43 protein-coding genes and 1 riboswitch (1 of these 44 running past the window's edge) are annotated in these 57,671 nt (G+C 33.1%); of the genes, 2 read left to right on the top strand and 41 right to left on the bottom strand.

Annotated elements, in window-relative coordinates; all coding sequences use genetic code 11:
• The 19 genes from RR409_RS03905 to murI all read right to left on the bottom strand — a co-directional run.
• Positions 1-562, bottom strand: the 5' portion of a protein-coding gene (locus RR409_RS03905; RefSeq protein WP_332556415.1) for a hypothetical protein. The gene continues 140 nt to the left of window position 1, outside the view; 562 of the gene's 702 nt are visible here — the first part of the coding sequence; its start codon is at positions 560-562; its stop codon lies beyond the left edge, outside the window.
• Positions 563-773: 211 nt separating this feature from the next.
• The gene (locus tag RR409_RS03900; RefSeq protein WP_332556414.1) at positions 774-1,250 is read right to left on the bottom strand and encodes a hypothetical protein; all 477 of its coding nucleotides are present in this window, start codon (positions 1,248-1,250) and stop codon (positions 774-776) included.
• A 263-nt stretch (positions 1,251-1,513) separates the two neighbouring features.
• Positions 1,514-2,296 carry a hypothetical protein gene (locus RR409_RS03895; RefSeq protein ID WP_332556413.1) on the bottom strand — a complete coding sequence of 261 codons (783 nt, stop codon included), beginning with the start codon at positions 2,294-2,296 and terminating at the stop codon, positions 1,514-1,516.
• Positions 2,297-2,301: 5 nt separating this feature from the next.
• Positions 2,302-2,429: riboswitch (cyclic di-AMP (ydaO/yuaA leader) on the bottom strand.
• Positions 2,430-3,095: 666 nt separating this feature from the next.
• On the bottom strand, positions 3,096-4,562 hold the full coding sequence (locus tag RR409_RS03890; protein ID WP_332556412.1) for a peptidoglycan-binding domain-containing protein: 1,467 nt from the start codon (positions 4,560-4,562) through the stop codon (positions 3,096-3,098).
• A gap of 174 nt (positions 4,563-4,736) precedes the next feature.
• Entirely contained in the window at positions 4,737-6,686 is a 1,950-nt protein-coding gene (locus RR409_RS03885) for a S8 family peptidase (protein ID WP_332556411.1), read from the bottom strand.
• A 243-nt stretch (positions 6,687-6,929) separates the two neighbouring features.
• Complete coding sequence (locus RR409_RS03880; RefSeq protein ID WP_332556410.1) at positions 6,930-8,783, bottom strand: S8 family peptidase; 1,854 nt, start codon at positions 8,781-8,783, stop codon at positions 6,930-6,932.
• Between the two features lie 155 nt (positions 8,784-8,938).
• The gene (locus RR409_RS03875) at positions 8,939-10,897 is read right to left on the bottom strand and encodes a S8 family peptidase (protein ID WP_332556409.1); all 1,959 of its coding nucleotides are present in this window, start codon (positions 10,895-10,897) and stop codon (positions 8,939-8,941) included.
• A gap of 24 nt (positions 10,898-10,921) precedes the next feature.
• The gene (locus tag RR409_RS03870) at positions 10,922-12,922 is read right to left on the bottom strand and encodes a S8 family peptidase (protein WP_332556408.1); all 2,001 of its coding nucleotides are present in this window, start codon (positions 12,920-12,922) and stop codon (positions 10,922-10,924) included.
• A 65-nt stretch (positions 12,923-12,987) separates the two neighbouring features.
• Positions 12,988-14,979, bottom strand: coding sequence for a S8 family peptidase (locus RR409_RS03865; RefSeq protein ID WP_332556407.1), 1,992 nt, complete (start codon positions 14,977-14,979; stop codon positions 12,988-12,990).
• A 132-nt stretch (positions 14,980-15,111) separates the two neighbouring features.
• Positions 15,112-16,989, bottom strand: coding sequence for a S8 family peptidase (locus tag RR409_RS03860; protein WP_332556406.1), 1,878 nt, complete (start codon positions 16,987-16,989; stop codon positions 15,112-15,114).
• Between the two features lie 378 nt (positions 16,990-17,367).
• Positions 17,368-19,266: a S8 family peptidase gene (locus tag RR409_RS03855; protein WP_332556405.1), complete on the bottom strand. Its 1,899-nt coding sequence runs from the start codon at positions 19,264-19,266 to the stop codon at positions 17,368-17,370.
• On the bottom strand, positions 19,263-21,443 hold the full coding sequence (locus RR409_RS03850; RefSeq protein ID WP_332556404.1) for a S8 family peptidase: 2,181 nt from the start codon (positions 21,441-21,443) through the stop codon (positions 19,263-19,265). The genes RR409_RS03855 and RR409_RS03850 overlap by 4 nt, the downstream gene beginning before the upstream one ends.
• 123 nt (positions 21,444-21,566) lie before the next feature.
• Complete coding sequence (locus RR409_RS03845) at positions 21,567-23,426, bottom strand: S8 family peptidase (protein WP_332556403.1); 1,860 nt, start codon at positions 23,424-23,426, stop codon at positions 21,567-21,569.
• Complete coding sequence (locus RR409_RS03840) at positions 23,416-25,500, bottom strand: S8 family peptidase (RefSeq protein ID WP_332556402.1); 2,085 nt, start codon at positions 25,498-25,500, stop codon at positions 23,416-23,418. Before RR409_RS03840 ends, RR409_RS03845 begins: the two co-directional genes overlap by 11 nt.
• Before the next feature lie 216 nt (positions 25,501-25,716).
• Positions 25,717-26,391 (bottom strand): helix-turn-helix domain-containing protein, encoded by a 675-nt coding sequence (locus RR409_RS03835; RefSeq protein ID WP_332556401.1) that lies wholly within the window; start codon positions 26,389-26,391, stop codon positions 25,717-25,719.
• A gap of 434 nt (positions 26,392-26,825) precedes the next feature.
• Positions 26,826-27,266: a DUF3783 domain-containing protein gene (locus RR409_RS03830; protein WP_332556400.1), complete on the bottom strand. Its 441-nt coding sequence runs from the start codon at positions 27,264-27,266 to the stop codon at positions 26,826-26,828.
• Between the two features lie 26 nt (positions 27,267-27,292).
• Positions 27,293-27,808, bottom strand: a complete 516-nt coding sequence (locus tag RR409_RS03825; RefSeq protein ID WP_332556399.1) for a peptidylprolyl isomerase — start codon at positions 27,806-27,808, stop codon at positions 27,293-27,295.
• Positions 27,809-28,302: 494 nt separating this feature from the next.
• Positions 28,303-28,758, bottom strand: coding sequence for a hypothetical protein (locus RR409_RS03820; RefSeq protein WP_332556398.1), 456 nt, complete (start codon positions 28,756-28,758; stop codon positions 28,303-28,305).
• A 242-nt stretch (positions 28,759-29,000) separates the two neighbouring features.
• Positions 29,001-29,774 carry a glutamate racemase gene (gene murI / locus RR409_RS03815; protein ID WP_332556397.1) on the bottom strand — a complete coding sequence of 258 codons (774 nt, stop codon included), beginning with the start codon at positions 29,772-29,774 and terminating at the stop codon, positions 29,001-29,003.
• A 436-nt stretch (positions 29,775-30,210) separates the two neighbouring features.
• Between murI and RR409_RS03810 the strand changes: the two genes are divergently transcribed.
• Positions 30,211-30,489, top strand: a complete 279-nt coding sequence (locus RR409_RS03810; RefSeq protein ID WP_332556396.1) for a hypothetical protein — start codon at positions 30,211-30,213, stop codon at positions 30,487-30,489.
• A 259-nt stretch (positions 30,490-30,748) separates the two neighbouring features.
• Here RR409_RS03810 and RR409_RS03805 read toward each other — a convergent pair whose 3' ends face one another.
• From RR409_RS03805 to RR409_RS03795, 3 genes are all read right to left on the bottom strand, one after another.
• Positions 30,749-32,116: an MATE family efflux transporter gene (locus RR409_RS03805; protein WP_332556395.1), complete on the bottom strand. Its 1,368-nt coding sequence runs from the start codon at positions 32,114-32,116 to the stop codon at positions 30,749-30,751.
• The gene (locus RR409_RS03800) at positions 32,117-32,557 is read right to left on the bottom strand and encodes a MarR family transcriptional regulator (RefSeq protein WP_332556394.1); all 441 of its coding nucleotides are present in this window, start codon (positions 32,555-32,557) and stop codon (positions 32,117-32,119) included.
• 198 nt (positions 32,558-32,755) lie between these two features.
• On the bottom strand, positions 32,756-33,292 hold the full coding sequence (locus tag RR409_RS03795) for a hypothetical protein (RefSeq protein WP_332556393.1): 537 nt from the start codon (positions 33,290-33,292) through the stop codon (positions 32,756-32,758).
• Between the two features lie 501 nt (positions 33,293-33,793).
• Here RR409_RS03795 and RR409_RS03790 point away from each other — a divergent pair.
• On the top strand, positions 33,794-34,081 hold the full coding sequence (locus RR409_RS03790) for a hypothetical protein (protein ID WP_332556392.1): 288 nt from the start codon (positions 33,794-33,796) through the stop codon (positions 34,079-34,081).
• Positions 34,082-34,280: 199 nt separating this feature from the next.
• On the opposite strand, the gene RR409_RS03785 is transcribed toward RR409_RS03790, so the two are convergent.
• The 19 genes from RR409_RS03785 to RR409_RS03695 all read right to left on the bottom strand — a co-directional run.
• A complete protein-coding gene (locus tag RR409_RS03785) occupies positions 34,281-35,927 on the bottom strand; it encodes a S24 family peptidase (RefSeq protein ID WP_332556391.1) in 1,647 nt (548 codons plus the stop codon).
• 175 nt (positions 35,928-36,102) lie between these two features.
• Positions 36,103-37,224, bottom strand: a complete 1,122-nt coding sequence (locus RR409_RS03780) for an ion channel (protein ID WP_332556390.1) — start codon at positions 37,222-37,224, stop codon at positions 36,103-36,105.
• A 418-nt stretch (positions 37,225-37,642) separates the two neighbouring features.
• Entirely contained in the window at positions 37,643-38,899 is a 1,257-nt protein-coding gene (locus tag RR409_RS03775) for an ABC transporter permease (RefSeq protein WP_332556389.1), read from the bottom strand.
• The gene (locus RR409_RS03770) at positions 38,892-39,938 is read right to left on the bottom strand and encodes an ABC transporter permease (RefSeq protein WP_332556388.1); all 1,047 of its coding nucleotides are present in this window, start codon (positions 39,936-39,938) and stop codon (positions 38,892-38,894) included. Before RR409_RS03770 ends, RR409_RS03775 begins: the two co-directional genes overlap by 8 nt.
• Complete coding sequence (locus RR409_RS03765) at positions 39,925-41,559, bottom strand: sugar ABC transporter ATP-binding protein (protein WP_332556387.1); 1,635 nt, start codon at positions 41,557-41,559, stop codon at positions 39,925-39,927. The genes RR409_RS03770 and RR409_RS03765 overlap by 14 nt, the downstream gene beginning before the upstream one ends.
• A 233-nt stretch (positions 41,560-41,792) precedes the next feature.
• Positions 41,793-42,944: a DUF3798 domain-containing protein gene (locus RR409_RS03760; RefSeq protein ID WP_332556386.1), complete on the bottom strand. Its 1,152-nt coding sequence runs from the start codon at positions 42,942-42,944 to the stop codon at positions 41,793-41,795.
• Positions 42,945-43,347: 403 nt separating this feature from the next.
• Entirely contained in the window at positions 43,348-43,536 is a 189-nt protein-coding gene (locus RR409_RS03755) for a ferredoxin (protein WP_332556385.1), read from the bottom strand.
• A gap of 290 nt (positions 43,537-43,826) precedes the next feature.
• Complete coding sequence (locus RR409_RS03750; protein WP_332556384.1) at positions 43,827-43,991, bottom strand: hypothetical protein; 165 nt, start codon at positions 43,989-43,991, stop codon at positions 43,827-43,829.
• A 147-nt stretch (positions 43,992-44,138) separates the two neighbouring features.
• Complete coding sequence (locus RR409_RS03745) at positions 44,139-45,803, bottom strand: glutamine--tRNA ligase/YqeY domain fusion protein (RefSeq protein WP_332556383.1); 1,665 nt, start codon at positions 45,801-45,803, stop codon at positions 44,139-44,141.
• Between the two features lie 283 nt (positions 45,804-46,086).
• Positions 46,087-46,293: a cold shock domain-containing protein gene (locus tag RR409_RS03740; RefSeq protein WP_332556382.1), complete on the bottom strand. Its 207-nt coding sequence runs from the start codon at positions 46,291-46,293 to the stop codon at positions 46,087-46,089.
• 266 nt (positions 46,294-46,559) lie between these two features.
• Complete coding sequence (locus tag RR409_RS03735) at positions 46,560-48,071, bottom strand: FAD-dependent oxidoreductase (RefSeq protein WP_332556381.1); 1,512 nt, start codon at positions 48,069-48,071, stop codon at positions 46,560-46,562.
• A gap of 216 nt (positions 48,072-48,287) precedes the next feature.
• A complete protein-coding gene (locus RR409_RS03730) occupies positions 48,288-49,154 on the bottom strand; it encodes an ATP-binding protein (RefSeq protein ID WP_332556380.1) in 867 nt (288 codons plus the stop codon).
• A gap of 193 nt (positions 49,155-49,347) precedes the next feature.
• Positions 49,348-49,788 (bottom strand): AEC family transporter, encoded by a 441-nt coding sequence (locus tag RR409_RS03725; protein ID WP_332556379.1) that lies wholly within the window; start codon positions 49,786-49,788, stop codon positions 49,348-49,350.
• Between the two features lie 5 nt (positions 49,789-49,793).
• Positions 49,794-50,207, bottom strand: coding sequence for an AEC family transporter (locus RR409_RS03720; protein ID WP_332556378.1), 414 nt, complete (start codon positions 50,205-50,207; stop codon positions 49,794-49,796).
• Positions 50,208-50,274: 67 nt separating this feature from the next.
• Positions 50,275-52,464: a DNA topoisomerase III gene (locus RR409_RS03715; RefSeq protein ID WP_332556377.1), complete on the bottom strand. Its 2,190-nt coding sequence runs from the start codon at positions 52,462-52,464 to the stop codon at positions 50,275-50,277.
• Between the two features lie 506 nt (positions 52,465-52,970).
• Positions 52,971-53,528 (bottom strand): rubrerythrin family protein, encoded by a 558-nt coding sequence (locus tag RR409_RS03710; RefSeq protein ID WP_332556376.1) that lies wholly within the window; start codon positions 53,526-53,528, stop codon positions 52,971-52,973.
• 110 nt (positions 53,529-53,638) lie between these two features.
• Complete coding sequence (locus tag RR409_RS03705; RefSeq protein WP_332556375.1) at positions 53,639-54,559, bottom strand: patatin-like phospholipase family protein; 921 nt, start codon at positions 54,557-54,559, stop codon at positions 53,639-53,641.
• Between the two features lie 287 nt (positions 54,560-54,846).
• A complete protein-coding gene (locus RR409_RS03700; RefSeq protein ID WP_332556374.1) occupies positions 54,847-55,821 on the bottom strand; it encodes a polyprenyl synthetase family protein in 975 nt (324 codons plus the stop codon).
• 273 nt (positions 55,822-56,094) lie between these two features.
• A partial coding sequence (locus RR409_RS03695; protein ID WP_332556373.1) for an FAD-dependent oxidoreductase occupies positions 56,095-57,671 on the bottom strand: 1,577 nt, incomplete at its 5' end.

Raw genomic sequence — 57,671 nt, 5'->3', positions numbered from 1 at the left:
AATTAACATCATTTTTTTCTACAAGTCCCCATTGCATTATTAATGCTACCGCCCCACATAAAATTGCTCCTGCTACCGCTGATCCACTTACAATTATATTTTGCCCATTTATTCCAGTAGTTAACACATCTGTTCCCAGAACTCCCACCTCAGGCTTTATTCTACCATCTCTAGTGAACCCTTTTCCTCCCTTTATTGCAGGAGTTGCAGTTTTACTATCGAAATAAGATGCAGAAAGTATATTCATTGATGTATTAGGAATCATTAGAGTAATCAATGGATCTTGAACCATAAATTTTGTTTCTTCATATAATAAATCTCTTTGGAATAACCAAGCATCATATCTTCCATTAACAATATATTCTCCAAATAAACTTATTTTCCAAAGGCCACTTTTTACATCCCTAATCAATATATTTACAAATTGATCTCCGTTAACATAGGATACAAAGTATTGGATAGTGGCTATACTACCTTCCATATCAATTCTTATCTCCTCACCATTGGAGAAAATCCCTGGAATCTTCCCTGTTGGATTACCTATTGGAGGCGTAATCCCCAAACTGAATTTATCTGGTCTTCTCAGCCAAATACCAAGAAAAAGATTTTTTTGCTTTTCATCTACACTTATCTCAATAACCTTTTCATCTAATGATTGAATACGGATCTTCTCCCTGTTGTTCTCGTAGTATTGCTCTATCTATATTTCCTCTTAAAAACTCAGTGCCGTAATTAATAATTTCAGGACTTGGTCCATCTTGGATTGTTTGATCTCAGATAGACACAATTCTAGTTTTTCCATCATTACTTATAAAATGCTTATTCAAATAGTCGATACCAGTACTAATAATTCCAACAATAATACCTTCTCCTTTTAAATTTGAATTCGTATTCCCCATAAAATTTGTGTATGTTGAAGCTTCAACTCTTTCCAATTGTGATAAGGTGAATGGATAGCTATTCTCTACATAGATAATTTCAGGAACCTCATCAAGCAATCTCATTAACATACCTGGTTTCACAGATATCAATGCAAATGTTGGCCCCGTGACTTCAATTGCTCCATAATCAATTTTTTGGAAACTTGAAGCAACATCTCCTATGTATTCAGCAACATAGGTTTCATAGTCATCCCTAAGGTAAAACTCTTTAAATTTGTCATTTATTTTATCGCTTTCTCTCCATGTCAATTTATTAATTTTGTTAATATGCGAATTATTTGCTATTTCACAGTGTTGGTTGGTGGTCATAATACACCCCCATATTATTCTATACAATCATTTTATGCTATGAATAAAGTTTTGGTTAAAGGATAAAAGAAGTTGAAAAATAACAACCTCAGTGGAATAATCGAGTTTTTTTCAATGAAAAAATTATAGAAGTTAATTTCATTATCAAGAAAACTTATCTTTAAAGTTAATAGTTATCCTTAAACTTATATAACAGAAAAAAACAGTAAACTATTCTTTTTAAAAATCTTAGAGAATAGTTTACTGTTTATTATTTTTTTATGTTATTTTGCTTCAGATGCGATTTCCACAGCTTGTTGATGCTGAGGATCTACCACCGCCTGTACTTTTCCATCTTTATGTCTTTTACTGCCCAAGAAATGCACATCAAAAACTCCATCCATTCCATTGTCCTTTACTACATCTAAATTTTGCCCTGTACCATAACCTGCTGAGAGATTCTTTGCAACAGCTAAGGCAGGTGCAGAGTCTCTTCCTGCATGAGGCATAGCAGCCATAGATGCCGCAATTCTTCTTCCTGCTATGTTAACGATAATAGGCCTTCTTTCCCATGAAAATCCGCCCCAAATCTCTTTTATTACTTCAGTATCCTCTTTATTTAATGCTTCACAATCAGCATGATTTGTACCAAAGGTTCTCTTTATATTAAATACTCTTCCAGTGTAAACATCTTCTACTTGAGCCACCATTCCTCTTGGAAAAACGTATTGAGCTTCTGACCACCAATCTAAGGCTTCTACCTCACGCTGCTCTTCTTGTTTCGGGGCTGGTTCACTTTCTACTTCAATAGATTCCTCTTCAGATTTTATTGTTGTAGTTTCAGAACTTTCTTCACCTTGTATCAATTTAATATTCTCGTTATTTGTTGAATTAGATAACATGTTGTCGTCAAAGGTTCCCCCTCTAGACATTCTAGTGCCTTGAGTAACTTGAGCATGTTTTTCAATGCTTCCATTATCCTTTACACCGTTTTTTTCTCCTGCTAATACCATTGCACCTATAGACACTGACGTAGCCAATAGAATGCATAAAATATTTTTTTTCATTTTATTTCTCCTCTCTTAATGCCGACGAAGTTAGTTGACGGGTTCGGTAAAGAGATAACCTACCATAGTCTATGGATTCACCCCGAAATTAAAATCCTCCGCTGCTAAAAATAGCATTAGGCTTTTTTATAAAATCATTCCAAAATTTATTAATAGTATATTTCTAATATTACTATACTAGTACCAAAAATATATTTAAATGCTAAATTAATGGAAAGATTTCATATAATTAGTCCCTTGGGTATTTTTTCTCACAAACGTATAAATATCTGTGAAGATTTACAAACTCACTGGAAAATAACTACTTAACTACCATGAAAAATACCCAAAACTTAGTATAAGTAATTTTCAAAAAAATATACACCTATAAAATCTTTCCGTGCCGAAGCACGGAAAAATCAATTCTTTCTCACCTCTATTTATTTCCGTGTCGTAGCACGGAAGATATCAATTCTTTTTCACTAGTATTTACTTCCGTGTCGGAGCAAGGAAAGTATCAATTCATTTTTGTAATATATTCTAAATTCCATTCATTCCTTAATTCAACCATATATCTATAAAAATTCCTTCTGTTTTTGCGCATGAAAGTCCAATTTTTTCTCATCTGTAAAAATCTTATCTTCATGGGGGTGAAAGAGTTAAATTCATTTTCACATTTAACACTTCTACCTCAGAGTACAGAAAAAAATCAATCCAGTGCTCTGACTAAAAAATATTTCTATGGGCTCTAAATGACACGAATTTAATCTATTCTTCTCACAAAAAAATCCCCCAAGATAAACTCCTTGGAGGAATGCTTTTAAATCGGATATTTAATATTGGGTATATTCACCATGCCTTCATAAGGAACTGGTGGGTAAAACCGTGAAGATTGTGCTGATGGTGAAATAGTACTTCTAAGCTCTGCAATTTTTGATACTCCCACATAAATATTGGAGATACTATACCAAGTTGCATAATCTACTTCTCCTGTTTGAGGGAGATTAAATATACTTTGAAAAGTCTTTACTGCATTAGCAGTGGCCTGATCATAATTTCCATTCACAGCTACCTTTGGAATAGCAGGATAATTATCTCCAATCCTATTTAAAAATGTTTGTGTAGTTCTTACTGGAGTTCCAGAACTTCCAATCTTAAGTGTGTATCCTGGATAAGATTGGGGTATTCCTGATACTCTTTGTGCTTGTAATATATCTATGTCACTTCCATAAAAGTTAGTTAAAATTTGGTATGGACTTCTTCCTTGTTCTGCTAAACCTTGGCTTCCCCATTGAGTTAACCATCCTGGACATTGCACTTGCCGTCCGTCACAATACTGAGTTAATAATGGCTGCTTTCCTCCAGTTCTTCGCTTAATATAACTAGTAAATAATTCATCAACTACTCTGCTAATATTATCGTATATATTTCTCCCATAAGTAAAAGCATGATCATAGGCTGTAGAATTTGTAATATCAAAACTATAGCCTTTCCCTCTATACCACTCTGTGAAAACTCTATTTAATGTAAAGGATAAAATACAATATATATTGGCTCTAATTGCTTTTTCATCCCAAGTAGCATATATTTCACAACTTGCCACATTCTTAATATAATCTTGGAATTTTACCTTGTAATTTGGTGCTGCTGTATTAGTTGGTACCCCAGCATGAACTACAACAAACTCTGGAACCACAACTTGTTGTAATACTACACCTCCAGTTGGTGGTGGTAGCGGTTTAACTGGATCTTCTGGAATTTTAGGTGGAAAGTTACCAAATAGAGTATTCGCAGGTACTTCTATTATTTCAGAAGGTTGAATTATTTCCCTATTCCACCACCTTCTAGCTCCATTTGAAATAGTACCTGTAGAGCCTGTTACCCCATTCCCTTTAACTTGATTTCCAATTGCTCCCGCAGAGTTAGCTAAGCCAGCTCCGCTTGGAGCTCCATTTGTCCCATTAGGAATTAAATTACAAACCTGCAGAGCAGTAATTTCTGGAAGTATTTGACATCCATTAACCTGTAAAGGTTCAAATCCCTCTGCCTCAACTAGTACATCACAAGTGCTATAAGGCTGTACTGTAGTATTATTAGGGTCCAGTGAATATTCTATCGGTGGTGCAACTAAGTCAACAACTTGAGTTAGCCCTGAATTATTACTTTGTAATTCAATAGGTTGTCTTGCATTATTTTCCCTTGGAATAACTGTTACCCTAGCACCACTCACTGGAATATAAGAATTTCCTTGAAAAACTTGAACATGTAGTCTACCTACATCAGCCATGATATTCTCCCTCTAACATAATGCTTCACAATATTATATGAAATATATATTTAAAATGTTCGGGAATTTAGTTCCATTATTCTACTTAAATTTTGACATTATTTAACCCCTATACTAAAAAATACAGGGGTTTCATTGCATGTAGCACATTCATTTTAACTTGATTCTTTACCATTATTCTTTTAACCTTCTATATATTTCAGGCGGAATGGAAAAGTGTAGATTTTCTATGGATATACTTTCAAAAGGATTAAAACATCCTTTTGGGTGTTTTTTTCCATGGTGCCTTCCTAGTCCCCTAAAAATATCCTCATACTTTAAAACTCCATATCCCCACTCTGGATTTGGAAATACAATTCCTTCTACTTTGCTACTACCCCTAATTAGATAAGTTCTAACTTTAGATACGTACATATTTACATCATTCTTTTCTACAACTCCCCATTGCAACAACAATGCCACTAATCCTGTCAAAATTGCTCCTGACACTGCTGCACCACTAGCATTAATATAATTTTCATCCAATGATACAGTTAAAACATTATTACTTCTAACTACACCTATAGGGCTAATTCTTCCATCTCTTGTGTAACCTATTCCAGATTCTGGCGCCACCTTATTTTCTTTTTCATTATAACATCCTCCAGTAATTACATTTTTTGCAGTAGATGGTACAGTTAGTGTTGTATATTGTGTTGAATTTAAGAATCTAGTTCCTGATTCTAGGAGTTCTCTTTGATGCATCCAGGCATCATACCTTCCGGAAAACACTATTTCCCCATAGACTTCTATTTGCCATACTCCACCTTTGATATTTCTAAATAAAATCATAATAATTTGTTCCCCGCCACTTTGCATTTGAACAAAATACTGAATCCTAATATCTCCATCTTTTAACTTGATATGAACTTCCCCCTCTTTATCTGTTGGTAGTGATATTTTTTCTACCCGTTCTCCTGTAGGAGAAATTATACCTATAGCTGCTTTATCAGGTCTAGTTATCCAAAGAGAAAAGCAAAATTCTTTTTGTACTTCATCTACCATAACATTAATAGTTTTTACTTCTCCAGTTTTAGTTAAATTTCCACCTTCATGAGTTGCGCTATTCCCTTGTTCTCCAGTGGTTGTAGTAATGATAAACCCTCTTCTCATACTATAAACGTCTATATACTTTTCTAGAGTAGTTTCCCCATCATGTCCTCCACAGTTACTTCCTAATGGTATGTATACTACCATAGGTTTGTTCATTTCTAGTTGTAAATTTGCTAAATATTCAATAGCCCCTGCTATGTCTGTACTTTCATAAATCCTTCCTGATCTTTCCCCTATCCCATTAATTTCTAGGGTACTATTTTTAGCCTCCTTCAATTTTACAATAACAAATTTACACTTTGGAGCTAAGCTGGTAAAATAAACATCGTCCTTATCTATCCTTCCACCAACAATTGCTGCAATAGCTGTACCATGACCCACTTCATCCTTGTGTTTAACAATCTTATATGGCTCTCTTCCCATAAGTTTTTCTCTTACAGCTTGATTAATCTGTGCCTCATTAAAAACTGTTCCATACCCAATATTTGCAGGAGGTGGTCCTTCTGCTAGAGTTTGATCCCAAATTGCTATAATCCGACTTCTTCCATCCTCTGAAATAAACTTCGCATTGGTGTAATCTATGCCAGTGCCAATAACTCCTACTATAACCCCTTCTCCATTTAAGGTTCCTAGGTTTTCATTCAAAATTTTTTCACCAGTAATTTCATTAGAAACTTTCAATGTTGATAGGGTAAAAGGATAACTTTTTTCTACGTTCACAATTTCTGGAACCCTCTCTAATACCTCAGCATATCTCCCTCTTAATACCGATATCACTGCAAAATAGTTTTGTGACAGCTTTACTGCAGCAAAATCAATATTTTCAAAGGATTTTAAAATATCGCCTGAATATTCTACCACGTAGTTTTCAGTATCCTCCCTAAGATAATACTCTTCAAATTTTCTCCCATTTCCTAATTGATTTCCTGAAGCTAATTCAATGTTTTCCCTGAAACCATTATGAAAATTTCTCATATCTTCATTATGAAGTTTGTATAGACTTTTATTATAGGCTACACTGTCCTCATTCAATTTATGATCAACCCCTTATTACTTTATTGTCCTAGACATGTAAATAGATAGTTAAAGCACCTTTCATAGCCTATTAGTTAACCCATTGCCATATCTTCCATTTTACAATAAGCAAATTTAATTCTCTCAACTATTAAATATAGATGTTCAAGCCTGAATAAATGTTGTTTTATATAGACATACTTACAATCCTAAGAATCCCTAAACATTTACTAGTTTAAGGGTTAATTTTTAAAAATGTCCCTAAATAAAACTTTCATCTATCACTCTGTTATACAATTCCTTTGGAATATTTATATAAATCTCCTTTGGAAATACAACTAGATCTCGTGATAACGGATTGTTTGAAAGCTCACTTAGAATTCTAAATAATTCATTAATGGATAACACCCCATAACCTACCTCTCTATTGGGATACTGCATCCCTTCCTGCCTTTCACTTGCTGCAATTAGATAGGTTCTTAACCTTGAAGGGAACATTTGAATATCGTTTCTCTGCACTATTCCCCATTGTAGTAAAAGGGCAATAACTCCAGCTAAAACTCCCCCTGCCATAGCCGCTCCGCTAGCAACTAAATATCTACCATTTAATCCCACAGTCAATATATTTGTTCCCGAAACACCTGTTCCCGGTTTTACTCTCATATCTCTTGTATATCCTCTTCCTGACTCAGCCGGAACCTTATTGATTACTTCATTAAAGTGGGTGCCAGTGAGGATATTCCTTGCTGTGGATGGAATCATTAGAGTTATAGTCTCATCAGATTTTAAAAATTTTGTGTCTGTGCTTAATAATTCTCTTTGAAGCATCCAAGCATCATATCTTCTGCGTAATATAGCATCTCCTAAAAGTTGAATTTGCCAAATGCCACCTTTAACTCCCCTCATTGAAAGAATTATAGCCTGACTTCCTTCAGTTTGTTCTTGAATAAGAAATCGAATTTCTACTACAGTGTCTTGAATAGTAACTTCAACTATATCCTCTTTGGCTAATGGAGCTTGTATTCTCTCTATGGTTTCTCCACTAGGTGATATTATTCCAATGGATATTCTATCTCCTAGGATTAGATAAATAGCCATGCAAAAGTTCTTTTCACTTTCATCTATCATTATATCTATGGTTCTTACATCTCCAGTTCCTGTTAAAAACCCACTAGTGTGAGTGTCTGTATTCCCTTGATTACCGCTAGTATTTACCACCACAAAACCTCTTTGGTTAACTAAAAAGTCGATATACCTCTCTAGGGCATCAGACCCATCATGCCCTCCACAGTTACTTCCTAGGGGCACATACACTACCATAGGCCTATTTTCCCTAACCTGTATATTTGATAAATACTTTAGTGCCAATCCAATATCTGTAGTCTCGTAGATATTTCCTTTTCTTTCTTCTACTCCATTTAGTTCTAAGGTATTATTTTTTGATTCCTTTAACTTAACTATAGCAAACTCGCACCTTGGTACTAAACTTATTAAATCGTCATTGCCACCTAAATTCCTTGCCCCTACAATTCCTGCAATAGCAGTTCCATATCCACTATCATCCCTATGGCTAACTACTGCATAAGGATCTCCACCCTCTTTACTTATTCTTATAGCTTCATTGATTTTTTCTCTAGGATACTCTGTTCCAAAGGTGTTATTAGGTATTGGTCCTATATCTAAAGTTTGATCCCATATAGTTAAAATTCTACTTCTACCATCTTGAGTCATGAATCTTTCATTTAAATAATCCATGCCTGTTCCTATAATTCCAACTATTACTTCCTGTCCTTCTAAGTTCAATCCCTCCTTATCGAATACTAGTGGAACATAAGGCTCGTTAGATATTTGCAGATTAGAGAGATTGAATAAATAACTCTTTTGAATGTTAATTATTTCAGGAACATCTTGCAAAAGTCTTTCTAGCATTCCTCTTTCCACAGATACAATGGCAGAAAAATTATCTGAAAAATAAACTACACCGTAATCAATCTTTTCAAAAGCTTCAAATATATTTCCTATAAAATCCACAATGTAATTTTCATAATCTTCATTAAGATAGTAGTCCTGAAATACATTCTTTTCATTGATTTCTCTTATTCTCTCACCTCTCATTAATTTTCACCCCCTAACATCATTTCTCTGTGCCCGTATATTGAAAGTATACCTAAATCCAGATTATAAAAGAATATTCCTTCCCCTCTGAGCATTTGGGTGTTTCCTACTATAAATTAAGCTTTATAAAAAAGAAATCTCTATGGAAAATCTTTTCACGTCTTTAGTCTTCTATATACCTCAAAAGGAATGTTTAAGTAAAGATTTCTTTCTTCTAATGCCTTACAAGGATTTAATCTTAAATTCTCACTTTTTATTCTATTTAAATTATCTACAAGCTTTCTAAAACTAAATCTTCCATATCCCCATTGTTCATTGGGATATATTCCACCCTCTTCCCTTAAAGTTGCTGAAATCACATAACTTAATAGTTTTGGTGGATAAAGACTCATATCATTTCCTTCAACAAGTCCCCACTGATAAATCATTGCCACTGCGCCAGTAAGCAATGCACCTGCCAGCGCTGCTCCACTGGCAACCCTAAGTCGATCATTTAAACCAGCTGTTAAAAGATCCATAGCTCCCATGGTTATTGATGGTTTAATGCTTCCAGCTCTTGTAAATCCTCTTCCTGATTCCAAAATCATACTATTATCTACTTGATTATAATATGAAGTTACCAATGCATTTTGTGCTGTAGACGGGGTCATCAAGGTTGTACTTTCATCAGGTTGTAAAAATCTTGTTCCAGGTTTTAATAGTTCCTTTTGTAGAAGCCATATGTCATATCTGCCCTTGATTACATACTGTGCATTAAGATTTATCTGCCAAATACCTCCTTGGATATTTCTTATTAGTACGTCTATCCTTTGATCTCCACCACTTTCCTTTTCCTCAAAATACTGTATAGTAATATTGCTATTGCCTAAAGTCTCATTAACAGACTCTCCATTTACCTTTGGAACAGTCAGAACCTCTATACCTTCTCCTGTAGGGGATATCAGTCCAACTGTTATTTTATCCGGTTTTAAGGCGTAAACAGAAAAAAATAAATTCCCCTCAACAGGATTAACATTAAAAGGTATAAACCTTTGCTCACCATTCCTAGTAAAATTACCACTGGCATGACCTCCAGCATCTCCCTGATTTCCTGTATTACAAACCATAGCAAAATCCCTTTTTTCTGCTGCGAAGTTCATATACCTCTCCAATACTGTTGCTCCATTATGCCCCCCAGAGTTACTGCCCAATGCTACATAAACTACCATAGGTGTTCTTATCCTTTTTTGTAGGTCTTCAAGATACCTAATCCCTGCCTCTATATCAGAATCTTGATATACGCCTATGTCTACGTTATCGATTCCGCTTAATGCTAATATATTTCTCTTAGCTTCTTTAAGCTTAACCACAGCAAAGTTGCATCTAGGAACTGCACTTATAAATCCATCTCCTTGCCCAAGATTTCTTCCACCTATAATTCCTGCAATAGCTGTACCATGGCCTACTTCATCCATATGATTTACTATTGTGTACGGATTACCTCCTAATGCTCTTATTCTTAATGCTTCATCAATGTCTTCCTTATTAAACTCTGTTCCTCTAAAGAAATTCTTAGGAGGAATATCTTCATTCAATGTTTCATCCCAAATGCCAACAATTCTACTACTTCCATCAGGATTCATAAATCTTGGATTCAAGTAATCAATTCCTGTGCTGATAATTCCAACTGTTACTCCGATACCCTGAAGATTTGTTGTTCCCATATCTAAAGTCTTATTGCTATACAAATTATTACTATTTTTTAAATCAGAAAGGGTATACGGAAATCCTTTTTGAATATTAATAATTTCTGGTACATCCTTTAATAGATCGTTAAGCTTTCCATTTTCCACAAATAAATAGGCAAAGAAACTTCCCATATAGAATAAATCAGCATAGGGAAGTTTATTTATGCGACTCTGAATATCTCCTACAAATTCAATGAGATAAACCTCATGATCTTCACTAAAGTAGTATTCTTTAATAGTTTTTTTAGTAATGTCATTGCCCGTATTAGTATTGTTTTCCTCTCTACCTTGAGTAGGATTATTTTTAGTTGAAAGTGTTGTGTTTTTTTCCGAACTTATAGTTTTAATATTATTTAATTTCCAATTTCGAAACTTATCATAATCCATATGTTTTCATCACCTTCCACCTTATTACAAACTACTTTTTAACCGATTATATACGTCTAAAGGAATATTAATATAAATATTATTGGCATTATTCTTTTCTATACTAGCAGTAAGTTGGGTATCTCCTAACATTTCCCTATGATCCCTTTTCGTAGATTTACTTGCTACTCTATTAAGATTTTCAATCAATTTACTAAAGCTAAATCTTCCAAATCCCCATTCCTCATTTGGATATATTCCTCCGTCATCTCTTAAAGTTGAGGAAATAATATAACTTCTTAGTTTTGGAGGATAAAGATTTGGATCGTTTTTTTCCACATTCCCCCATTGATAAATCATAGTAACCGCTCCTGTAAGCAATGCCCCAGCCACGGACGCCCCACTAGCCACTATAAGGTTATTATTTAATCCTAAAGTTAAAATATCTATTGCTCCCATGGTTGTTGAAGGCTTAATTATCCCATATCTAGTAAATCCTAGGCCTGATTCAGGAACTATACTATTTTCAATTTGATTATAATAAGAAGTTATCAAGGAATTTTGAGCTGTAGAAGGAGTCATTAAAGTTGTGTATTTATCTGGCTCTAAGAACCTTGTTTCTTTCTTTAATAATTGTTTTTGAAGCAGCCAAATGTCATATCTTCCATTTAACACATATTCAGCCCTAAGGTTTATGTACCAAACTCCACTTAAGGCATCTCTTATTAGTACATCTACTCTTTGTACCCCACCGCTTTGGCTTTCTTCGAAATATTGTAGGGTAATATTGCTATTACCTAAAGTAGCATTAACTGACTGACCACTCTTGGCTGGAATATTCAAGAATTCTATTTTCTCTCCTACAGGAGACGTTAACCCCATTATTATTTTATCTGGTTTATTAGTATAGAAAGAGAACATTAGAACTCCCTCAGAATCAGCTAAATTAACTAGAACAGATTTTTCTTCACCGACGGTTTCCAAGATTCCACTAGCATGACCTGCAGCATCTCCTTGATTTCCTGCATCACAAACAACAATAAAATCTCTTCTTTGTGAAGCAAAGTCTATATATCTTTCGAGCACAGTTTCTCCTCCATGTCCTCCAGAATTGCTCCCCAAAGCTAAATAAACTACCATAGGTTTCTTTAAGTTTCCTTGAACCACTCTCAAGTATCTTATGGCACCTGATATATCCGTATCTTGATATATCCTTCTATCTCTTCTTTCAATACCATCTAATCTTAATGCATTTTCCTTGGCTTCCTTAAGTTTAACAATGGCAAATTCACAATTTGGAACTACACTTATAAAGTTATCTCCCTCATCAAGATTTCTTCCACCCACAAGTCCAGCAATAGCTGTACCGTGCCCTATGTCATCTTTATGGTTTACTACAGTGTATGGATCGCCCCCGGTATTATTTAGCTCTATTGCCTCATTAATTTTTTGCATTGTAAATTCTGTACCCCGTATAAAAGTATTTGGTGGTTCAGCTTCATTTAGGGTCTGGTCCCAAATAGCTACAATTCTAGTACTTCCATCAGGATTTCTAAACCCTGGATTTAAATATTCAATTCCTGTACTTATAATTCCCACTATTACCCCTTGCCCTTTCAAAGTTGTTGTTCCTAAATCCAAAGGCATAGCTTTATTTAAATCATTACTTATCTTTAAATCTGAAAGAGTATATGGAAAACTTTTTTGAATGTTTATAATTTCTGGAACAGCTTCCAAGGTCTCATTTAGCCTTCCATTTTCCACAAATAAATAAGCAAAAAACTGCCCTGTTGTATACATTTCCGCATAAGGAACCTTGTCTATACTGCTTCTAATATCTCCTACGTATTCAATAAAGTACACTTCGTAATCTTCACTTAAGTAATATTCCTTTAAACTCTTCTTTGCAATTTCAACTTTTTCAGAGTTTTCAGGGGCTTCTCTATACTTTTCCATTCTCTCTTTTTCCTGGTCCGAATCTTTACTTTTACAATATATGTTTTTTTTTAGGCAATTTCTTTTTACTATAGACTCCTCATGAATCATAGTTTCAATTCTCCTCTCCCTTATCTGGACCTTCTGTTATTAGCATTTTATATGATTCACATAACTTATCTCTTCAAGATTTTATTGAACTTTAACCTATCACGTACTTCCTTAGGTATATTAATATATACCTTCGCTGTAAATCGCTCCGCAGTATTCTCCCTTTTATCTATTTTTTCTAAATCCTTCACATCATAACTCCATGAATCCTTATTCCTTGAAAATATAGCTCCTTCTTCTAAAGATTCATTTGTTCTTGGAAATTTCTCTAAGTTTTCAAACATCTTTTCTATACTAATTACACCATATCCCCACTCAGGATTAGGATAACTTACTTCTTCTTTCTTTAAGGTCGAACTAATCATAATATTTCTTGGCCGTTGGGGTGAAAGATCCGTAATATTTTTATCTACTATTCCCCACTGTAGTAAAAGAGCTGCAGCTCCTGCTAAAAATGCTCCTGCCACTGCCATGCCACTTACCACTATTAAGTTATTATTCAACCCCGTTGTTAACACATTCACTGCTGGACAAGTTACTGCTGGTTTGATTCTTCCATCCCTAGTAAAGCCCCTTCCTGACTGTGGAAGAATGGCATTTGTTTGTTGATTATACCCTGCAGCGGTTATAATATTATTGGCAGTAGTAGGAAGCATAATTGTAGTGTACTGATTGGGATCTAAAAATCTTGTATTATTCTGTAAAAGTTCCTTTTGTTGTAACCAGATATCATATCTTCCATAAGCAACAAATTCCGCGATAAAATCAAATTCCCAAATACCTTCCTTGGCATTACTAAATAATATTTCTGTTACCTCTTCTCCTATTTCCCCACGCTGTTCAAAGAATCGAATTTGTATTAAAGTTTCTCCCAAAGAAAAGGATAGATATTGATTGTTTTCGGGAATGGATATTTTTTCACTAACTTCTCCTGTAGGTGATTTTATAGTAAAAGAAATTCTATCAACGCTTGAAGTATACGCAGAGAAAAATATTTTTTCTTGATTCTTACCTATATTTAGTCTCACAACTCCTGGACTTCCAGCCTCAGTAATATTTCCTGTAGCATGAGTATCACTATTTCCTTGATTACCACTATTACCAACAAAGATAAGATCTTTTCTTTGAGAAAACAAATCTATATATTTTTCTGCCACAGTTAACCCATCATGCCCACCTTGATTGCTACCTACGGGAACATAAATTACCATAGGCTTTTTAAGACTTAACTGTAACTCAGACAGATATCTAATGGCCGAAGTTACATCTATACCTTGATAAACGTCAACTTTTGTATTTTCTATCCCTACTGCTTCCTTGGCTACCTGTTTAGCCTTATTTATCTTTACTATTGCATAGGTACAATTTGGTACAATACTTTTAAATTCTTCATCTTCACTTAATATTCTTCCACCTATAATTCCTGCTAAGGCTGTACCATGACCCACCTCATCTCTATGAGGCACTATTTCATAAGGGTTCCTTCCTTCATTTCTATTTCTTATTGCTTCATCTATGCTTGCCCTTCTGAACTCTCTCCCCTGAACAAAGCCCTGCGGTGGGTAACCTTCCTTAATGCTTTGATCCCAGATAGCTTCTATTCTGGTTTCTCCTTGTTCAGACATAAATCTTGGGTTTAAGTAATCAATACCAGTACTAATAATTCCTACTACCACATCATTTCCTTGTAAAGATACATTTCCCTTATTAATTGCCATTGGATCATTAACTTCGTTTACCACCTGTAATTCTGATAGGGTATATGGAAAGTTAGTTTTCACATTAAAAATTTCAGGTACATCCTGTAAAAGGTTATTTATCATTCCTTTTTTTACGAATACTACAGCAAAGAACTTTCCTGGCAAATACACATCTGCATAATCTAGCTTATCAATGGTTTCTTTAATATTTCCTACATACTCTACGAAATAGCTTTCATAATCCTCGCTTAAGTAATATTGTATGTCGCTTAGCTTTACAGGCGTTATTGATTGCTCTTCCTCACCAACTTGTTCTCTATTATCTTTATTAAACTTAGCTCTATTCCTTAAACTCAAATTGCTCCCTCCCATTTCAATCCACAAATTACTAATCTAGTAATAAATTAACTCTTTGAATAGTGATTCAACTATTTTTTATTTTTAAACTTAATATCTATTTAGAGCTACAAATTTACCCTTTCGTTTTCCCTATTTATTCTTGCTAATTGTGGTAACCTTCTCATAAATCTGTAGAGGTATATTAACATACAAAATACTTGAATTTTTTAATAACTCCTGTCTATACTCAGGTTTTACGGATTCCTGATTATTTTCACCTGATGATTGAAGTTGTGGTGTTTCAAGAAATACACCTCTCGATGCCACTTCCTCGTTCCAAACCTCTATAGCATTTCGCACACACAAGGTTCCATAACCCCAAGTGGGACCTGGATACTCTACATCTGTCCTAATTCTTCTTGCTCCCTTCAAAAGAAAATACTTGAGTCTTTGACCATAAAGGTAAGGATCTCTTCCCATAATTAACCCCCACTGCATAAGCTGTGCTGCCCCACCAGCTACACAAGGGGTTGCCATGGATGTTCCTGAAAGAGAATCGTAACCTCCCCCGGGAATAGGAGCTTCAATATTTTCTCCTGGAGCTACGATATCTGGTTTAACAGGCACTAGAATTTCATTCCCCCTACCTGAAAATGCAGATATATTTCCATTGATGTAGTTGTAACTACCTACAGTAATTACTGCCGGTACTGTGCCTGGTATTCCTACAGTATTATAAATAGTAGGATTCAAAAACCTTGTATTTGGATTTAAGCCTTCCGCTATTGGAAGCCAAATATCATAAGATCCTCTAATTCTAGTTTGAGCTGAGGTCATCACCAGAGTCCATACCCCGGCACTTAAAAACTCACTTTGAGCCACAAGACTTATAATGATTTCTCCATTAATGTTAAATGGAGTTGGCCCACTGTTATAAATATAATATGCATCTGTTCTAATACTACCTTCTGTAAAACTTCTTGTTAGTCTTAGCACTCCTGTTCTGCTACCATTGGGTGCAATAATATCCAAGTTAACGTCCCTTAAGAAGGTCTTATACAATTGGAAAATTATAGCTCTTTCCTCATTGGCAATATTCACATTTATTCTTAACTCATTGGTAATCTGTCCTCCAATATGATGAGCCTTATCCCCTTCATTTCCTGCAGCAATAACAATGGTTACTCTCTCTAAATTGGATATAGTTTCAATATATTGTTCTAAAAGACTTTGCCCATCATGAGCACCGTCATTAGTGCTAAAACTAATGTTTATCACAAGAGGTTTATTCAACTCATCTGCTCTGGTTACAAGAAATCTTATTCCTCTCATCAACTGAGTGCTTTTTGCATAGTTAGTTAATCCTTCTCTGGTCATTTTCACCATAGCGATAGAGCTTTGAGGAGCAACTCCTATGTACCTTCTCTCTATGTTTCCTCCAGCACAAGCAATACCCGCCACATGAGTTCCATGACCTATTCTGTCTACATGAGGTACTATACTAAAAGGGTCTGGAGAATTGAGTGCCCTATTAATTTCTTCCCTTGTATAAATTCTTCCGTTATCATCCAAGTCATAGATATAATCTATCCTTGTTTCTCCATTGGTATCTCTAAAGGCAGGATGTGTATAATCAATACCTGAATCAATAAACCCAATAAGTATACCATTTCCATTTAATCCGTATATCTGAGCAGCTTCTGTAACACAAGCTGCTCTATTACTTGGCTCAAAGGCTAAAAACAAATTTTTAGGCAATTCGATATAAAGTATTTCTCTTATATTTGCCACATCTCTAACCACGTTGATATTCACTGTAACAATGCCATAACCAAACCCTAAATCTTCAAAGGTTCCCCCTAAGGCCTGAACTTGAGCGTTTACTGCATCTCTATTATTTCCATACAAAATTATTAATTCTATCTGTTGAGATTCTATGGTTTCTTGCCCATATATACCACTCAGCTTAGCCCTAATTCCCTGTGGTAGATTCAAAAGCAGATTAAGCAATCCATCACTCTTTTCCAAAACTACCCCTCCCAGAATATTCTATATATCCATCTTATGCTATATTGATGTTTTGGTTAAAAATATGTGTTATTAATTATTTAATACTATCATCCTGCATTATATAGAGATGCATTATCATCCATTGGATTTTGCTCTAAGCCACATACCACTGCATCTTATTTATGATTGTTCAAAAATAAGAAATATAAAAAGTCCATATGAACCATTCCTTTAAGTATGTTCCATATAGACCTTATATAGTTTATTCTCTTTTATAACTATCAGCTCATTCATTTCATGCTGATTTTTCCCTCTCTGACATCTATGGAAATTTATTTTTCCTACTTAACATTACTTATTTATTATATATTTTGTAACACATAGAAATTGGTACCACTATAAAAGTCTTTCTATAACCTCTTGAGGCATTTTGGTATGAACATTGCTACTAAAGACCTCCAATGCACTGCTTTCATGATCCCTTATGGAGGGAACATTTAGTTGAAGATTTCTAATAGCATTGAAGGTACCTTCCAAATCCAATATACCATAGCCCCATTCAGGACTAGGATAAGTGTCTCCTGGCCTTTTTCTAGTTCCCCTAATTAAATAAGTTCTAATCTTATTTACATATAGATTTACATCATTTCCATCTACAATTCCCCATTGAAAAATCAAGGCTACTGCGCTGGCAAGAACTGATGCAGCCATACTTGAGCCACTATCTTGTGTAGTTCCTCCCCCTACAGCTGCAGTTAATACTTCAAATCCACCTGAGGTAACATCTGGCTTTATCCTTCCATCCCTTGTATATCCTCTCCCTGATGGAGGGTACAAAATATTCAAATCTTGGTTGTAGGTACCCGTAACTAGTGCACTTCTACTCGTAGCTGGAATTTGTAGAGTTACTAAGGGGTCAGGATTTAATAGTCTAGTTTCTGGCCTAAGTAGATTACTGCTCGATAACCATAAATCATATCTTCCATTTACTATAAATTCACCAATAATTCTAAGTTGCCAAACCCCTGGTTTTATATCTCTAATCAACACTTTTACAAAAGTGTCTCCAGTTATACTTTCTGGATAAAAGTAATCCACATTTACAGTGCTCTGTTCAAAAATAAACTTAAATTCTTGGCTCTGATTTCTCCTAATGGGGATTCTCTCCACAGATTCACCACTAGGAGCAACTAATCCTACAGATATCTTATCTGGTTTACTAGCCCAAAGAAAAACTGTTAGTGCCCTTTGATTTGCACCTACATTTATCTCCACAATATTTACTTCCCCTGATCTATTTAGAACTCCACTTCCGTGTCCCTCTGCGGTGCCCTGATTTCCCGTACCTGTTACAACGGCTACTCCTCTTCTTAATGATAGATAATCAATATACCGCTCTATTGCAGCACTACCATCATGTCCTCCAAAATTTGAACCCAATGGCATTAATATAACTAAAGGCCTATTCAATTCTCTCTGAACCTGTATAAGATAGCTCATGCCTAGTATTATATCTGTGGTCTCATAAATAGGGCCAGCACCCTCTGCATCAAATATTCCAAGCCGTTCTAAGGAACTGGTCTTTGCCGGCCTTAACTTTACAATAACAAATTCACAATCTGGAGCACCTCCAATGACTTCACCTCTTCCCCTAGCCCCTACGATTGCAGCATCCGCAGTTCCATGACCAATTTCATCCCTATGATTAACAATATCATAGGGGTTTTCTCCTCTTAGACTTGCTTCTATAGCTGTATTAATTTGTTCTCTAGTAAATTCTGTACCATAACTAAAGTTTTTTGGTGGAGGTCCTGTTAATACTGTTTGGTCCCAAATGGATATAATTCTTGTTCTATCATCCTCAGTCATAAAATCAACATTTAAATAATCTATTCCTGTATCTAACATTCCAACAATTACTCCATTTCCCCTTAAAGTTATATAAGGGTTCTCATGAAATATAGATATATTTGCTGTGTTTATAGGGGATAAGGCTGTTAGAAAATACCCTGCACTTAACTCAGAAACAACTAATTCCTGAACATCCTGAAATAATTGTTTCTCCATGTCTTTTCTTACTGCAACTACGGCATAAATGTTATTGAGCACAAATGCACAAGCATAATCTATCCTCGATAATCCTTCTCTTATATTTCCACTATACTGAACTATTAAGTTAATATAGTCTTCACTTAAGTATTTTTCTCCACAAGTAGCGTCGGTTTCAAAGACAACAAAGCTTTGTAGTGGAATTTCAACGGTTTCTCTTGTTTTTGTAACCTTATCGTCTTTCAAGGCCTACACCCCCAACAAAGTGTTTGTCTCTGTGCAACTTGTAGCCTATAATAGGTATCGCTAGGAATGTTCACGAATAAGTTTTTGCTTAGCTTTTCTTTCAATTCCTTATCGCCTCTCATGACATCTGAGCTTCTTAAGTTTTCGAAGGTTCTTAACAAATCCAATGTTCCATATCCCCACTCTGTATTTGGATAAATGTCTCCTTGTCTTCTATCTGCTCCAGTTATCAGATATGCTGCTATTGTTGGTCCATAAAGGCCTAAATCATTTCCTTTTACAATGCCCCACTCTAAAATCATGGCACAAGCCCCAGCTAGTACTGCTGAAGCTGCACTAGAACCTGTAACAGAGATAGTTTCATTGTTTAAAAACGTAGTTGCTACATCCACTCCACCTGTGGCGATTATTGGTTGAACTCTTCCATCCCGAGTGTACCCTCTCCCTGAGTCTGGCGTCACAGAGACATTTCCTTGATTGTAAAAAGCTGTAGTTATTATATTTAATGCAGTTCCTGGGGCTGCTACTGTAGTGTAAGCATCTGGATTAATAAATCTGGTATCTCCATTTAATAATTCCTTTTGAGGTAGCCAAACATCATATCTTCCATTTACAATGTATTCTCCATAAAGTCTGATTTGCCAGATTCCTTCCCTCGAATTAGCAATATAGATAACAACCACTTCATCTCCTGTTTTTTCATCAGGTAGTGAATATTCAACTCTTATAGTACTCCCTTCAAAAACAAAAGGATAAACTTCTTCTCCCTTTAATTTCACAGGAAATCTTTCAATAGTTTCTCCACTAGGAGATACTATTCCTATAGAAAATCTATCTGGTGATTTACCATAAATTCCAATGGGAACTATCCCTTCAACATCATCAATGGTTATTTCCACATTTTTTACCTCTCCGGTTCTTCTGAATATTCCACTGGTGTGGGTACCACTATCTCCCTGGTTCCCACTACCTGCAACAAAAACTATTCCTCTTCGAACTGAATAAATATCAATAACTTTCTCCAATGGAGAACTACCATCTGCACCACTAAAATTAGTATTTAAAGGTATAAATATTACCATGGGCTTTCTGTATCTAGTATGTGCTTCAACAAGATATCGAACTGCTAAAATTAGATCTATAGTTTCATAAACTGGAATCCTTGGCTCTACTATTCCCATCTTTAATAGGTTAACTGCTTTAGCATATTTTAGTTTTACCATAATAATATTGCATTCTGGGGCAGCTCCCATGGGGATATTCACCCCAGTAGCCGCTGCAACTCCTGCGGCAGCTGTCCCATGTCCTATAGTATCCCTTTGTGGGACAATACTGTAAGGGTCTCCTCCATTTCTTCTAGCCTCTATGGCTTGGTTAATTTCATTCTCTGTGTATACACTTCCAAACTTAAAGCCTCTAGGTGGAGTTCCTCCTTCTATGGTCTGGTCCCAAATTTCCAGAATTCTAGTTCTCTTATCTAAAGTCATGAATTCCTCATTTAAGTAGTCTATCCCAGTGTCTAAAAATCCAATTATTGTGTCTTTTCCAGTAAGCTTAATGGCCTCACTAATATGAAATACATTTATATTTGCAGCTTCACTAGGAGATATTATGGAAAGTGTGAAGGGTTGATTTTTCTCTAAATAAACGTTTCCTTGATACTGTTTTAATAATTCATTAAACCTTCCTACTCTCACAGATAATGCTATATTCACTGGACTTAAAGGAAAGGCACAAGCATAATTTAATCCTTGTATGGCTTCAATAAAACCATCTTCAGTTTCCACAATATAATTTTCATATTCTTCACTTAAGTATGCCTCTGTGCAGTTCAAAACACTTTCAATTCCTAACCCTACACCACTCTCAATAGGTATGTTTGTTTCTGCTGTAGAAGGTGGTGTTATCTCTGGCTGTGTTGGCACCAATATTTCTGTTGGTATAGGAGTTGTTTCTACAGGTATCTCTAATTGCTGTGGGCCTTGCATAGGTGTTTCCGTTACTGATATTGGTGCTATCTGCGATGTTATATCTACTTCTTGCCCTTGTATTGGTGTTATTGCTTCCCCTCCTATAGATGTATCTATCTGCTGGGGTTCTTGATCCGGTATTTCAGCTATTTGCTCTTGAGTTTGTGGTGGACTTTCCCTAATTATCTTCGAAAATATTTCTTTCATGTCCTCACCTCGCAAACTTCTTCAAAATTAATAAGTTAGCTTTTAACCTATTGATTTTCAATAAGTTGATTTTTCAATCATTAAAAATGTAACTTAATACGGAGTAAATTTATTCTATTTTATTCAGTTATTATCAAAATTTAGCCTATGATAAACTTCTCTTGGAACTACAGTATAAATTTTATCGTAGGTTATATCTCTATTATTTCTTGTTGTAGGTGTGGCGATGTTAGATTCCTGTCCTGCTATGGCATCGAAAGCCCCTGCAAGATCTAATATTCCATATCCCCATTCTGGATTGGGATACACATCTCCCGGTCTCTTTCTTGTACCTCTTATAAGATAAGATCTTATCTCCTCCACATAAAGCTTAGGATCATTTCCTTCTACAATGCCCCATTGAAGTATTAAAGCAACTGCCCCTGCTAATACGGCAGTTGCTGCACTGGACCCTGTTACTGTAACAGTTCCACCCCCTACTGCTGTAGTCAATACATCTACACCTCCACTAGCAAGGTCTGGCTTTATCCTGTTGTCTCTTGTAAATCCCACTCCTGAACTTGGTGCAAATACATTGTTACTTTGGTCATAATAGGATGTAGCAATCACCCTTCTGCTGGTGGAAGGAATGGTGAGAGTCATAACATTATTAGGATTTAAAAACCTAGTGTTAGGTTTGGACAATGGTCTTTGTGGTAGCCAAATATCATATTTACCATTGACTATGCTATCACCATACAAAGTTACTATCCAAATTCCAGGTTTTAAATTCTTGAATACTATCAATATCAATTCATCCCCTGTGATATTTTCTGGAAAACTATAATCGATATTCACAGTAGTTTTTTCATATAAAAAGGTACTGCTGTAACCAGGTCGTGGTCTTGCTGGAACTCTTTGAATAATTTCTCCTGTAGGAGAAGTTATGCTAACCGACATTCTATCTGGATAACTACACCATATATTTAATGCCATTCCTCTTTGTGTTTCATCTACATTTATCTCAATAACTTGTGAGTCACCTGTCCTAGTTAAAAAGCCACCTGTATGAGTTTCTGATCCCCCTTGGTTTCCTGTACCAGTCACAAAAACCAATCCTCTTTGTAATACATAAGAATCAATAATTCTTTCTAGTGGGGAGCTACCATCATGCCCACCATAGTTGCTTCCAAGAGGAATAAATATTACCATAGGCTTTAATTCGACCTTTTGAACCTGTGTTAGATAATAAATAGCAACTACAATATCAGCACTTCTATATATACCAGGTTCATCAAATATTCCTAAGGTTTCTAAAAATGGACTTATAGCTTCTCTCAGTTTTACAACTACAAACTCACAATCTGGCGCTGCTCCAACCACATCCTCATAACCCCTAGCTCCAATAATGCCTGCATTAGCAGTACCATGTCCTACTTCATCCCTTTGAGGAACAATTGCATAGGGATCTTCACCTCTTTGTTGAGCCTGAATTGCCCTATCTATGTCCTCTTTTGTATACTCACTACCAAACCCAATATTAAAAGGTGCTGTTCCTGTGTCTATAGTTTGATCCCAAATTCTATCAATTCTAGTTTTCCCATCTTCAGTGGTGAATTCTTTATTTAAATAATCAATCCCTGTATCAATAATTCCTACTATAACTCCAGATCCTCTTAGGTCAAAAATCCCACCTTGGCTAAACTGAATTATATTAGCTGCTTCAATGGGGGATACTTGTGTCAGCGTGAAGGGAACTAAAGGATCTAAAAACTGGATACTTTTGATATCTCTTAACAAATCACCTAACCTTTCAGCTGGAACAAGAATAATAGCATTAAAAGGGTTTATCACTATAACCCTGCCATAATCAATTTTTCTAAACTCACCTTCAATATCTCCTGTGTATTCAACCATAATATTTAGAATCTCCCCAGGGTTGGTTGTTACACTTAACAATAATTCTCTTTGGAAAAAGTCCATATCACTATTCTCATATCTCATCCTTCATTTCACCTTCTACGTTATTGCTAGGGCCTTCACTAAAATCCAAGCTTTTTTTATTTAAATCTTTTACACTAGAATTAACCTCGCTATGATGTGTTAATCTGTTAAATGATTCTATTGGAATATTTAGAAGCACCGCCCTTGATAACCTTTCTACATTTGAGGCTTTCCTTTCATCTCTGCTTCCAACAGACCTTATATTTGCGAGAGTTGTCTCTAAATCCAGAAGACCATATCCCCATTCTGTATTGGGATATATATCTCCCGGCCTTCTTCTTGCGCCTCTTGCTAAGTAAGCTTTTACAGTTGGTCCATACATGTTTGGATCATTCCCTAGAATAATACCCCACTCTAATAATAAAAGCACTGCTCCTGTAAGTACGGCTGCTCCCACACTAGAGCCGCTAACTTCCACTGTAGTGTTGCTAAGTCCAGTGGTTCTAGCTCTAACTCCTCCAGTAGCAATTTCTGGCTTAATCCTTCCAAGGCGAGTTGGTCCCCTACCTGAGCTAGGAACTATAGTATTAGTATTTTGATTATAGTATCCTGTGGTAATTACAGTTTGTGCATTACCTGGGGTAGTTACAGTTATATAAGGATCTCCATCTAAAAATCTTGTTAAGGGCTGTAGCAGTTGCCTTTGAGGAATCCATAAATTATATTGACCGCTTACAATATATTCTCCTCGAAGCCTTAACTGCCAAATCCCCTCAACTGGATTTACAAGATCTACAGTAATATTCTGATCTCCCGTAGTATCCTCTGGAATATTATTTGTTATAATTACAGTGGTGCCCTCTATAATTAAATTAAAACTCTCTGGAGTTTTAATCTTAGGGGTTACAGGGTCTATAATTTCTCCACTAGGAGACACTATTCCTAAAGAAATTCTATCTGGCTTTGTAGCCCATATTGTAATAAGTAAGTTTTTTTCACCACTTTGAGAAAATATTTCAACATTTCTTAATTCTCCAGTTTGCCTAAAAGTACCTCCTGCATGGGTATTGCTATCTCCTTGGTTTCCCGAACCTGCTACAAAAACTAATTCCTTTCTTGTGCTAAAGTACGTTATAAATCTTTCTAAAGAAGATGTTCCATCATGGCCTGACAAGTTTGACTCTAAACTCAGTAGCACTGCCATGGGCATATCTAATTTGGTCTGAAAATTTGATACAAACCTAATCCCTTCTAGATAGTCTATTCCTTCATATATTAATCCTTTTCTCTCCCGTATTCCTGTGATCGTTAATGCTACAGTTTTTGCTTCCTTTAGCTTTACTACCACAAACTCACATTCTGGTGCTGCCCCAACTACTCCATTTAATCCCTTGGCACCAACTAACCCCGATATTTGAGTCCCATGGCCTACTTCATCTATATGGGGTACAATAGCATAGGGATCTCCACCACTTTCAGAGGCTCTAATAGCATTATTTATTTCTTCTCTTGTATACACTGTTCCGTATCCTACATCTTCACTAGGTACTGTACCTGGAATGGTTTGGTCCCAAATAGCTATTATCCTTGTATTGCCCTTTTCATCTCTAAATTGAGGGTTTAAGTAATCTATCCCCGTATCGATTATTGCAGCTACTGTACCATTTCCTCTAAGAGTTAAAAAGGTCTCTCCATGAAATTTTGTTATATTAGCTGCTACCACTGGTTCCACAGCCGTTAAAGTATATGGTAGACTTGTATCTGCATTAATAATTCCTGGCACATCTTCAAAAAGCCTTGGAAGCATTCCATTTCTAACCGCTGCTATATAATAAAATGGTGAAAATCTAAAGGCACAAACATAATCTAATCTCTCTATTTGTGCTTGTATATCTCCCTCAAATTCTACTAAGTAATTAGTGTAATCTTCACTATAATAGGCCTCATTACACATAGGACTATCTGCAGCTTCTCTATTGAATTCTTCTTTAACCATATTTACATCATTTACCACATTTTCCTTTTCTTCTTCAGTATTTTTCTTTTCATCATCATTTTTATGTTCTTTATGGAAGCTTTCTATAGCTACACTTTCTATGGGTTCATTTTTCCATTTTGGATTTAACTCATTCATAAACTTCGCCTCCAAATAGATTTACTTATAAAATCCATAATACCTAAAATATTTTTTCCTTATACTATATATTTTCCAACTCTCAAGTTAACTGATGGGAATTTTGAATTTCTATATAAAAATAAAGCTCTCTATGATATGTTTATCATAGAGAGCTAAAATGTGTGCATGATTTTTATGCATCTTTAACTTATTATTTTATTTTCCATTACTAAGTTATAATTTTATTTCTAATCTATTTAATTTTGCAATAACCTTAATATCCTTATGGTTTACAGTTTCTGTTCTTAAGGAACCTCTATTGCTAAGAAGCAATATTTTGCTACTATCAAGTTTTTTAATTTGTCTTAGTACTCTTTCTCCATTGTAATCAAGTAAACAAATTGCATTATTTTCTATTTCAGAAGTTAGATTTGCAAAAGCTAAATCCCCCTTAGAAATTCTAAAGCCTATTAAATCATCATTTTCTATTTGCAGATATAACACTTTATCCTGAGCAAAGCCTTCTACTTTATTTGAAACTATCGGCATGTCTTTTTTTCCAATAGACTTACCTAAGTCATAATTATATATTCCTACAGATTTTAGAACCGAGCCTAATGCATCACTCCAAACATCATTAATAGCTTCTGGAGTCTTATATTGTTTTTTAGGGATGTCATTAACTTTCTCCTCTTCCATGATAATTGTATTCATCATAGAACTCATATTCTCTAAGTCTCCACCTAAAGCTTTGCCTATTCTATCCATAAGCTTCTCATTAATAACTTTTTTTCCACTTTCTATTTCATTAATAAAACTTTCAGCAACCCCTAATTTCTTAGCTAACTGCTTTTGATTCATACCCTTAGCATTTCTAGCATTTTTAATTCTTTCACCTATTCCGCTCATAATATCTACTCCTCATAAGATTAAATAATCAACAAGTAACTTTTTATTAAATCACATTTTCGAGAAGAGCTAAATCCCACTTATGCTTTCATTATTAAGAAAATATCCCATCTTAATCCATTTAATCTGTGAAAATCACGGGAAATTTATTCTTCAAAATGTCATTAAAAATTATTCATTTTAGGCATCTGAACTAAAATAACAAGTCAAAGATGCTCACAGATATTTTGTGTTCATAAGGATGCTTGTGAGCAAGTGAACAAATTGTATGTTGTTGTGTACACTTGTTTCCTTGCCACAGTATTTCACAAAGTATGCTAACATGCTAACTAGTTATTATGTTAAAACTACCTTAATACTTATATTATAACATAACTTTAATAATACAAAATAAAAGTCCTCTAAAATATTAGAGAACTTTTATTCTAACTTCTTTATTTCTTCTGCATTGCATTTTTCTTATGAAATTCTCTCTCTTCAATTAGATGTTCAAGTATTTCCCCAAACTTCATATTTATTGATATTGGAGTTACTACAGCTAGTATTGGACGACTTTGAAGAATTTCTCTTATGTTTATAACTGTTTTCTGAAGCTTCTCACCTTCAAATCCATTAAGTATTATAGCCTTTTCTAAAGGTAAATCTTTACTACATGATTTTTCACTTTCACAGAAAAGTTCTTTCTCATTGATTTGATTTTGCTCTTCAGAAGTTATTTTCCCCTCAAGAATTTCACTTAAGGTTTTGCTCCCCATTGAGCTTTTAATAATAATGCAGGGCTTTGCCCCTTCTTTTTCAAAGTGATTATTTAGTATGTTTACTTCCTCTGAATCTAAAGCATAAGTTAAAATAACCTTATCATTAATAAAACTCATTAATTTACTCCTTTTATACTTCAGAATTATAGTTTTTCTGGATCCTCATAATCTACTCCAAAAGTATCTACTGTCACAGATTTCATAACTTGTTCTTCATAAGGTCTATCTCTAAAATCTGTTTTTGTACTTACAATTTCATCTGCAACATTTTGACCTTCAGTCACTTTTCCAAAAGCAGCATATTGACCATCAAGATGTGGAGAGTTCGCTACCATTATAAAAAATTGACTTCCTGCTGAATCTGGATGCTGTGATCTTGCCATAGAAAGTACTCCAGGAGTATGTTTAAGATTATTTTTAAAACCGTTTGATGAGAACTCTCCCTTGATTCCATAACCAGGTCCACCCATTCCACTTTTTTCTGGGCAACCTCCTTGAATCATAAATCCTGGAATTACTCTATGGAAAATCAATCCATTATAAAAACCTTTTTTAACTAGACTTATAAAATTTTTAACAGTATTTGGAGCCACCTCTGGGTAAAGCTCTGCCTTCATTATTTTGCCGTTTTCCATTTCAAATGTAACTATTGGGTTCATAAAATGTCCTACCTTTCTTTATATGATTAACATATTAATTTAGTTTAACGACTCTCCAAGGAGGATAACCTTCCAATGAAAGGTTCCTTTTTATTATTGTAATAGATTGAATTTCTATCCTTAGAAAATATCGTCAAATCAACTCACAATTGAAAATAGCTTATTATTGCAATTTATCATAAAGATTGCTATTTTCTATAATTTACTAATTATTATACCATAATTTAATAAATATAATTCTTAAATATATTTAAATAATAAAGAAGTTACTTTCATTCTCCACTCTGCCAAAGGATTATCCATATACTAAAGTTTAATTTATCCAAGGACTTCTATATAGACTACACAACATTCTAAAATACTTTTAACAATACAAAGACTCAGGTGCTAATAAATTCAACTCCTGAGTCTTATTTCTTCTTAATTAATGTTTTGGTATACAAGCTTATGCCACCTAGCAAAAAAGCTGATTTATAAATAAAAACATTCTTCTTTTACAACACTTCTTTTCCCAGTAAAAACTTCAAAGAAACATCTTTTTCTTCCTTAGGAAATTCAATAGAAAGAGCTCCTCCTGGTAGCACCAAAAAATAGTCCTCCTCTATTAAATTTTTTGCAGGTTCGTAATTCATTTTTGTTCTATGGAGTAATGTCTTATCCGAAGTTTCTGCTTCATGTACCTTAAACTTAATCTTTAAAGAATCGTAATTAAAATCACTATCTGTATTCCTAAAATCATCATAACTGTAAAATCTAACTTCCACAAGCTTACTTCCACTTAAAGCAAGTTTATTTAGCAGTGTAATTTTATCTATGATATAAATACAATTACTGTCTGTAGGATTTGAAAGTACCACACTTTTAAACTCTTTATCCTTTGTTATCTTCACTTCAACTAAATCTTCACCGTTCCCATAGTTATTTTCCTTTGAAAATTTGAAAATCTTCACCCTTATCACCCTATTTTTTATTTTCACTAAGGGGCTTTTTAATAGCTAAAAAAGTGACTTTCCCTATTATGGTAAGTACACTTCTTTCTAAGCTCACTTAAATAAAAACTCCTTAGATTTAGAGTTTGTCTATATTATAGGATATTCCAATAGGGTAGTTTTTGTTAAAGATTTATATGAATAATTTAAAATCATTGTTATTTATTAAACAATACCTTAATATATGTTTAACTCACAGCCTTTTAAGTATTAAGTAACCTAAAACTTAAATCTATCATATCCTGGCCATCTAAGGAGTTATATATATCCACTGTTCCTTTTACACTGTTAGAGTTTACTATACCTTCTTCTTCTAAGATATTTCTTAGATGCCTTGAGGTACCTTCACTTCCATCTATTACAGGAACGCTCTCCCCTAAAATTTTTATTATTGTATCCTTAACAAAAGGATAATGAGTGCACCCTAACACTACTGCTGCTATTTTATCTCCTTCAACTTCTTTAAATCTCTTTCTAAGATAAGCTTCTATTAGCTCACCATCTATGTTACCGCTCTCAATTAATTCTACTAATCCATCGCAAGGTAATGGACATATATCTGCTTCTTCTTTAAACTTTTTTTGAAGTGCATTAAACTTCTTTTCTACCAAAGTCATAGGAGTTGCCATTATAACTATACTCCCCTGTCTATGAAGCTCCACCGCAGGCTTTAGTGCTGGTTCTATTCCAATTATAGGGATATCCCTGTAACTCTCCCTAAGCTGCTCAATAGCAGCGCTAGTTGCAGTATTACAGGCTACTACAATAGCTTTTACTCCCTTTGAACGCAAAAAATCTATAGCCTTAAATGATAATTCTTGCACTTGTTCTACTGTCTTAACTCCATAAGGCGCATTTTTTGAATCTCCAAAATATATGTAATTTTCATTCGGCATCAGTTTAATAGTTTCTCTAAGAACACTTAAGCCTCCTACTCCTGAATCAAAAAAACCTATGCTTAACTTAGCTTTATCCATCCCTTTATCACCATCCTAAATTTGTATATATTAATTTTTATTAATAGTTCTATGTTTCGTTATCTATATATAATTATAAGCTTTTAATTTTCTAATATTCCAAATGGTCTTATAAAGTTATTTATAGGGACAAAAATTCATCTAAAAAATACCTTGTTCTTACTTAGTAGCTTTCAATGTTCCAATATTAATTTCTAAGAATTGTTTTTAAAATCCTAATTTGCTTCTATACATATATGATACTACACCTATTTTTCCATGAAAAGATAAATATGTGTACATATTTTATCTTAATGAATACTTATATATTAAGGTTGCAATAACAATCCATCTTTTGAAGGTAACCTTAACAAGTATAATCTATATATTTAAGTACCTTAATAATAATGCAACTTATTTTAGCTAATTCAATCAATAATAACAATAAGGTGATAAAATGAAGGATAAAAGTTATTTGGATAAACTACTTGATACTCTTTCTGAAGGAATAGATGAACTGGCAAAGGGCACTGGCAATCTTATTGAAAACTCAAAGTTAAAGTATGAAATTCATAGTATAGAAGGGGATATAAAAAAACTTTTCTATGATATTGGTGCTGGCATATATGAAGACTATAAATGTGGAAAAATTAATCTTAAAGAATATGAAGATATCTTCAAGACAATCCATACTTTAGAGAAGAAGATACAAAAGCTTAAAAGCAAACTTATCTAGAAATTAACTTAATAATAACTTTGGTAATAAAAAATCCACACGTATTTTTTGTATTCCTAACTTACAGGGAAAACTTAACTTTTAAAGTCCTATCTTTATCTAGTGAAAACATCTAATGTAATAAAGTGTTAAAAGGTTGTATAGAAGTGCTTAAGCCCTTCCATACAACCTTTCTCTAGTTTATTTTATATTTAACTTTACAGGGTAGAAACATTTATAAGGCTTCATTATTAATCCCATTAGTCTACAAGCCCAACATTTAGGCAACTCTAGCATCCATCTCCTGTTCTTTTAAGAACTTTAATTCCTTCATTACAAAATACAAAGTAATTATTGATGCAATAGCATCGGAGGCTGGTCCACTAATCCAAACTCCATCTAATCCAAAGATTGGTGGCAAAATTACTACTAGTGGTATCAATACTATTACTTGTCTACAAAGACTTAAGAACATAGATATTTTTGCCTTACCTACTGCTTGGAAGTAGTTTGAGCTTATAACTTGAAAACCTATAACTGGAAGCACAGAAAGATAAATTCTAATACCATGAGTTCCAATTCTCACAAGATCAGGATTACTATTAAATATTTTAATAATATTTGGTGCTGCTAATTCAACTACTAAAAATCCTGTTGTAGTTACTAACACTGCTGCAATAACTGCCAGCTTCCAAGCCTTTTTAACTCTTCCATAATTTTTAGCACCATAGTTATATCCAATGATAGGTTGTGAACCTTGATTTATACCGAATACTGGCATTAAGCACATCATTGCCACACTAGAAATTACTCCCATAGCTCCAATGGCAAATTCCCCTCCATGGACTAGCAACGCTTTGTTGGATAAGATTTGTACCAAACTTGCAGCAAGTTGCATGAAGAAAGGCGCCATTCCTATAGCAAAGATACTCTTAATAATTTTAATATCTAATTTAAAGTTTTCTTTCTTAAGTTTTAAAGTACTATTTCCTTTTGTAAAGTGATATAATACCCAAACCGTACTCGCTAATTGGGCTATTACGGTAGCAATAGCTGCACCTGCTACTCCCATATCAAATACAAAGATGAAAATAGGATCTAATACTGTATTTACAACGGCTCCTAAAAGCATTGTTAACATTGCTATCTTAGGATTCCCTTCTGATCTTATAGCTGCATTAAGTCCAAAACCTATATTTTGGATAACCCCTCCAGCTATAATAATTTGAATATATTCCTTTGCATAAGGTAATATTTTCTCACTAGCACCAAAAGCAATTAATAAGCTATCTAAAAACGGAAATATTATTATCGCTAAACCAACAAGAATTATAATTACTAATACAAAAGAATTTCCAAGAATTTTTTCTGCTTCTTGCTTTTTTTGTTCTCCAAGTCTTATTGATATTAAGGATGCTGATCCTACTCCTATTAACATACCAAAGGCCATAATTATAATTGAAATTGGAAAAGTAACTGTAACCCCTGAAAGAGCTAATTCTCCAACGCCTCCTGGTATTTGTCCTATGAAAATTCTATCTACTATATTGTATAGTGCATTTACAATCATGCCTATAATTGCAGGAATAGAAAACTTCAATAGTAGTTTTCCTATTCGTTCTTCACCTAATTCTTTTGTTTTATCCACTTAATCACCTTGACCTTTCTCTAAATTGTCGCACATTTTCTTTAGCCAACAAACTAATAGTTGTTGTTCTTCTTTCATAAATCCTTTAAACATAACATCTCTTGTTTTAAGGAATTCCTTAAAACTTTCTTCTTTTATTGCCTTGCCTTCTTCAGTAAGAAATATTCTATTTATTCTTCCATCCTCAGCATCGCTTATCCTTTTAATGAATCCCTTAGTTTCTAGATAGGACACTAACCCCGTAAAAGAGGCTGGTTTAATTTCTAAAATTTGTTGAATTTCTTTTTGTGATTGCCCATCTTTTTTCCAAAGTTCTATAAGTACCCCTAGTTGTGCACTAGTAATATTATATTTACTCAGCTTACAGTCTTGGTAGGATGTCATCTTTCTAGTTAATACTTTTAACCAATACCCCAAGCGAAGGTCATTTTCATAGTCCATAATTATTTAGCCTCCTAACTAATCCTATATTATTCTATTAGTAAGTTGAGAAAAAGTCAATGTTAAACTTTACTAATAATCTTATATCTTGAAGTTTCATATAAAAATTAATCATTTTAAAGTCAGCAAACTTATTTTTCAAGTTAAAAGGGGACCTGAGCAATAACCCTAGTCCCCTTCTAATTTTTTTATTTTTTACTATTTTTCCAATAACTCTACTATTTTTTCTTTTACATAATCTATTAATATCTTTTCTCCAATGTATGCAACTTCGTTTGTATCACTTGGCTTTATTCTAAAGAAATTAATAATAAGTCTATTTCCTGAAATAATGTATTCATCTGAATGTAATGGAGAAAATATAACTTCTACTTCCTCAATATTCTCATTGCCTTTAAAATCCTTTAACTCATTTACCAAGGAATCCAAATTTAATTTCTTTAGGGGATTTGCCATAGATCTAGTATACTCTAAATCCTCCATCATCCACATATTGTTATTCCAAAACTTCTTTTCTTTTTTGTTTCCACGGTACGGTTCCCTATTTTTTATGGCGCTTAGTGCTCTTCTAACCGATTCACCATTGAATTCTTCATCATAAGCAGCACTTAATGCAGGCATTTCAGCTACATCATAGAAAAACTTTTCTGCAATGATATCCTTTTCACTAGCTGCCTGCCAGTAATATAGCATTGCTTCTACTGCCTCTAGGTTTAATCTAATCCTTTGTAACATAATAATCTTCCTTTCTAAATACAAAATCATTAGGTATATGTGGTTTAGCATTATGGTTTATATAAACATTAACTTTATATATGAATTACTACTTATAAAGCTCCTCTAAGAAGCCAATTGAAATCTTTTAAAATTAATAATTACTTAAATCATAATATTGCAAAACTTTCTTACAGCCTTATTATACAGTAAAGCACTTATAATAATCTATTTATTATAAGCAAATTATCAATTTTTTCATAGTATATAGTATGACCATAATTTGTAATAAGATTACGTATTCTTATTTATTTTAATATTTACTAAAAACCTACTAATTGAATTTCTTCAATAACCTTAAATGGAAGTTCGTATAAACGCAAATATACCTTAACTTATAAGGTTATTTAATCTTTCAAAGCATGGTTAAATAATGAATACTTTCATTTTACAGAAAGATAACCCCCACATACAGATGTTTGGAGACTTATCCTTCCAAAATGTTGTTAAAGGAGAAGAAAGATGAACAATTCGGATAACACGCAACAAAAGCCTGACCATAAAACCAATAATTGCAAGCTTGGAACTTGTCTCACTGACAGTTATTACAATTGCAATGAGGAAAATTGTAACTGTGGCAGCGGCTGCAATTGTGGCGAGAACTGTACTTGTAGTAAAGATTGTAATAAAAATTTCACCCCTATTGAAATCTCTGAATGCATTGAAGATTGTAGCTGTAAGACAAAAAGAAATACTTGTACCTTATTTACATTAAGTAAAGTAATAATTATCGACTTAGATGAAGAATAAATATTTTACTATCCATATTAAAGCTTCTAAGATACTTTCTTAAAAAATATGAATATCAGTTTAGCTTTATAAAACTCAAACACCCCTAAGGATTTTCCTAAGGGGTGTAGTTCTTATGCTATAGATTGTGATTTTTAAGTAAATATATTATCATCTGTTATCTAAAACTGTAACTATTCCTACTCAATGTTCCCTGCTTTTATTTTCTACTTATAACTCCAATGGCTGTTCCAATAATCATTGCATCTTCATTTTCTACTTTTATAGGATCATACTTTGGATTTTCAGGAATCAAGAATATACCCTCTTTTGTTATTGACAGTCTCTTCAATGTAGCATTACCATCTAAATCTACAGCTACAATATCCCTATTATTAGCAATACTCTGTTTTCTAATAAGTACATAATCACCATCATGAATGTTAGCACCTATCATACTATTTCCCTTAACCTTTAACATAAAGGCATCCTTTACTCCCTTTAACCAATAAGTTGGAATATTAAAAGCCCCTTCAATTTCGTCACTTATAAGTATTGGCTCTCCTGCAGCAATATCGCTATAAATAGCCACTGATCTTAACTCATCTTCTTTTAATGTTTGTCCATCACCATTAGGTTCTAAAATAATTTCCTTGTAGCTACTGCTATCTACCGCAAAATCATAAATTTTCTTATTTTTAAAATCATAATAACCGAAATACTCCATATATGAATTAACCATTTTCATCTGTGAATCCTTCTCATTTTGTTTATAATTTAAAAGCTTTTCATCTTGTTTGAATTTATGACCGTCTAATAAATCATCTTTTTTTGTAATATCCTCTTCTTTTAAGGTTATAGATTCGACCTCTTGGATACTTTTACTGATAAATGTGTTTCCACATTTATCATTATTATCATTTACTAGATTTTCCTCAGAAAGGTGTTCATCACTATTTAAAGAAAGCTGTTTCATAATAGCTCTTTCTTTAAACTTTATAACCTTGTACTTATTTTCACCATAAAAACCCTTAATTTCCTTATTGCCAGTGAAGTATGTAAGTGGAGTTGCGTTACCCTTATCATTAATTACAACTACAAAATTGCTATAAGATTTATTTTTAAATAAGGTCTTTACAAATTGAAGTTGTGTTCTTGTAAGTTCTTCACTATTATCTAAGATTATGTGGGTATATTTTTTACTACTTTTCTTACTTCCTTCTTCTCTAGCTAAAACCTCTTTATCAATTGAATCTATGAGATTATTTTGCTTTAAGAAGCTATTATAAAATATAAGTAGACTATAGATAACTTCTCTTGATGATGAGTTTTTAGAAATCTTTTTTTGTTTTCCTTTTCTTATAAAACCCTGATAATCTTCCAAGGTTCCTATTCCATTACTTTTTATATATTCAATTTCCTCAAGAAGAAAATTAGAGTTTTTACTATTTAGTAATTTTGATTTTGGATACTGTGGTTTTAGTTTTCCTATTCCTTCTAAAATCACTTTAATCTTATCTTCTTCATTTTCAAATATACTGTATGTATTTTTAGATTTTTTACTATAAGAATTAAAGTATGAATCTATTAACTCATCTACAGCTAATACCTCAAAGGAATTATTAATGGCGCTAAAGAAGGTTATGTTAGTATTACTTTCCCTTAAATCCTTATAAATATCGCCTATGTACTGCTTTTCTTCATTAGTAATATAAAGTATATTATCACTATTATATAGGCAATATTCGTTACTTAAGTAAGCTGCTCTCCTAATTGCAGTATGAGTTTTGCCAGCACTTATTTTTCCCTTAAAAACAAAAAATCTGTCATTTTTGTACTTATTGAAATTACTATGTTTTGATTTCACCACTTCACCCCCTTAATATGATGTAATGTTAATATATGCTATATCAACTTCTATTCCACGTGTGAATTTTCATATCTATTATAACCAATAAATGACTAAACTTATCTATATTATATCATGACTTATTCCGTTACTCACTGGAATATAGTGGAATCAAAAGTAAAACTTTTCTCACTTATCTAGTCATTTTCCTCACTAATGTGGAGGTCCAAATTGCCACCATAATTACTCCAGTAATTATTTCAACATTAGCAATGAACATACTTAATTTTCCATAGGGTACCAAATCTCCATAGCCTGTGGTAGAAAAAGTAACTACACTAAAGTGAATACAATATAATAAATCTTGAAAAAGTTCTGGAAGACCATTTGCCACAAATAATTCATGATAATCAATTACTCTACTTTGAGTTTTTATCCCAGTAAATAAATATATTATTGCACAAATTATTATTATAATCAAAGATACCCCAAAACTTCTAAAAGGTTTTTCTCCATAACCACACACAAGGTTTGAAGCACTTGAAACAAACTTTTTTATACCTTTTAAAGTTCTATGCTTAGCTAGCTTACTTTGGTAAAAACATTCTCCATACTTATCATGAATATCATTCTTTAGATACTGATTACCAAAAGTGATGTAACTATTTGAAATATGAAGATCTTTTTTTTCACAGCGATGTTTAGATTTATTTCTCAGGCAATAGTAATTATCTTTATAATTAAATGATCCTATATATGAGCCATAACTTAATTTAGTATATGACTTCTCATTTACAAATAATATATTAAAACAGCAGCAAGTATCCCTGATTATGCAATCTATAAGGCTACAATCATCTATAAATTTAACTGAGTTAAAGCTATCTTTTATTAAGTTGGACTTACTTAAACTAACATCTCTAAAAGACACTTCATTTAATTTGCACCTTTTTATAATAACCCCATTTAAGTCACATAAATTAAAGTTGCATCTTTGTAAAGTCCCATGGAAAATCTCCATAATACTTTTATATTCTATACTACAATGATAAAAGCTACACAACTCAAATAAGCAATTTTCAAAGATCACATTAGAAAAGTTAATATATTTAAATTCTATCTCTCTAAAGGTGCAATTGATATATGCTTCCTCTGAAAAACTTAGTTCTAATATACCAGTAGCCTTAGTGAAGTCTTTATTCTCCACTTTATTCTTAACTAAAGCTATTAGAAAACTATCCATATTATTTTCTTGTTCTTTATTTTTATTATTAACCACATCTTTTTGTCTATTTAGATTTTTTTTCCTTAGCATATTAATACTCCCTGCTTCAGATTATATTAGACAACTTTTAAAAATTTTTACATGTCATCTATTAATGATGACCTTAATTTAATACTAATCATCCTCATTAAAAATTGTTTAGTCCTTATATATTCTTATCCTATACCTTAATTTATATAAGGCTATTTTTTTAGACAGCTTAAATAATCTAATAAGTGAAAACATTCCTTTAGAACTTTCTTTTGTTAATGATATATCTATGTAAAACATTTGTATCTATAAATGCTTTAAACTTTATTTTAACATTAAAAAGCAAGGTATCATTTTTATGATACCTTGCTTTATTTTCATAATTAAGCCTCAATAAACTTAAGCTTAATGCATTTATTTTTCCTCAAAGAGTGTCCTTTTATATAACTACTTTCTTTATTCAATAATTTTATAAAACCTACATTTTTAAATCTCGCTTATCCTGTACAATCTTCTTCCAAGCATAAAGTGCAAGTGATACACAAATTACTCCATATGCTACGAATACTCTAAAATATTCTCCTATTTGAGCATTATTAAATAAATTCTTTCCTGCTGTTGGAGATACTACAAACAGAGTATGGAATAGAATTACTCCAAGAAAAGCTTGTTTATTTGTTGCTTTAGATACAGAAGCTCCGCCTATTAATATAGCCGCAATAGCGAACATACCCACTTGTTCATGGCTTCCGTATGTGTTCAATGTTCCTATGTTTTGTAGGAATATTATTTGTCCCCAAGCTGCTAGAACTGTAGAAATTATGATAGCTTTAATTCTTGTCTTATTTACATTTATACCAGATGCATTAGCAACCATTGCACTTTGTCCTACAGTTCTGAAATCTTGCCCCATCTTAGTTTTAAAGATGAACACATTGAAGGCACATAATACAACTAAAATAAATATACTTACCATCGGTACATTTACATATATCAAAATTTTCGCAATTTCTGGAAGTTGGCACACAATAACTGCTACTAAGCTTAATACAGCCATAACAATTTGTTTTGTAATGCTCCCCTTTTTCTTTACTACTTTATAAATTATAGCTGCCACATAGCCAATTATACCGATTAAAGCTACATAATAAACTAATTCATAAAGTGATAGCTTCCATAAATTATCTAAAGCATACTTAATTCCACCATTTAAATCTACTGTATTTTTTATTCCAACTCCACCACTTATCATAAGCTTAGGATTTTTCATAGGAATTACAGTTCCTACTAGGAATAAGAATAAAAGTTGATACAGTCCATTGGCAAAGATTCCAAGAATCATACTAGTTATCATTTCTTGACCCTTTGTCATGTTTAGAAGCTTACCTGTAAGATATCCAAAGACTATAGCAATAGGAGTAGTTAATACTACACATAATAAAAATCCTGGAATACCTACAATACCCCAATGGGTTACTGCAATAATAACAATTTGAGCTGCCATTGCACCAATTACTATACCAAAGTTAAGCCCCATCCCTGCAATAACTGGAATTATAAGAGATAATACAATAAATAAGTTTCTAGCTATTCTGTTTACTATTTCATCTAGAACTAAAGTTAAGGGTTGACCAGACAAATTTAACCCAATCAAACAAAGAATGATGAATAATATGGTAACCATATTACTAAATATATACTCTTTTGCCTTTGCAAATAATCCATTACTATGCATCAGCTCCACCTCCTTTAGCTTTTGTTAAGGCATAAATTATAATACCATTACTAACTATTATTCTTATAACTTCTGATAGATTACCTTCTGTAAACATGGAGTTAACTACGGGAAGTCCCACGGTTAATAATCCTTGGAATAAGAAAGTTCCAATAATAACATGAGAAATTTTTGCATTTCTAGTAGACGCTCCCCCTATGAGCACTGCAGCAACTGCAGGGAATGCCATATTCATAGGTGCTGTATATAACTGAATAAATCCATAGCTTTGAGAATAAACCATGATTCCTACAGCTCCTAAGATTGTAGAAATTGTAGTTCCAATAATTCTCATTTGATCTACCTTTATGGCAGAAGCATGTGCAAACTTAGGATTGTTACCTGCTGCTGTCATCATTATTCCAGTTTTAGTTTTAAGGAAAAGCCATATTATTAAGCAACAAACTAAGAACATGATAATTAATCCCGTAGGAATTTTTACTCCAGCTATGGAAAAGCTCCAGAGGTTATCTAAAACCTTACCAAACCGGTCTTCCAACGTTATAGTAGTTCTAAGACCTTGCCCAATTGGCCACTTTATCTCATCACTTGTGAAAGGCAATAATAGCCAACCGATACACATAAGAGATACTGCAGAGAACCCAGCATAGGTTCCAATCATCATTTCATCGCCCTTAACCTTATTAAGCAGCAATCCATAAACATATCCAAGTACTGCAGCAATAACTATAGAAATTATAGTACCAACAAAGAAGGCTTGAAACCCTACTAAGTCCATTTGTACACTGATTAGTCCGCCTAAAATTCCAGCAAGTATTCCAATAGGAACTCCAAAGTTTAGCCCTATCCCACAAAGAATACCTGGTACCATAGCAAGTACTAGTATTCCATTCATTCCAAATCTAACTAATATATCTGAAAAAAGAGTAGCCATATTTAAATTCATTGGAATTGCTAAGAAACAAAGAAGTATAAATAATCCCCCTATAATTAATCTAGGTAATCCAGTTTTATCAACAAATTCTCTAATTCTCTCCATGGTTTACTTTCACCCCCTTTTGCTCTTCACTTTCTATTTTTGTGTCTGCATTTAACCCAGACATTAAAAGTCCAAATTCTGCATCAGGAGCTTCTGGTTTTAATATTCCAGCTACTTTTCCTTCTGTAATTATGGCAATTCTATCACAAATAGATCTAAGCTCTGCTAGTTCACTAGAAGTCATAACAATTGTCATTCCTTTTTCCTTATTAAGCTTAACTAAAGTATCTAACACTAGCTTTTTAGCTCCTATATCTATTCCCCTTGTAGGCTCTGATACAAATAATACCTTTGGATTTAAGGTAAGTGCTCTTGCGATACATACCTTTTGTTGATTTCCCCCACTCAACCTTCTTGTAAGTTGAGTTGGTCCTGTACATCTTATATCTAAGTCTTTAATCATAGAATTGGCATAATTTCTTACATTTTTCGCATCTATCATTTTTACAGGGCCGAACTTTTTAAAGAAGCCATCGTTTATTTGCATAGAAGTTACTACTATATTTAACTCAATAGAATTATCAAGAAGTAAGCCTATACCTCTTCTATCCTCAGATACAAAGGCTAACTCACTTTTAAGAACTCCTTCAGGAGAATTAAGTACTAATGGTTTTCCCTCTAATAAAACTTCTCCACTAGTTGGATAAAGTCCCATTACTCCATTGGCTATTCCTATTTTTCCTTGACCTGCTAGTCCTCCAAGTCCTAAAATCTCACCTTTCTTAACCTGAAGATCTACGCCTTTTACTCTTTCACCAGGCATTTCTACCACTAAGTTATTGATGCTTAGTAAAGTTGCTTGATCTGAACTCTTCTTTTCTTCTTCTTTTCTAAGGATTTCAAGTTTTCTTCCTACCATATATTCTGCTAGTTGAACTACATTTGTATTTTTCTTTTCAACAGTCGCAACTAGTTGTCCATCTCTTAAAATTGTGATGTTGTCTGCTGCTTCCATAACTTCATCTAATCTATGAGTAATAAAGATAATTGCAATTCCACTTTTAGCAATATTCTTCATAGCAGCAAGCAGCGTTTCTGCTTCACTCTCTGTAAGAACTGCGGTAGGTTCGTCAAATACCAAGACTTTTAGATTTTTCTTATCTATTTCTCTCGCAATTTCTACAAACTGCATATATCCTACTGGAAGGCTAGATACATAAGCAAGTTCATCTATACCTATTCCTGTGGTTTTTAATGCAACTTTAGCATCCATATTCATAGCTTTATAATCAAGGGTTTTAAGATTTTCCCCAAATATTCTACTAGCAAAAGAGCTTTTAGTAATCTCTCTATTTATTTTTATATTTTCTGCCACTGTGAAACCTGGAATAAGCATAAACTCCTGATGAACCATACCAATTCCTAAATCCATGGCATTCTTTGGTGATTTTATCTCTATTGGCTCTTCATTTAAATATACTTGTCCTTTAAATCCTCCTGTAGAATGAATCACAGGCATTCCAAATAAAATATTCATTAATGTAGATTTTCCTGCACCATTTTCCCCAAGTAGTGCATGTATTTCCCCAGGTTTAATATTTAAAGTAACACCCTTAAGTACCGAGTTTCCAAAGTACTCTTTCTCAATGTTCTCCATACGGAGCACATATTTCTTCTCCATGTTTTTGCCTCCCCTCAAGGTTTGAATAAATTGCATCTATATTAAAGACTCACTAGTTATTATGTGCCAAATCCCCTTACCAAACTGAGTTTTTCATTATCTAAAGGAAAGTTAGCAAAGAAATTTCTTTGCTAACTTATATAATTCTTATGCTGGAGTTGTTAGTTCAGAAACAATTAATTTTATTCAAATAATTGTAACTGTTTTAAATTTTCAGTAAACTTTGGATACTACTAGAAGTTAATATAATCTGATAATAATAGGTAGTAGTTGTCATAAGTTTTATTAGCCTTACTATCTTTTAAAGGTGTAACATTAATTTCGCTACCTAAAACTTTAGCAATAACTTCTTGTAACTTAGCTTTATCATTTTTGCCATTAGTTTTTCCTTCTATAACTTGCATAGCATACTCTGTTCCAGCTTCAACGAATAACATATTTACTGGTACTGGCCAAGTTGAGAATTTACCTTTTCCACCTTTTTCTTCTATCTTCTTGCCTATTTCTTTAACTATAAAATCTACATCACCTTTTTTGTCATCTGGAATTTGTATTCCTAATGCACCTGGATAAGCATGGTATGGTGATGGACAGCATTGTTGTGGGAATATAGCGCCTTGTGCTAATACTGATTTAATAAGTGGTTCTTGCATTGAACAGTTTGTACTAAAGAATGCTGTTTCTTTTCCAAACTCTTGAACCTTTCTTGGCACGTCTTCAAGAATAAATTGTTGTGCTCCTGGAACTCCAGCATCTCCTGTTGGGTCTGGTGCTGTTGCATCAACAAATTTTAATCCTAATTCTTCACATGTAGCTCTAAATAAATCTCTTCTTTGAGCAAGTAACTCATAAGACATATGTCTTGGGAAAGAGTAATGAACAAAAGTCTTAGCACCTTGTTTCTTAGCTTGTTCTATAACAGATCTGCCCATACCAAGTTCGTCTGCTTGTAATATTACATCAGCCTTTCCAGCTATCATAGCTGGGTCTTCACCTGGAACCCCTGCTATAAATAACATATCAGGTCTTTTTTCTTTAACTTTATCTATTGCCGCAGATGCACCTGGCACTGCTTGAACAAATACTATAGCTTTAACATCTGGATCTGATGCTAATGTTAGTGTATTAGCAATTGTTGTTTCTTGTTCTTTCATAAAGCTATCTGGATAAGTTTGAAGTACTATCTTGTCCCCATATTTTTGCTTCATTTTTTCAGCAGCTCTGTACTCTTCTTCCCCTTGAGAAACAGTACCAGTTATGATTCCAATTTTGTAATCCTTTTCTTTGGTTTCACCGCCACTTGTTACTGGACTCTTAGGACCGCAGCCAACCATCCCTAGAACCATTAACCCAGTTAATACTCCTGCAAGTACTTTTTTTAACAATATAATCGCCCCCCTAAAATATTTCATGGTTTAAATATATTTTAGCACAATTATAAATATGTTAAAAGCAAAAAGTTTTTATTTTGTTAATAGTAATTTAATATTATTTACATATATATCAAATTATTAATTGTTTTTTTACTGTATTATGAATATTTCTACATAATTTAAGATAATTGTTTGAAAATTTAGAATATATTTTTATATGTGAAATTTTGGATTTTTTAATTTTATTTAAATCACTTTAATTTTTTTTAAAATAATTAGGATTTATTTCTTAGTTGCATGCTTTTATTGGCTTTATTATATGAAATTCTTAAATAAAAAAAGACCAAGATATATTATCTTGGCTTTTTCAATCATTATTATGATTATAATAATTAATAAGTATTATATTATGCTTTTATTCGATAATTATAGCACTTGTTGGACAGCTTTCTGCCGCTTCTTTTGCACTATCTTCATTTTCTGATGGAACTTCGTCTACAACTACTCCAGCTTTTCCATCATCTTCAAACTCAAAAACCTCTGGACAAAGACTTGGGCATAATCCACATGAGATACAGTCATCTTTTTCAATTCTTGCTTTCATTTTCAAAACCTCCATTTTCATTAAAGTTTACAAGTGTTATAGGTTTCATAAAATTTTTAAGTTTTATGAAACATACTTATTTCTCATAAATAGAATACCTTTAAACTTAAGTTTTTATGCATTTCTAAAAGAAAAGCAAGTATTGTGACTTCTTTTATATTTTCTTTAATCAATCTACTATTTATATATTTCTGCTAAAACTCCGCAATTTAGTACATTTCTCTATGCTTCAAAATAAAATGTCATGGTTTTTACAAAATAAAAACTTCCATTTCTATTATAGGATTCTTTTATTCTTGTATTCCCTTTATATTATTTTTCCTTTGTATTTCCTGTACCTCATCTGATTTTAATCCTGTTATCGCTGCTATTTCTTCCATACCTACATTTTCTCTTAGTAAATTTTTTGTTGCTTCTATGGCATCTTCATGCATTCCTTTGGGCATTTTTCTCATTATAAAAAACCTCCTCTTCAAATATATTGTAAATATAGTATTTGAAGAAAAGGTTTATTTATAGCTGTTAATTTATCACTGTTATTTTATAATTTTGATAAACTAACCATAATTTTGATTAAAGATTCATACTTAATTTTAAAATGATTATTTTTCTATTTTAAATGAGCTCTTTAAAGATACTATTCTATTAAATACTAACTTTTCTTCATTAGTATATTTTGTATCCACATTGAAATATCCATGCCTAAAGAATTGAAACTTATCCTCTGGTCTTGCGCTGCTCATATTTGGCTCTACATAGCCTTGTAAAACTTCCAAGGAATTTGGATTAATATTCTGTAAGAAATCCTTGTTTTCATCTTGGTTTTCATCAAGAATTAATGGATCATACAATCTAAATTCTGCTTCAACTGCAGATTTTGCATCTACCCAATGAATTGTACCTTTAACCTTTCTTCCAGTAAATCCAGTGCCGCTCTTAGTTTCAGGATCATAGGTGCAATGAATTTCTACTACTCTTCCACTTTCATCCTTTAAAAAATCATTACATTTTATGAAGTATGCACCCTTAAGTCTAACTTCATTTCCAGGAAATAATCTGAAGTATTTTTTAGGTGGCTCTTCCATAAAGTCATCTTGCTCTATATAGATTTCTCTTGAGAAAGGTACTTGTCTTTTTCCCATAGTTTCATCATCTTGGTTGTTTTCTATTTCTAATATTTCACTTTCATTTTCTGGATAGTTTGTAATAACTACCTTTAATGGCCTTAAAACTCCCATAGTTCTTGGTACTTTAGGACTTAAATCTTCTCTTATAAAATGGTCAAGCATTTGTCCATCAACAATACTATCATTTTTAGCAACTCCAATTTCTCTGCAGAAATTACGAATTGCTTCAGGTGTAAATCCTCTTCTTCTAAGTCCAGCGATAGTTGGCATTCTTGGGTCGTCCCAACCATCAACCACTTTTTCATCTACAAGAGCCTTAAGCTTTCTCTTACTCATCACTGTATTAGTCATATTAAGTCTCGCAAACTCAATTTGTTGAGGTTGGCTCTTCATTTCACATTCTTTAACTACCCAATCATACAGTGGTCTGTGGTCTTCAAACTCAAGAGTACAAATAGAATGTGTAATATTTTCTATAGCATCTTCAATTGGATGAGCATAATCATACATAGGATAAACACACCATTTATCTCCTGTGTTGTGATGAGCTGCATGAGCGATACGATAAATAACAGGATCTCTCATATTTATATTTGGAGAACTCATATCAATTTTAGCTCTTAAAACCTTTTCTCCATCCTTAAATTCGCCTTTTCTCATTCTATCAAACAAATCTAGATTTTCTTCAACTGTTCTATTTCTAAATGGGCTTTCTTTTCCTGGCTCTGTTAGAGTTCCTCTATATTTTCTGATTTCTTCTGCGGATAAGTCGCAAACAAATGCTTTGCCTTTTTTAATTAAAAGCACTGCTTTATCATACATTTCTTCAAAGTAATCTGATGCAAAGAATAAATTATCCCACTGAAATCCTAACCATTCAACATCTTCCTTTATAGATTCTACATATTCTGTATCTTCTTTTACTGGATTCGTATCATCAAAACGAAGATTTGTTTTACCTTTAAATTCATCCGCTAACTCAAAGTTTAATACTATTGATTTTGCGTGACCAATATGTAGATAACCATTTGGTTCTGGTGGAAAACGAGTTATTATATCATTATGTTTTCCTGTCTGTAGGTCATCTACTACAATCCTTTTAATAAAGTTTGACGAAGTACTTGTATAGTTATCTGCCATTAAATTCACTTCCTTTTTCATTATTCTTAAATATCTCCAACAAGTCATCTGAAATAAATATCAAGTCGAGATGAGCTGGATATTTTCCATTCATAAGCAATTTTTATTATTTATATAAATTTAAATATACCACAAAATTGTCAGTTTTGCTATTTATTATTACAAACTGATTTACCATTTTCAAAAACCCTAGGGTTTCTTCCCTAGGGTAATGTTAGTCAATATTAGTATATCAATTTTAAATCTACTTGCCTTTACTATAACTGAATCTTAATATTTATTTCTACTCCATTTTTTGTACATTAATAGCTTGAAGTCCTTTTTCTCTTTCTACTACATCAAATAAAACCTCTTCACCTTCATGTAAATCTTTATCATGAGTCTTTTCCTTTACTTGTGAATGATGCACAAATACATCTTTCCCCTCATTACAAGAAATAAATCCATATCCTCTGTTATTATCAAACCATTTTACAATTCCAGTTTGCATTCTAAATCCCTCACTTTTCTGTAGTTAATTAAACTTTGTACTCTTCAAATTCATTAATCTTGTTAGTTTCACTAGTACTGTTAGTTCTTACATATTAATAAGTTTTAAAATATATTGTATCGGTATTATTATTTACACTGAGTAGAGAAAATAATACTATAGAATTTATATTTTGTTTTAATAAAACTTCACTCATATTCAAATTTATTTAAACATTGAAAAATAGTAACATCTAATTACATTTGATGTTACTATTTTAACTTTTATTATAATTCTATTAGTTCCAATGGAGCTGTAGTTGGTGCTTCAATAATTTCTCCTCTAACTGTATATCTAGATCCATGACAAGGACAGTCCCAACTTTTTTCTGCATCATTAAATTCAAGTTCGCAACCTAAATGTTTGCAAACAATGTTCACTATATAAACTCTACCTTCTTCATCCTTATAAGCTCCTACCTTTTCTCCCTTATAAGTCACGTGAGCTCCTTCACCATTTTTTAAGTCTTCAATGGTTCTTCCCGTGTTATTAAGCCTTGCAGTTATTATTTTCTTAGTGGCTTCCTTCATATTTCCACCAAGCTCAACTATGGATGGAGCTAAATCAAATCTATGAGAAGAGAAAATTTCCTTATAATCATTTACCTTACCTAATATTTCATCGGAGATAATCATGGCAGCCACTGTGGAATTAGTCATTCCCCACTTTTTAAACCCAGTGGCTACATACAGTCCATCAGTATTTTTACCGTATTGTCCTATGTACGGAATATCATCTAATGGAATCATATCTTGAGCACTCCATTTGCAATGCAACTCAAATTTTCCATCATAAATAACCTTTGCATACTCAAATAAATTATTGTAACATTCCTGAGTATCTACTTTCTCTCCGGTTCTATGACCTTCTCCTCCAAGAATTATATACTGCTGCCCCATAACATCTTGAGTTCTGAAGGATCTTGCTGGGTTCTCATAGCTTTTATACATACCATCAAGCGGGAAATCTGGTGCCGTTATTCCTAATGCATAGGATCTTTCTGCATGCATTTTAGCAAAATATAAACCGTATCTGTCAAAAATTGGGAAGTGAGTCGCTACAACAACATTAGTAGCATAAACAGTTCCTTCCTTGGTAATTACCTTATATCCCTTGTTTTCATTTTCTAAATCTACAACTCGTGAATTTTCAAAAATGTGACAATCTCCACCGTCTATTTTTTCTGCAAGAGCTAATAAATACTTTCTAGGATGGAATTGACCTTGATTATCAAAGGCAATTCCTCCCTTTATATCAAAAGGAAGATTGGATTTATCGATAAATCTTGCAGGAAGTCCTAGACACTTAGCTATTCTAATTTCTTCATGTATCATAGGTAGATTTTCCTCTAACATTGTGTATATTACATTAATTTGTTCTTTGAAATCACAATCTATTTTATTTTCCTCAATTATTTCCCTAATCTTTTTAATAGCCTTTTCATTGGCAAGTCCATATTGAGCTGCGCTTTCTTTCCCATAGTTTTCTGTTAACTTAGTATAAAATATATCATGAAGCGAAGTAACTTTAGCTGTGGTATTAGCAGTAGTTCCCTCACAAATTCTATTTGACTCTAATAGAGTTACCCTTAACCCTGCTTTCTTTAAAAGATAGGCCGTTGTAATCCCTACAATTCCTCCACCAATCACTGCCACATCAGTTTTTATTTCACCTCTAAAGGTTTCATAATCTGTAATAGGTGTAGTTTCAAGCCATAGCGATCTATTATAATTTCTCATAGAAAAAATCTCCTTTATACAAACATTATTAAATGTATTATTTATTTATAAGGTTTTTATTATTCATACAGCTTTCTTCAAATTTTAAGTTATAAGATGTATATTTGCTATAGGCTACTGTCTTCAGCATTTTTTGAGTATTTCGATTGAATCTTCTATAAATAAAAAAGGCTATTTTCCAGTATATTTACTAGAAAATAGTCCTTCATTTATCCCTTATTCTTCATCATAAAAATCTAAGAAAGAATGTTTTTCTCCACCTTTTTCCCAACCTAAGATGGCCTCCATGTTAACATTTTGTGCTGCACGGAAGATAGACTTATCAACATCTTTAAAGTCTTCCTTTATATTTTTAATCATATCTTTTATTTCATAACGCTTGTTTCCGATTTTTTTCGCTGCCACCATACAAGCACAGTTAAGTGGCCATATTCCAGCATTTTGAGTGAATCTTTGTATATACTCTTCTTCCACATAGTAAAGTGGACGAATAAGTTCAAGTCCCTCAAAATTAGTTGCCTTAAGCTTTGGCATCATGGTTTTAAAATTCCCTGCATAAAGTACGTTAAGCATAGTAGTTTCAATAACATCATTAAAGTGATGCCCAAGGGCTAATTTATTACATCCAAGTTCTTGAGCTTTGGCATAAAGAGAACCTCTTCTCATTCTTGCACACATATAACAAGGATAATCCTTTGCAATCTTATCCACTACGGTAAAAATTCCAGATTCATATAGATGAATTGGTATGTTTAAGTAGTTACAGTTATCTATAAGTAATTCCTTAACCTGTGGATGGTATCCTGGATCCATGGCAATGAACTCCACTTCAAACTTCATTTGTCCATGACGCTTTAACTCTTGAAATAATTTCGCAAGAATTAAGCTATCCTTACCTCCAGAAATACCAACGGCAATCTTGTCTCCCTCTTCCACTAGCTTATAATCCTTTATTGCCTTTATAAACTTTGACCAAACAGTTTTTCTATATGTTTTAATTAAACTTCTCTCTATTTCTTCAAGGGGTTTTCTTTCATTAAGTGGTACTAATATTTCGCAACCCACTCCTGCAATTTCGCTCATTATATATCACCTCTAATTAGTTATGTTGTAAAATTCTATTTTATAAAACATACTATCTCGTATATTTTTTATTTTGTACAATATTTTACTTGGCGTAATATTCTATTTCGTGTAATATTCTATTACTTCAAATATTATAGCACCTTTATAATATTTTGTCTTTGGAAAGTATTAGTTTTGCATTTTTGTGTAGTTACAAATAATTAAAAAGCACAATACAAATTGGTATAAATATTAAACTCATTGCAGTTGTTAAGGTGCATAATACCGTAGCTTCCTTATAATCTCCCCCACAAGCTTCAGTTACAATTGCAGCTTGGGTCATCACTGGCATGGCGGCTTCAACAATAAATACTTTTTTCATCAACATAGGAAAATTTAGTCCCCCTACTAATAAGACCATTATTACAGGTGCTATTACGTATCTTCCCAAGATCACTACTATAGTCTCCCTGTTAAATTTTATAGATTTTCTATCTAACCTAGTTAGCGTTATCCCCATAAAGAAAATAGATAGTGGCGTTGTCAGGTTCCCCACATAGGTACAAGCCGATAAGAAAAACTTAGGTAATTTAATATCCAAAAGAATTAATATAACAGAAATTACAAAAGTAATAATGGGTGGAGTTATCACATTTTTTAGAGAATCCAATGAAAATAAAGTAGCACAAATTGAGTACTTTCTACTCCAAATAGAGCAATGTTCACAGGAAGCCCTATAAAAATATTATTAGACAATCCAAACATAACGCTAAAAAGTCCTATTTTATTTTTATTTATCTTAAGAACTCTCCCCAAAACTTGTCCAAGAATATAGCAAATTATCATGTTTAAAAAAGCAATTACAATTCCAAGGGATGATGTCAAAAGCATATCTTTTGTAAAAGATGAAGTCAAATTAGAAATCATAAAGGCTGGTAAGGAAACCTTTATAACTATCTTTGAAAAAAGCCTTCCTGTACTTTCATCAAACCAACCTTTTTTAGTTAAAAATGTACCTAACGCAACCATTAAAAATATTGTTAAAACGCTTTGTAAAGCATCCAGTATCATTTGTGTTCTCCCTTTTCTCCATAAAAGCCACCTGAAAACAGGTAGCTTTATGTTTATATCTATTAATTTATTTCAAATTAAGTTTCGCAAGTGCTTCTGCTAATGCTGAATTTATTGGTTCATCATTTGCTTTATTATTTTGTTTAATAATTCTAGCTACATCTTTTTTAGATACATTCTTGCTTTCATTTTTCCTTCTCTCATTGAAGGCTGAAAGCTTTTCTTTATGTCCGCAGCTGCATACAAATACCTGTCCTTCACCTTCACCACGAAGCTCTAGTTTTTTATGACAATTTGGGCATCTTGCATTTGTTACCTTAGCGATGCCTTTTCTATGCCCGCAATCTCGATCTTGGCAAACCAGCATTTTGCCCTTCTTACCGTTTACCTCTAACATGTACTTTCCACATTCAGGACATTTATTTCTCGTCATATTATCATGCTTAAACTTTTCTTCACTGTTTTTTATTTCTTCAACAACTTCTTTTGCGTAATTTTTCATTTCATTAATATAGGTATCTTTGTTTAGATTACCTTTTGCAATTGCAGCGAGCTTCTGCTCCCACTGTGCTGTTAGGGTTGGGGATTTCAAATCCTCTGGAACTAGCTCTAAAAGTTGTTTTCCTTTAGAAGTAACAAAGATATCCTTACCCTTCTTTTCTATTACGAAAGTGTTGAAAAGTTTTTCTATTATATCTGCTCGAGTTGCAACGGTTCCAAGCCCCCCTGTTTCTCCTATAGTTTTCTTTAATGCACTATTTTCCGTATCCATGTACTTCACAGGATTTTCCATGGCTGAAAGTAGCGTTCCCTCATTAAATGGAGCTGGTGGTTTAGTTTCTCCTTTGGTTTCACTTAAAGATATTACCTTTAAAATATCTCCCTTATTTAAGTTAGGCATAATTTGCTCTCTTATATCTTCCTTACTCTCTTCCTCTTCGAAGTTATTATCATAAACTTCCTTCCAACCTTGAGAAATTATAACTTTCCCTTTTGCAATAAAGCTTTCTCCTCCAATGCTTGCAGTAACTGCAATTTGAGTATATTCAAAAGGTGGATATAGCACTGCCAAGAAACGCTTAACAACTAAATCATAAATTTTTCTTTCTTTATCACTAAAAGAACTTAAATTTGGAACTTCCTCTGTAGGAATTATAGCGTGGTGATCTGACACCTTGGCATTATCCACAAAAGATTTACTTCCAGTTATGGACCCTTTTAAAATCTTAAAGGCAGCCTTTGAATATGGACCCACTGATATAGCCTTAACTCTATCTTTTAGAGTGTCCACTATATCTGTAGTTATAAACCTAGAATCCGTTCTTGGATAAGTAAGTACCTTGTGGCTTTCATATAGCTTTTGCATAATTGAAAGAGTTTCTTTTGCGGAAAAACTAAATATTCTATTAGCATCACGTTGAAGCTCTGTTAAGTCATATAACTGTGGTGCAAAAGATTTTTTATGAGTCTTACTCACATCTACAATCTCCGCATTCTTATTTCTGAGTGTACCCATTAGTTTATCTCTTTTTTCTCTATCGAAGGTCTTAACATCCTTTGTTTTACTATCTTGCCACTGAAGTTTTACATCTTTAGTAGTAGCAGTAATTCCATAGTAACCTTTCGGTTTGAAGTTTCTTATCTCCTCTTCTCTCCTAGCAATGATAGCCAGCGTTGGAGTTTGAACTCTTCCACAAGATAATTGTGCATTATATTTACAAGTTAGTGCACGAGTAGCATTGATTCCAACTACCCAATCTGCCTCTGAACGAGCTACTGCTGAGGCATAAAGATTTTCATAGTCTTTGCCTGGCTTTAATTTATTAAATCCCTCTTTGATTGCTTTATCTGTAACAGAGGAAATCCAAAGTCTTTTTAGCGGCTTTCTAACTCCTGCCTTTTCAATTATCCACCTAGCAACCAATTCACCTTCACGTCCAGCATCTGTAGCTATTACAATTTCAGAGACATCCTTTCTATTCATTGCTTCTCTTACAGCTGAAAACTGCTTGCCACTTTGCTTAATTACAACTAATTTTAAATACTTAGGAAGCATTGGCAAATCTTCTATTCTCCAAGACTTATACTTTTCATCATAAGCCTCAGGATCTGCCAAGGTTACTAAATGCCCCAAGGCCCAAGTAACTATGTATTTCTCTCCTTCTAAATATCCATTGCCTTTTTTATTACAATTTAAAACTCTGGCTAAATCTCTTCCAACGGAAGGCTTTTCAGCAAGAACTAATATTTTACTCATAAAAACATCCTCTCAGCTTATATATATCTATTAACTTCATAAACATATAAATTAATTCATTTAGTAAATTTTTATATTGTCCCTTAAATTGGACCAGGTACAATAATATCTTAACTTCTTTTTAATGTATCTAGTTAATATTAACATAAATGTTAGTATTAAAAAAGAAAATACCAAAGTAGCCTTTTCTATATAGAGTTATAATATTGCTGATACTTCAAATGAAATTGCTGGAAGCACCGAAAATATTAGTGCAATCATTGAAGAACAGCTTATTATTATAAATGAAATAGATGAAACCACAGAAATGCTAGCTAATATGGCAAGAAAACTTAAGGACTTAACTTCTGGATTTAAAGTGTAAGCTTAAAGGCACTGAAATTAGAATTATGAGAAATTCCAATTCAGTGCCTATGTTCTTTATTTGCTTTTAAGTAACAACAATATTTACTTAAATAATATCTCCATTGTTAAAAATACCTAGTTAGTTTCATATTAAGTTATTATTATTCGAAAGCCTTAAACATTTCCTTTTTTACGCCACAAACTGGGCACTTTTCCACATTGTCTCCAATTTCAGTAAATCCACAAATTGGACATACATAGATTGTTTCACTTCCAATATCTTTTCCCTCTTTAGCTTGATCTTGAGCCATCTTAAACATATCAGCATGAATCTTCTCTGCTTCTAATGCATAGTGAAATGCCTTTTGAGCATCCTTTTCTTCTTGAAACTTAGCAGTTTCTAAGTATACAGGATACATTTGCTCCACTTCATGAAGCTCTCCATTGATTGCTCCTTGAAGATTTTCTACAATATTTGTGTTGCCAAAAACCGCTCCTGCAGGCACAGTATTATCTCCAACTTGATCTTTTAACACATTAAAATGATTTTTAGCATGAGCCCACTCTGCATAAGCTACTGCTCTAAAAAGCCTTCCAATATTAGGATATCCATCTTTTTGTGCTGAATCTCCCCATATAAGGTACCTCATATGAGCCATACTTTCTCCACCATAGGCAGAACGTAAAAAATCTGCAGTCATTGCATTGCTTACTCCCATTATAAACACTCCTCTTATAAATTAATTCAAATATATTGCTTTAATTAGTATATACTTATATCTCTAAACAATTCCTACTCCCAAATTATCAAATTTATTATTTCTGACTATTATTTAGAATTAAAAGTTCTAGTACTAAGATATCTCCTAAAATCCCATTTATTCATAAACTGTTCAGTATAGTCATAACCTAGCTTGAAAAGCTCATCTTTATATTTATTAACCTTCCGAAAGTCAGTGGAAGAAATATTCTTATACTTAATGATTATAGTTCTAATTAAGTCTTTATCTCTAATAAACCTTTCACCATTGATATCAATAGGAGCACTTATTACATTTTTTGTGAATCTATATAAGTTGCATTTTTTGCTCTTATGTTGTTCCTTTATTTTTTCTAATCTCAATCCAAAGGTCGGCCACCTTGGTAATCCTTCCACATCAAAAATCCAAATAGGAAAATTGCTTAGAAGTCCTCCATCTACAATGTAGCTACTCCCTTCTCTATGGTTCAAAATATGGGGAGTAAAATAAAAAGGAATGCTAGCACTCATTCTCACTGCAGTTGCGATATCAAATTCCCCTGGATCTATGCCATACTTTCTTAAGTCCTCAGGAAGGACTAACATATCTCCCTTAGTTATATCTGAAGCTATAATTCTTAATCTACTATTACCATTTTTCATTACATGCTTAAATTTTGTAACTCCCTTAGCCTCTAATAATGGTCTTATCCAATCTTCTATATTATTACCATTATATATTCCATTTTTAGAAATAAACTGAACAGTTCTAGGTATTGGTATTTTCAAGTATCTACTTGCTTTTTGAAAAGTTGTAAAATCAGTATCTCCAATTATATTATATAATTCTTCAATAGTATAACCAGCCACCACTAATGCTGCCATAATAGCTCCTGCTGAAGTACCTGCACACCTTTCTATTTCATATCCATGCTGCTTCAAGGATGTTAATGCACCTACAAAACAAATTCCAAGAACGCCTCCACCTTCGAAAACCATATCCACCTTCATTAAAAACACCTCCTAATTATCATATTCACAATAATTTAAGACGTACTTACCAGTCTAATATAACATCATAAAAATTTATGACATTATAAGATTTTATATTCTATGATCTATATGGGAATTTATTCATTAAAAATGTCCTAACAATCTAGAACATAATTATATAAGCACAGACACAATTACCATGGATAATGAAATAGCCTTTATAATTTTTTATAGAGTTTTACAAGTTATCTATAACACATTCTAAAAATACGCATTAAAAAAGCACCCTTTAAGGATGCTTTTATCTAAGAATTTCTGCTTAATAATTTCTCTGTTATTTCTAATAATATATGTTTATACTCATTTTCAGGTAGCTTATTAATAAGCTTAAAAGCTTTTTGGGTATACTTTTCTGCTAATTCCATAGCTTTTTCTACACCTTTATGTTCTTTTACTAATTCCATTATAAGAGTTACATCTTCATCATCAATAATTTCCTTTTCTAATATGCTTCTAAAGACCTCTTTATTCTTTTCCATAGCATAAATTAATGGAAGATTAAATATACCTTGTTTTATATCAGCTGATGCTGGTTTACCCAGTACCTCTCCTTCAGCAGAGTAATCTAATATGTCATCGATTATTTGGAATGCCATGCCTATATTATGACCAATTTGCCAAAATTGTTTACTAAGTTTTTCACTACAGCCTGCTTCAGATGATCCCATATAAAAGGCTAAAGAAAATAGTTCTGCAGTTTTACCCTGAATCCTAGATAAGTACTTCTTTACTGATGTATCTATTAGGAACTTTGAGTTCATTTGATCAATTTCACCAAGACAAATTTTTTCCATTGCCCTTGAATCTATCTTAATATTCCCTAGTGAAGAAGAATGTGTTGATAGAAGTTTGAAAGTAACACAAAATAAATAATCTCCAATATAAACTGCATAGTCCTTACCATACTTTGATTGAAGAGTTTCCTGACCTCTTCTAGTTTTTGCATCATCCACTACATCATCATGAACTAAGGTAGCTATATGAAGACATTCAATAGCTCCTGCAACTGATCTACTTTTTTCTTCATTAAAGGTTCCAAATCTTGATGATATTAAAGAAAAAGCTGGTCTTAGAAGTTTACCACCAGAATAAATTAATTCTTTTATGGAATTTTCAATCTTTTTATCCTTACATTTAATGCTTTTATCCATTAAAGAAAGAACACCTTCTAAATCTTTTTTTAATTCTGGATACTTATCCCACATTTTGTTCACTTTCATAATATCAACCTCTGCTAATTCTATTTGTAAAAATAAACCCTAAACTTAGTTATCTGTAGAATGCTACTTATCTATTCCTCTATTAGGGATAATAATCTTAATAAACTGATTTATATAAGGTAATCCAACGACATCTTATCTAGAAATCAAGTTCTTAACAACTAAATTTAAAGGATATTTATAAGCCTTGAAACATTAACTTTCATTACATAAAGTTAGCATCTATAAAGATACTTCTTTATATCTTCATAGATGCTTAACTAATTTTACTTACTACATTGAAACTGTTTTATCGTTGTCATATCCGTATATTGCTTTATCTTTTCCAAACCACCATGTGCCTAATTTTTTTCCTAGCCATGGCATTACATAGTAATCTAATCCTAATGTTCTACCTGCTCCAGCCATTAATGCTATTGAACCGAAGAAGTACCATAGTATTTCCCAACCAGCCATTGCTGAAAGAATAAAGTTAACTACCATAAATGCTGATGCTGCACTTGCAAGCCATGTAAATAATCCAGCAAGTAATGCAAGTCCCATTCCTAGTTCAAGGAATACAACCATTCTTTGGAACCAAACAGCTATTTCTGGATTTGGAATCATAAATTCCATTATTGCTTTAAAGAAACCTGGCATTTCTTTAAGTATTGGTGTTGCCCAAGTAACTGCTGCATCTCCGCCTTCTGCGCCTGCTGATGCTCCTGAAGTACCTGCAACTTGTAACCATTCAAACGGCATTTTAACATTTCCAGCTTTTAACCAGCTGTCTGCTCCAATACCCTTAAATAAATCGCCTAAAGAACTAAAGCTCTTTGTAGCACCTTCCCATGTTCCTTCACCAAAGAACTTTTTAGCTCCCTCTAACACCCACATACAACCAATGTACAATCTTAAAGGTACAAGCCATAATCTATTACCATGAGAAGATACGTGTCCTCTTATGATAGTTCTGTTATCTTCCATGTGGAAGAATTCATGTTGTAAATATCTCCAGATTAAATAAAGTCCACCTACTCCAAATAAGTAGTACATGTTAACCATGTGCTTAGTCATCATAGCCATAAGGCCCGACATTTTCATGCCTCCAACGTTTGCTACACAGTACTTTCCACCAATTGATACCATGAAACCATGATAATTTGGAGCAAAATTAACTTTTTCTCCATTTGCCATATGAGCCATTATATTCTTAACAGCTGTTGCTGCAGTCTGCTCTGCTGCTTCAACGATCTGTGGATTAGTGATGTTGCCCTTTTCATCATTAGCTATTGCTAAGTCTCCAACAACATAAACACCTTCTTGTCCAACTGCTTCCATGTTTTGATTAACTTCAACTCTGCTAGCTCTACCAAGTTTTAAACCATATTCTTTCGCTTCTTGGCTTCCTTGGATACCGCATGTCCAAATTAATGTTTGAGTAGGTATGATTTCACCAGTTTTAAGTTTGATGTTTTCTTTTGTAACTTCAACTATTGGTGAGTCTTTTAATACCTTAACACAATTTTTAGCTAAGTACTTTTCAGCTTTATCTGCTTGTTTTCTATCAAGCATATTAAGGATTGTTCCTAAAGCTTCAACTACAATAACTTTTACTTCATTTTCATCTAATTTGTATTCTTTAGCTAGTTTTGTTTTCCACTCTAAAAGTTCTCCAGCCATTTCAATTCCTGTAAAACCTGATCCTGCTACTACGAATGTAAGCATTTCTCTTCTCTTACTAGAATCTCTTTCTTTTGCAGCTCTTTCAAAAGTTTCTATTATATGTTTTCTTATTCTTATAGCGTCTTCAAAAGACCAAAGAGTAAATCCATTTTCTTTAACTCCTGGAACACCAAAGAATGCTGGTT

Origin of the sequence: Clostridium sp. (assembly GCF_036642255.1) — a bacterium.
Classification (GTDB): domain Bacteria; phylum Bacillota; class Clostridia; order Clostridiales; family Clostridiaceae; genus Clostridium_J.
Note: the sequence above shows the minus strand (reverse complement) of the source record. Positions and strands in the feature narration are given on the sequence as shown.

What these genes read in the sequence shown, in the direction of transcription:
- RR409_RS03900 (WP_332556414.1), bottom strand. Translation starts at nt 1,250, where the DNA reads ATGACCACCAACCAACACTGTGAAATAGCAAATAATTCGCATATTAAC.
- RR409_RS03895 (WP_332556413.1), bottom strand. Translation starts at nt 2,296, where the DNA reads ATGAAAAAAAATATTTTATGCATTCTATTGGCTACGTCAGTGTCTATA.
- RR409_RS03890 (WP_332556412.1), bottom strand. Translation starts at nt 4,562, where the DNA reads ATGGCTGATGTAGGTAGACTACATGTTCAAGTTTTTCAAGGAAATTCT.
- RR409_RS03880 (WP_332556410.1), bottom strand. Translation starts at nt 8,783, where the DNA reads ATGAGAGGTGAGAGAATAAGAGAAATCAATGAAAAGAATGTATTTCAG.
- RR409_RS03875 (WP_332556409.1), bottom strand. Translation starts at nt 10,897, where the DNA reads ATGGATTATGATAAGTTTCGAAATTGGAAATTAAATAATATTAAAACT.
- RR409_RS03870 (WP_332556408.1), bottom strand. Translation starts at nt 12,922, where the DNA reads ATGATTCATGAGGAGTCTATAGTAAAAAGAAATTGCCTAAAAAAAAAC.
- RR409_RS03850 (WP_332556404.1), bottom strand. Translation starts at nt 21,443, where the DNA reads ATGAAAGAAATATTTTCGAAGATAATTAGGGAAAGTCCACCACAAACT.
- RR409_RS03845 (WP_332556403.1), bottom strand. Translation starts at nt 23,426, where the DNA reads ATGAGATATGAGAATAGTGATATGGACTTTTTCCAAAGAGAATTATTG.
- RR409_RS03840 (WP_332556402.1), bottom strand. Translation starts at nt 25,500, where the DNA reads ATGAATGAGTTAAATCCAAAATGGAAAAATGAACCCATAGAAAGTGTA.
- RR409_RS03835 (WP_332556401.1), bottom strand. Translation starts at nt 26,391, where the DNA reads ATGAGCGGAATAGGTGAAAGAATTAAAAATGCTAGAAATGCTAAGGGT.
- RR409_RS03830 (WP_332556400.1), bottom strand. Translation starts at nt 27,266, where the DNA reads ATGAGTTTTATTAATGATAAGGTTATTTTAACTTATGCTTTAGATTCA.
- RR409_RS03825 (WP_332556399.1), bottom strand. Translation starts at nt 27,808, where the DNA reads ATGAACCCAATAGTTACATTTGAAATGGAAAACGGCAAAATAATGAAG.
- murI (WP_332556397.1), bottom strand. Translation starts at nt 29,774, where the DNA reads ATGGATAAAGCTAAGTTAAGCATAGGTTTTTTTGATTCAGGAGTAGGA.
- RR409_RS03810 (WP_332556396.1), top strand. Translation starts at nt 30,211, where the DNA reads ATGAAGGATAAAAGTTATTTGGATAAACTACTTGATACTCTTTCTGAA.
- RR409_RS03800 (WP_332556394.1), bottom strand. Translation starts at nt 32,557, where the DNA reads ATGGACTATGAAAATGACCTTCGCTTGGGGTATTGGTTAAAAGTATTA.
- RR409_RS03795 (WP_332556393.1), bottom strand. Translation starts at nt 33,292, where the DNA reads ATGTTACAAAGGATTAGATTAAACCTAGAGGCAGTAGAAGCAATGCTA.
- RR409_RS03790 (WP_332556392.1), top strand. Translation starts at nt 33,794, where the DNA reads ATGAACAATTCGGATAACACGCAACAAAAGCCTGACCATAAAACCAAT.
- RR409_RS03780 (WP_332556390.1), bottom strand. Translation starts at nt 37,224, where the DNA reads ATGCTAAGGAAAAAAAATCTAAATAGACAAAAAGATGTGGTTAATAAT.
- RR409_RS03775 (WP_332556389.1), bottom strand. Translation starts at nt 38,899, where the DNA reads ATGCATAGTAATGGATTATTTGCAAAGGCAAAAGAGTATATATTTAGT.
- RR409_RS03770 (WP_332556388.1), bottom strand. Translation starts at nt 39,938, where the DNA reads ATGGAGAGAATTAGAGAATTTGTTGATAAAACTGGATTACCTAGATTA.
- RR409_RS03765 (WP_332556387.1), bottom strand. Translation starts at nt 41,559, where the DNA reads ATGGAGAAGAAATATGTGCTCCGTATGGAGAACATTGAGAAAGAGTAC.
- RR409_RS03755 (WP_332556385.1), bottom strand. Translation starts at nt 43,536, where the DNA reads ATGAAAGCAAGAATTGAAAAAGATGACTGTATCTCATGTGGATTATGC.
- RR409_RS03750 (WP_332556384.1), bottom strand. Translation starts at nt 43,991, where the DNA reads ATGAGAAAAATGCCCAAAGGAATGCATGAAGATGCCATAGAAGCAACA.
- RR409_RS03745 (WP_332556383.1), bottom strand. Translation starts at nt 45,803, where the DNA reads ATGGCAGATAACTATACAAGTACTTCGTCAAACTTTATTAAAAGGATT.
- RR409_RS03740 (WP_332556382.1), bottom strand. Translation starts at nt 46,293, where the DNA reads ATGCAAACTGGAATTGTAAAATGGTTTGATAATAACAGAGGATATGGA.
- RR409_RS03735 (WP_332556381.1), bottom strand. Translation starts at nt 48,071, where the DNA reads ATGAGAAATTATAATAGATCGCTATGGCTTGAAACTACACCTATTACA.
- RR409_RS03730 (WP_332556380.1), bottom strand. Translation starts at nt 49,154, where the DNA reads ATGAGCGAAATTGCAGGAGTGGGTTGCGAAATATTAGTACCACTTAAT.
- RR409_RS03720 (WP_332556378.1), bottom strand. Translation starts at nt 50,207, where the DNA reads ATGATACTGGATGCTTTACAAAGCGTTTTAACAATATTTTTAATGGTT.
- RR409_RS03715 (WP_332556377.1), bottom strand. Translation starts at nt 52,464, where the DNA reads ATGAGTAAAATATTAGTTCTTGCTGAAAAGCCTTCCGTTGGAAGAGAT.
- RR409_RS03710 (WP_332556376.1), bottom strand. Translation starts at nt 53,528, where the DNA reads ATGGGAGTAAGCAATGCAATGACTGCAGATTTTTTACGTTCTGCCTAT.
- RR409_RS03705 (WP_332556375.1), bottom strand. Translation starts at nt 54,559, where the DNA reads ATGAAGGTGGATATGGTTTTCGAAGGTGGAGGCGTTCTTGGAATTTGT.
- RR409_RS03700 (WP_332556374.1), bottom strand. Translation starts at nt 55,821, where the DNA reads ATGAAAGTGAACAAAATGTGGGATAAGTATCCAGAATTAAAAAAAGAT.